This is a genomic window from Virgibacillus siamensis, from assembly GCF_039522605.1.
GTDB classification, from domain to species: domain Bacteria; phylum Bacillota; class Bacilli; order Bacillales; family Amphibacillaceae; genus Lentibacillus; species Lentibacillus siamensis.
On record NZ_BAAADS010000012.1, the window covers coordinates 91687 to 149357 of the forward strand.

General features: G+C 40.6%; 55 protein-coding genes, 2 tRNA genes and 1 other annotated feature (2 of these 58 only partly in view). Of the genes, 48 read left to right on the forward strand and 9 right to left on the reverse strand.

Annotated features, from left to right (window positions below):
- From ABD010_RS08565 to ABD010_RS08625, 13 genes are all read left to right on the forward strand, one after another.
- Window positions 1-570 carry the 3' portion of a glyceraldehyde-3-phosphate dehydrogenase gene (locus ABD010_RS08565; protein ID WP_343812091.1) on the forward strand. The gene continues 462 nt to the left of window position 1, outside the view, so the window shows 570 of its 1032 coding nt (coding positions 463-1032); the start codon falls outside the window, past its left edge; the stop codon is at window positions 568-570.
- Window positions 571-886: 316 nt separating this feature from the next.
- A complete protein-coding gene (locus ABD010_RS08570) occupies window positions 887-1279 on the forward strand; it encodes a cytosolic protein (protein ID WP_343812093.1) in 393 nt (130 codons plus the stop codon).
- A gap of 21 nt (window positions 1280-1300) precedes the next feature.
- On the forward strand, window positions 1301-1780 hold the full coding sequence (nrdR, locus tag ABD010_RS08575; RefSeq protein WP_343812095.1) for a transcriptional regulator NrdR: 480 nt from the start codon (window positions 1301-1303) through the stop codon (window positions 1778-1780).
- Window positions 1781-1801: 21 nt separating this feature from the next.
- Window positions 1802-3139 (forward strand): replication initiation and membrane attachment family protein, encoded by a 1338-nt coding sequence (locus ABD010_RS08580; RefSeq protein ID WP_343812097.1) that lies wholly within the window; start codon window positions 1802-1804, stop codon window positions 3137-3139.
- Between the two features lie 21 nt (window positions 3140-3160).
- Window positions 3161-4093: a primosomal protein DnaI gene (gene dnaI, locus ABD010_RS08585; RefSeq protein ID WP_343812098.1), complete on the forward strand. Its 933-nt coding sequence runs from the start codon at window positions 3161-3163 to the stop codon at window positions 4091-4093.
- A 165-nt stretch (window positions 4094-4258) separates the two neighbouring features.
- Window positions 4259-4693 carry a cell wall hydrolase gene (locus tag ABD010_RS08590; protein WP_343812100.1) on the forward strand — a complete coding sequence of 145 codons (435 nt, stop codon included), beginning with the start codon at window positions 4259-4261 and terminating at the stop codon, window positions 4691-4693.
- Window positions 4694-5255: 562 nt separating this feature from the next.
- Window positions 5256-6104 (forward strand): sporulation protein YtxC, encoded by an 849-nt coding sequence (ytxC, locus tag ABD010_RS08595; RefSeq protein WP_343812102.1) that lies wholly within the window; start codon window positions 5256-5258, stop codon window positions 6102-6104.
- 338 nt (window positions 6105-6442) lie between these two features.
- A complete protein-coding gene (gene thrS, locus ABD010_RS08600) occupies window positions 6443-8389 on the forward strand; it encodes a threonine--tRNA ligase (protein ID WP_343812104.1) in 1947 nt (648 codons plus the stop codon).
- 154 nt (window positions 8390-8543) lie between these two features.
- Window positions 8544-8672 (forward strand) — a sequence feature (ribosomal protein L20 leader region).
- A gap of 56 nt (window positions 8673-8728) precedes the next feature.
- Complete coding sequence (infC, locus tag ABD010_RS08605; protein WP_343812106.1) at window positions 8729-9232, forward strand: translation initiation factor IF-3; 504 nt, start codon at window positions 8729-8731, stop codon at window positions 9230-9232.
- A 29-nt stretch (window positions 9233-9261) separates the two neighbouring features.
- The gene (rpmI, locus tag ABD010_RS08610; protein WP_343812108.1) at window positions 9262-9459 is read left to right on the forward strand and encodes a 50S ribosomal protein L35; all 198 of its coding nucleotides are present in this window, start codon (window positions 9262-9264) and stop codon (window positions 9457-9459) included.
- A gap of 54 nt (window positions 9460-9513) precedes the next feature.
- Window positions 9514-9870 (forward strand): 50S ribosomal protein L20, encoded by a 357-nt coding sequence (gene rplT / locus ABD010_RS08615; protein ID WP_343812110.1) that lies wholly within the window; start codon window positions 9514-9516, stop codon window positions 9868-9870.
- 63 nt (window positions 9871-9933) lie between these two features.
- Window positions 9934-10209, forward strand: a complete 276-nt coding sequence (locus ABD010_RS08620; protein WP_390351009.1) for a DUF1294 domain-containing protein — start codon at window positions 9934-9936, stop codon at window positions 10207-10209.
- A 77-nt stretch (window positions 10210-10286) separates the two neighbouring features.
- On the forward strand, window positions 10287-10859 hold the full coding sequence (locus ABD010_RS08625; protein ID WP_343812112.1) for a TVP38/TMEM64 family protein: 573 nt from the start codon (window positions 10287-10289) through the stop codon (window positions 10857-10859).
- 77 nt (window positions 10860-10936) lie between these two features.
- On the opposite strand, the gene ABD010_RS08630 is transcribed toward ABD010_RS08625, so the two are convergent.
- Window positions 10937-11329, reverse strand: a complete 393-nt coding sequence (locus ABD010_RS08630) for a sigma-w pathway protein ysdB (RefSeq protein WP_343812114.1) — start codon at window positions 11327-11329, stop codon at window positions 10937-10939.
- Between the two features lie 549 nt (window positions 11330-11878).
- Between ABD010_RS08630 and ABD010_RS08635 the strand changes: the two genes are divergently transcribed.
- A complete protein-coding gene (locus tag ABD010_RS08635) occupies window positions 11879-12364 on the forward strand; it encodes a dUTP diphosphatase (protein ID WP_343812116.1) in 486 nt (161 codons plus the stop codon).
- Window positions 12365-12436: 72 nt separating this feature from the next.
- Window positions 12437-13522 (forward strand): M42 family metallopeptidase, encoded by a 1086-nt coding sequence (locus ABD010_RS08640; protein ID WP_343812118.1) that lies wholly within the window; start codon window positions 12437-12439, stop codon window positions 13520-13522.
- A 35-nt stretch (window positions 13523-13557) separates the two neighbouring features.
- On the opposite strand, the gene ABD010_RS08645 is transcribed toward ABD010_RS08640, so the two are convergent.
- The 5 genes from ABD010_RS08645 to sspI form a co-directional block, all read right to left on the reverse strand.
- A complete protein-coding gene (locus tag ABD010_RS08645) occupies window positions 13558-14229 on the reverse strand; it encodes an ABC transporter ATP-binding protein (RefSeq protein WP_343812120.1) in 672 nt (223 codons plus the stop codon).
- On the reverse strand, window positions 14204-15340 hold the full coding sequence (locus tag ABD010_RS08650) for an ABC transporter permease (protein ID WP_343812122.1): 1137 nt from the start codon (window positions 15338-15340) through the stop codon (window positions 14204-14206). Before ABD010_RS08650 ends, ABD010_RS08645 begins: the two co-directional genes overlap by 26 nt.
- Window positions 15337-16557 (reverse strand): ABC transporter permease, encoded by a 1221-nt coding sequence (locus tag ABD010_RS08655; RefSeq protein WP_343812124.1) that lies wholly within the window; start codon window positions 16555-16557, stop codon window positions 15337-15339. Before ABD010_RS08655 ends, ABD010_RS08650 begins: the two co-directional genes overlap by 4 nt.
- A 15-nt stretch (window positions 16558-16572) precedes the next feature.
- On the reverse strand, window positions 16573-18156 hold the full coding sequence (locus ABD010_RS08660; RefSeq protein ID WP_343812126.1) for a DUF6583 family protein: 1584 nt from the start codon (window positions 18154-18156) through the stop codon (window positions 16573-16575).
- A gap of 992 nt (window positions 18157-19148) precedes the next feature.
- Window positions 19149-19373: a small acid-soluble spore protein SspI gene (sspI, locus tag ABD010_RS08665; RefSeq protein ID WP_343812128.1), complete on the reverse strand. Its 225-nt coding sequence runs from the start codon at window positions 19371-19373 to the stop codon at window positions 19149-19151.
- Between the two features lie 221 nt (window positions 19374-19594).
- Here sspI and ABD010_RS08670 point away from each other — a divergent pair, with 221 nt between their 5' ends.
- From ABD010_RS08670 to pheT, 3 genes are all read left to right on the forward strand, one after another.
- Window positions 19595-20326 carry a TrmH family RNA methyltransferase gene (locus ABD010_RS08670; protein ID WP_343812130.1) on the forward strand — a complete coding sequence of 244 codons (732 nt, stop codon included), beginning with the start codon at window positions 19595-19597 and terminating at the stop codon, window positions 20324-20326.
- A 370-nt stretch (window positions 20327-20696) separates the two neighbouring features.
- The gene (pheS, locus tag ABD010_RS08675; protein WP_343812605.1) at window positions 20697-21746 is read left to right on the forward strand and encodes a phenylalanine--tRNA ligase subunit alpha; all 1050 of its coding nucleotides are present in this window, start codon (window positions 20697-20699) and stop codon (window positions 21744-21746) included.
- Window positions 21746-24172, forward strand: a complete 2427-nt coding sequence (gene pheT, locus ABD010_RS08680) for a phenylalanine--tRNA ligase subunit beta (protein ID WP_343812132.1) — start codon at window positions 21746-21748, stop codon at window positions 24170-24172. The genes pheS and pheT overlap by 1 nt, the downstream gene beginning before the upstream one ends.
- A gap of 127 nt (window positions 24173-24299) precedes the next feature.
- Here pheT and rnhC read toward each other — a convergent pair whose 3' ends face one another.
- A complete protein-coding gene (gene rnhC, locus ABD010_RS08685; protein ID WP_343812133.1) occupies window positions 24300-25235 on the reverse strand; it encodes a ribonuclease HIII in 936 nt (311 codons plus the stop codon).
- A 140-nt stretch (window positions 25236-25375) separates the two neighbouring features.
- Here rnhC and zapA point away from each other — a divergent pair, with 140 nt between their 5' ends.
- The 12 genes from zapA (at window position 25376) to uvrC (ending at window position 39101) form a co-directional block, all read left to right on the forward strand.
- Window positions 25376-25639 (forward strand): cell division protein ZapA, encoded by a 264-nt coding sequence (gene zapA / locus ABD010_RS08690; protein ID WP_343812136.1) that lies wholly within the window; start codon window positions 25376-25378, stop codon window positions 25637-25639.
- A 3-nt stretch (window positions 25640-25642) separates the two neighbouring features.
- Window positions 25643-26182 carry a CvpA family protein gene (locus ABD010_RS08695; RefSeq protein ID WP_343812138.1) on the forward strand — a complete coding sequence of 180 codons (540 nt, stop codon included), beginning with the start codon at window positions 25643-25645 and terminating at the stop codon, window positions 26180-26182.
- 199 nt (window positions 26183-26381) lie between these two features.
- The gene (gene polX / locus ABD010_RS08700; protein WP_343812140.1) at window positions 26382-28103 is read left to right on the forward strand and encodes a DNA polymerase/3'-5' exonuclease PolX; all 1722 of its coding nucleotides are present in this window, start codon (window positions 26382-26384) and stop codon (window positions 28101-28103) included.
- A 30-nt stretch (window positions 28104-28133) separates the two neighbouring features.
- Window positions 28134-30476 (forward strand): endonuclease MutS2, encoded by a 2343-nt coding sequence (locus ABD010_RS08705; protein WP_343812142.1) that lies wholly within the window; start codon window positions 28134-28136, stop codon window positions 30474-30476.
- A gap of 22 nt (window positions 30477-30498) precedes the next feature.
- Window positions 30499-30906, forward strand: a complete 408-nt coding sequence (locus tag ABD010_RS08710; protein ID WP_343812143.1) for a DUF350 domain-containing protein — start codon at window positions 30499-30501, stop codon at window positions 30904-30906.
- 784 nt (window positions 30907-31690) lie between these two features.
- A complete protein-coding gene (locus ABD010_RS08715; RefSeq protein WP_343812145.1) occupies window positions 31691-33385 on the forward strand; it encodes a long-chain-fatty-acid--CoA ligase in 1695 nt (564 codons plus the stop codon).
- Between the two features lie 132 nt (window positions 33386-33517).
- Window positions 33518-34102 carry a fatty acid metabolism transcriptional regulator FadR gene (gene fadR / locus ABD010_RS08720; RefSeq protein ID WP_343812147.1) on the forward strand — a complete coding sequence of 195 codons (585 nt, stop codon included), beginning with the start codon at window positions 33518-33520 and terminating at the stop codon, window positions 34100-34102.
- Between the two features lie 18 nt (window positions 34103-34120).
- Window positions 34121-34894: an enoyl-CoA hydratase gene (locus ABD010_RS08725; RefSeq protein ID WP_343812149.1), complete on the forward strand. Its 774-nt coding sequence runs from the start codon at window positions 34121-34123 to the stop codon at window positions 34892-34894.
- A gap of 16 nt (window positions 34895-34910) precedes the next feature.
- The gene (locus tag ABD010_RS08730) at window positions 34911-35684 is read left to right on the forward strand and encodes an electron transfer flavoprotein subunit beta/FixA family protein (RefSeq protein WP_343812152.1); all 774 of its coding nucleotides are present in this window, start codon (window positions 34911-34913) and stop codon (window positions 35682-35684) included.
- Between the two features lie 27 nt (window positions 35685-35711).
- Window positions 35712-36683, forward strand: a complete 972-nt coding sequence (locus ABD010_RS08735) for an electron transfer flavoprotein subunit alpha/FixB family protein (protein WP_343812154.1) — start codon at window positions 35712-35714, stop codon at window positions 36681-36683.
- 236 nt (window positions 36684-36919) lie between these two features.
- On the forward strand, window positions 36920-37234 hold the full coding sequence (trxA, locus tag ABD010_RS08740) for a thioredoxin (RefSeq protein ID WP_174613977.1): 315 nt from the start codon (window positions 36920-36922) through the stop codon (window positions 37232-37234).
- 88 nt (window positions 37235-37322) lie between these two features.
- On the forward strand, window positions 37323-39101 hold the full coding sequence (gene uvrC, locus ABD010_RS08745; RefSeq protein ID WP_343812157.1) for an excinuclease ABC subunit UvrC: 1779 nt from the start codon (window positions 37323-37325) through the stop codon (window positions 39099-39101).
- Window positions 39102-39222: 121 nt separating this feature from the next.
- Here uvrC and ABD010_RS08750 read toward each other — a convergent pair whose 3' ends face one another.
- Window positions 39223-39663, reverse strand: a complete 441-nt coding sequence (locus ABD010_RS08750; protein WP_343812159.1) for a YslB family protein — start codon at window positions 39661-39663, stop codon at window positions 39223-39225.
- Between the two features lie 350 nt (window positions 39664-40013).
- On the opposite strand from ABD010_RS08750, the gene ABD010_RS08755 reads away from it, so the two are divergent.
- The 5 genes from ABD010_RS08755 to ABD010_RS08775 all read left to right on the forward strand — a co-directional run bounded on the left by ABD010_RS08755 (window position 40014) and on the right by ABD010_RS08775 (window position 44929).
- Window positions 40014-40634: a succinate dehydrogenase cytochrome b558 subunit gene (locus ABD010_RS08755; protein ID WP_343812161.1), complete on the forward strand. Its 621-nt coding sequence runs from the start codon at window positions 40014-40016 to the stop codon at window positions 40632-40634.
- 30 nt (window positions 40635-40664) lie between these two features.
- A complete protein-coding gene (sdhA, locus tag ABD010_RS08760; protein ID WP_343812163.1) occupies window positions 40665-42416 on the forward strand; it encodes a succinate dehydrogenase flavoprotein subunit in 1752 nt (583 codons plus the stop codon).
- Window positions 42417-42432: 16 nt separating this feature from the next.
- Window positions 42433-43197, forward strand: coding sequence for a succinate dehydrogenase iron-sulfur subunit (gene sdhB / locus ABD010_RS08765; RefSeq protein WP_343812165.1), 765 nt, complete (start codon window positions 42433-42435; stop codon window positions 43195-43197).
- Between the two features lie 93 nt (window positions 43198-43290).
- Window positions 43291-43734 (forward strand): acyl-CoA thioesterase, encoded by a 444-nt coding sequence (locus tag ABD010_RS08770; protein WP_343812167.1) that lies wholly within the window; start codon window positions 43291-43293, stop codon window positions 43732-43734.
- A 193-nt stretch (window positions 43735-43927) separates the two neighbouring features.
- Entirely contained in the window at window positions 43928-44929 is a 1002-nt protein-coding gene (locus tag ABD010_RS08775) for an ABC transporter substrate-binding protein (protein ID WP_343812170.1), read from the forward strand.
- A gap of 60 nt (window positions 44930-44989) precedes the next feature.
- Here ABD010_RS08775 and ABD010_RS08780 read toward each other — a convergent pair whose 3' ends face one another.
- Window positions 44990-45214 carry a helix-turn-helix domain-containing protein gene (locus ABD010_RS08780; protein ID WP_010651078.1) on the reverse strand — a complete coding sequence of 75 codons (225 nt, stop codon included), beginning with the start codon at window positions 45212-45214 and terminating at the stop codon, window positions 44990-44992.
- Between the two features lie 196 nt (window positions 45215-45410).
- On the opposite strand from ABD010_RS08780, the gene ABD010_RS08785 reads away from it, so the two are divergent.
- The 13 genes from ABD010_RS08785 to lon form a co-directional block, all read left to right on the forward strand.
- Entirely contained in the window at window positions 45411-46883 is a 1473-nt protein-coding gene (locus ABD010_RS08785; RefSeq protein WP_343812172.1) for a potassium/proton antiporter, read from the forward strand.
- Between the two features lie 74 nt (window positions 46884-46957).
- Window positions 46958-47410, forward strand: a complete 453-nt coding sequence (locus ABD010_RS08790) for a MarR family winged helix-turn-helix transcriptional regulator (protein WP_343812174.1) — start codon at window positions 46958-46960, stop codon at window positions 47408-47410.
- Window positions 47411-47432: 22 nt separating this feature from the next.
- The gene (racE, locus tag ABD010_RS08795; protein WP_343812176.1) at window positions 47433-48248 is read left to right on the forward strand and encodes a glutamate racemase; all 816 of its coding nucleotides are present in this window, start codon (window positions 47433-47435) and stop codon (window positions 48246-48248) included.
- A gap of 109 nt (window positions 48249-48357) precedes the next feature.
- A complete protein-coding gene (locus tag ABD010_RS08800) occupies window positions 48358-49443 on the forward strand; it encodes a GerMN domain-containing protein (RefSeq protein ID WP_343812178.1) in 1086 nt (361 codons plus the stop codon).
- Window positions 49444-49686: 243 nt separating this feature from the next.
- Window positions 49687-50454, forward strand: a complete 768-nt coding sequence (gene rph, locus ABD010_RS08805; protein WP_343812180.1) for a ribonuclease PH — start codon at window positions 49687-49689, stop codon at window positions 50452-50454.
- Window positions 50451-51038 carry an XTP/dITP diphosphatase gene (locus tag ABD010_RS08810; protein ID WP_343812182.1) on the forward strand — a complete coding sequence of 196 codons (588 nt, stop codon included), beginning with the start codon at window positions 50451-50453 and terminating at the stop codon, window positions 51036-51038. The genes rph and ABD010_RS08810 overlap by 4 nt, the downstream gene beginning before the upstream one ends.
- A 22-nt stretch (window positions 51039-51060) precedes the next feature.
- Window positions 51061-51573, forward strand: a complete 513-nt coding sequence (locus ABD010_RS08815) for a metallophosphoesterase (protein ID WP_343812183.1) — start codon at window positions 51061-51063, stop codon at window positions 51571-51573.
- Between the two features lie 174 nt (window positions 51574-51747).
- Window positions 51748-51821: transfer RNA gene (locus ABD010_RS08820), tRNA-Gly, on the forward strand.
- Between the two features lie 7 nt (window positions 51822-51828).
- Window positions 51829-51902, forward strand: a tRNA-Arg gene (locus ABD010_RS08825).
- 211 nt (window positions 51903-52113) lie between these two features.
- Window positions 52114-53094, forward strand: a complete 981-nt coding sequence (locus tag ABD010_RS08830; protein WP_343812185.1) for a tetratricopeptide repeat protein — start codon at window positions 52114-52116, stop codon at window positions 53092-53094.
- A gap of 138 nt (window positions 53095-53232) precedes the next feature.
- Window positions 53233-54525, forward strand: a complete 1293-nt coding sequence (tig, locus tag ABD010_RS08835; protein WP_343812187.1) for a trigger factor — start codon at window positions 53233-53235, stop codon at window positions 54523-54525.
- Window positions 54526-54906: 381 nt separating this feature from the next.
- Window positions 54907-56187, forward strand: coding sequence for an ATP-dependent protease ATP-binding subunit ClpX (clpX, locus tag ABD010_RS08840; protein WP_343812189.1), 1281 nt, complete (start codon window positions 54907-54909; stop codon window positions 56185-56187).
- Between the two features lie 208 nt (window positions 56188-56395).
- Window positions 56396-57671, forward strand: partial view of an endopeptidase La gene (gene lon / locus ABD010_RS08845; protein WP_343812190.1) — the 5' portion only. Its footprint extends 1055 nt past the window's final position; the window shows 1276 of its 2331 coding nt (coding positions 1-1276); it begins with the start codon at window positions 56396-56398; its stop codon lies off the right edge, out of view.

Genomic DNA, 57671 nt, shown 5'->3' on the forward strand with positions numbered 1-57671 from the left:
ACAAATTGTCTTGCTCCTGTTGTGAAAGTGCTTGATGAAAACTTTAAAATTGTAAATGGACTCATGACTACTGTTCATGCGTTTACGAGCGATCAGAAGAACCTGGATAATCCGCATAAAGATTTGCGCCGTGCAAGAGGATGCAGTCAGTCAATTATCCCGACATCAACCGGGGCTGCTAAAGCATTAGGAGAAGTGTTACCGAATATGCAGGGAAAGCTGCATGGAATGGCACTAAGAGTTCCAACGCCAAATGTTTCTTTGGTGGACCTGGTAATCGATGTTGAAGATGATGTGGATATCGAGAAAGTTAATGAGGCATTTATAAGAGCTTCAACCAATGAAATGAAAGGAATTCTTAAATATAGTGAGGAACCGCTCGTGTCAATCGACTACACGACCACTGAGTATTCAGCAATTATTGATGGATTAACTACAATGGTAATGGACGATAATAAAGTAAAAGTTCTTGCCTGGTATGATAATGAATGGGGCTATTCTAAACGGGTGCTGGATTTAACTAATTATGTTGGTAATTATATCCACCAACAACAGGCAAAAATTTCCTGACCTGATCTTTCCAATAAGGCCGGCTGCTATATTTGCGGCCGGCCTTATTAATGTGAATATTATGCTAAACAAATATGTTCATGTAGTGAGCATGTTTAAAATGATCCTTAGAAGCGCGATGTGATTTGACAGGAAACAGCCGTGCTAAACGTAAAATTACGCTTTATAAAGCCCTATAGTCTCCGAATCTGTCCTCACTTGAAAATTAGTTTCATAAGCAATCCTAATCGATTAGTCGATTCACAAAAAAAATGTTAAAATAAATAAAACTATATTTTTTGATCGTGTATACATAATTATTGGATGAGGTGTATTAATGGCATTTCGACATACTTTGGGGAGATTATTGGGAAATCATGCTGAAACAAATGAAAATCATTTGGATGCTTCACTTCAAACACGTTACTATAAAACAACGAAAGACAGGGCATTAAAAGTGTTCAAGAATTTTTTTGAGGAGAATGAAAGGTTCCGGATTAATGCCGTCTCCAATGAACGCGGGGAAGTCAGTGCTTCCATTATAAAAGGAAAAAATGCTTTTATAGTGGGAACAGTTATTATGGTCAGACCACACCAGACTGCGATTGATTTTTCGGTTACGACAGAATCCGCTTTTCCATTTGATCTCGGGTACAGTACAAAAGTCATTCATGAATTGTATCATCAGGCTGATAAAGAATTGCCCGCGATTCCAAAAACAAACAGGTGAAATGAATGGGGTTGAACCGATATGAGATGTTCAAATTGCCAAAATAAAAGTACAAAGGTTCTCGATTCACGGCCAATTGAAGAAGGTCGATCCATTCGCAGGCGCAGAGAGTGCGAAGAATGCGGTTTCCGTTTTACAACATTTGAACGGATTGAGGAAGTTCCGTTGATTGTTGTAAAAAAAGATGGTGCACGACAGGAGTACAGTCGTGATAAACTAATCAGAGGATTAATTAAAGCATGTGAAAAACGCCCAGTGCCAATGGAGAAAATTGAAGAAATTGCCGTTGCTGTGGAAAAAGAACTGCGTAATACGGGTGTTTCCGAGGTTGACAGTAAAGAGATTGGTGAAATGGTAATGGACAGGCTGTCACATATTGATGAAGTAGCATATGTGCGATTTGCATCCGTCTATCGTCAATTCAAGGATATTACCGTATTTCTTGACGAATTAAAAGATTTAATTAAAACAGACAAAGAAAATACCGGATCAGAAAGCTGATTGAAAGAAAGGGAAAGAAAAATGGATGTAATAGGAAAATTACTGCCGATTGAAGGCTATCATGTATTGTTAAAAGGTGATTTGCCATTTGATTATGCGAAATCACTGACTCACCTGTATCAGCCGCTCATCGGTATGGAAGCGGTGATGCTTTATCAGACGCTATTACATGAAATGGATTTACAACAGGAAACAAGGGACCAAACGCATCATACATTAATGAACTACATGAATATGCCCCTGGATAATGTGTACAAGGCCCGACTGAAACTGGAGGGGATCGGTTTGCTTAAAACGTTTGAACAGCAAACTGAGGAGCATAATTCATATACATATGAACTCCAGTGTCCGTTTTCCCCGTCATCTTTTTTTAAGGATGAAATGTTGACACAGCTTTTACATCATCATATTGGCAGAGATAAATTTCTGATGCTTAAGCAGAATTACGATAAGGAAACATCCCGAACAAATGAAGCAAATGTAACTGCCTCTTTTCATGATGTGTTCCAGACTTTTCAACCGAGTCCGGATGAAGATGTATTGGTAAATTCGCCGAACGGGAGCAGTTCTTCTGCATCAGATATGGATTTTTCCTGGATGGAACAAATCCTGAAGCGGCAAATGATTCCAGCCGAAAAAGTCCTTACCCCGGAAAACAAAAAATTGGTCTCGCAAATGATGGTATTGTATGATTTAACGACCCTTGAGGTGGAGAAGGCAGTTTTGTGGGCATTGACTGATGAAAATTCTCTTCACCATAACGAATTTAAACAAGCCTGTCATGATTTATTTAAAAATAAACATCATCAAGCAACAGTAAAACTGACTGAACGCACACAATCTGTTGAAAATGATAAATCAAATAAAAAGCCACTGACGAAGGAAGAACAGTTTATTGCTGAATTGGAACGGATTTCACCGAAACAGCTGCTCGAAGATTTATCAAATGGAGGGCAGGCATCCGGACAGGATTTGAAAGTCATCCGTGATATCATGACAACTCAAGGATTACCTTCACCTGTTATGAATGTACTGATTCATTATGTCCTGCTGCAAACGAACATGAAATTGTCAAAAGCTTATATGGAAAAGATTGCAAGCCACTGGTCCCGCGCAAACTTAAAAACAGCAAGGGAAGCGATGACATTTGCCAAAAAAGAACAGGCAGATTTTCAAAAACCCAAACCGGCCGGGAAATACAACAAACGGTCAAATTCCTCACAGGAAGTTGTGCCGGACTGGTTTAAGGAAAGGAAAAAGAAACAGCGGCAAGTTCCTAAAAAAGAGTCGGAAAACAATCAAAATCATGATGAGTTTGCCGCACTGTTACAAGAGTTCTCCAATGGAAATCAAAAATAATCACAATCAAGGATGATTTCGATGAAACCGGTCCAATCCGAGCTGAAAAAATGGATGCAGCAAAATAAAAATTTTAAAGAAAACTATGTAAAAGTCAGACAGGAAGTGCTAAATGATCCGGAAATTAAAGAATTTCTTTCACTGCATCCACAAATAACCGATCAGGAAATAAATAAGAATCTGATCAAACTTTATGAATACAAAACACAGTCCAAGCAATGTGACAAATGCAAAAGTTTTGGCAGCTGTATTAATATGATACAAGGGTATTCTCCAATACTTCAGGTGGAAAATAATGAAATCCATCTCGTGTATGAAAAGTGTCATAACCGGGTTGACTATGAAAAGCAGAAGGAACAACAACGTCTTATTCAATCTCTCTATATGCCAAAGGATATTTTCAATGCCAGCATTTCAAGCATTGAACTTGATAAAAATAGACAGCCGGTAGTACATGAGATGATGCACTTTCTAAAAGAGGCAAAATCAGTACTGCCGAAAAAAGGACTTTATTTTTATGGTCCGTTTGGTGTAGGAAAAACCTATTTTCTTGGTGCGCTGGCAAATGAGTTGAAACGGATGAACATTTCATCGATGCTCATTTATATGCCTGAATTTGTCCGTGAAATGAAAGGGTCCATCAAGGATGACTCCATCAATGACAAAATAAATTATTTTAAGAATACAGACGTATTGATGCTGGATGATATCGGAGCGGAAACACAGTCTGCCTGGTTTCGCGATGAAATACTCGGGTCGATCCTGCAATACCGGATGATGGAAGAGTTGCCCGTCTTTTTTACATCGAACTATAGTCTAGAACAATTGGAGAACCAGCTCGCCATTTCCAATAAAGGCGGAACAGAAACGGTAAAGGCCGGAAGAATTATCGAGCGGATTAAGCAGGTGTCGACTGAAATTCCACTGGCAGGGGAAAACAGGCGTGATTTATAGATTATAATGATCAAATTCTAAAATAATTTGCATGGGAAGCTCTTGGATTTCTAATTTTCCAAGGGTTTTTTCATTGTCTAACAGTTTATAAATAAACTTTTTAAGTATATTAGTATAATGATATCAAAGCAGGCACTTTTTCATATTATATTTTGGGGTGAAAAAATGGCAATAGTAAAATACACGAGTAAAGATGTTGCTTTAATGGCGAGGATGATGAGAGCGGAAGCCGTGGGTGAAGGTAAACAGGGCATGTTGTATGTGGGAAATGTTATTGTTAACCGGGCTAAAGGGGACTGCTTAGATTTTCAAAATTTAAGATCAATTCGAGACGTTATTTTTCAAGTTCAAGGAGGGAATTATTCTTTTGAAGCTGTTCAAAAGGGTAATTTATTTTATCAAAGAGCCAGAGCAGCTGAGAAAAAATTAGCAAGAAAGAATTTGAATTTTTGGAGACAACACCCGGCGAAATATGCCCTTTGGTATTTCAATCCATATGCTCCATGTCCTCCAACATGGTACGGTGAACCTTTAGCCGGCCGTTTTAAAAATCATTGTTATTATGAACCGGCAGCTGGAACCTGTCCCAGCGTCTATTGACTGCTGTAATTCATAGTAAAATGAGTTAAAAAATGACTAAGGTATGAACCAATAAAGTAAATAGCTATGCTGGTTAAAGCAAATCAACTGAATGAATAACAACCCACAGAAGTTTTATGCTATCTGTGGGTTAAATTTAAATGAAGTTTTATTTGTTTCGATATGCGGCATTACCTAAAGGAAAATTCAGTTAAGAAAACAATTCCATGATTCGTCGATATGATTGCTTCTTGTTACGTTTTAAATTGAAACTTATCAGTTTGGATTAGCAATAAGCTAGAATGGATGAAATTTTATCTGATATTTAAAAATAGCCAGTTAGAGGGGTACCTTTTCCGGTCAGCAAAAAAATTCTGGTTAGAGATATTACGGCAATTTAAAAGAAGCTCTTTTCTCTATTACTTTTTCGTCTGAAAAAGACGGTGATTTGTTTTATTCTGCCGGGATGGTATATTTCATCTTCTCACTAATCCTGCTGTTACTAGTTTTAATGGTTTATACATTTTTTTAATTACCCGTCCATATAATGTAACAGTTTGGTCCGGATGAGGGTGATTATTTGTTGGAGGTATTTTTCGAACATGATAAAGAAACGATTAGTTTTTGTGAACATTTATTTCAGTACAACAAACGAATAGAATTATACTGGAGAACACACGAAGAATGGGGGAATCATTTACAACTCGAATATGGAAAGGCAGGAATAATTACAGAAACAGCTGCACAGTCAATGGTTGATGTATTTGTCATACATCGGCTGGCGGATATGATTAACGGTATTATTAAAGATGATTATTATTATTCGAATACGGAAGAAATCGATCGGATTGCTGATATAGCTTTGTGGCTCTTTTATGGGGAGGATGGCGACAGCAGGCATGTGCGGAAAGGAAAAGATCCCAGTCAGCTTCTGAAATCAATCATTACCGGCAATTTGGAAAATGCAGATATAATCCATTTTGATTCCATTGTGACGTTCCAGACGAAAATATTTAAGGATCAGCTTATCCATCTTGTCGGACTGGCCATTGATGAATTTAAAAGGGAGGAAGATCATCAGGCGTTTATTGACTCTTTAAGGGAGTTTATTGTAACAAGAAAATGTTCCTACAGTACGGTACATGTTCTGCAGGGAAATCCGTTCACATTCTTTAAACCAAACGGTAAACGATTTACGCGGATGGAGCTGCGGCTGCTTATGCATAATGAACCACTGTATATGGTAGGTCTTGATGAGGAGGAATTAAATCTGGCTCCCCTGGTCGCAATGGCACCGAAAAAAATAACGATTTATGGGGACCATCCGTCTGAACCGAAAACATTGACTGTTATTAATGTTTTTCAAGAAAAAGCTGATTTTAAACCGTACAGCAGCTTTCCGTTTTTCAATTACCTAAAAAATAAGAACTAAGGCTTGATTTTATACGCATCAGAAGCTATAATACATTTTAAGTATAAGTTCATCTTTCAAAAGTAACGATAAGGACAGGATTGTTTGTTAAAACGTCTGTTAAGAGAGGGAAGTCAGCGGCTGAAAGCTTCCCCGGGCTGACAAATGATTACCACCTTTAAACTCTGTGATGGAATAAATGTAAATCGCAGCGTCCCATCTGCGTTAAAGATTAATGAAGCCGTATGTATTACGGAAATTAGGGTGGAACCACGTGACCAACGCTCGTCCCTTTGCTTAAGAAGCAGAGGGATGGGCGTTTTTTAATATCTACTATTACATGAAGGAGCTGTCAAACTATGGATGAAATAACAATTACTTTTCCTGATGGAGCAAATAAACAATTTGCACAAGGAATCACCGGTGAAGAAATTGCGGGTTCGATTTCACCAGGACTTAAAAAACAGGCACTAGCTATTAAACTCGATGGGGTATTGTTTGATTTACGGCGTGAATTGCAGCAGAGTGGTACCATCGAAATTGTCACCTACAAAAATCAGGAAGGTATTGAAATAATGCGCCATTCGACTGCACATTTGATGGCCCAGGCAATTAAACGACTGTTCAAAAATGTGCGTTTTGGAGTCGGTCCTGTAATCGAAGAAGGATTCTATTACGATATGGATCTGGAACAATCATTGAAACCCGAAGATCTTCCAAAAATTGAAAAGGAAATGAAACGAATTATCGATGAAAACCTGGCGATTGAACGAATGGAAGTAACACGTGACCAGGCAAAAAAAATGTTTCGTGAAATCGGTGATAATCTGAAGCTGGAGCTGATTGATGCCATTCCTGAAAATGAACAAGTGACAATTTATAAGCAAGGTGAATTCTTTGACCTTTGTCGGGGAATCCATGTTCCTTCGACAAGCAAGATAAAAGCATTCAAACTATTGAGCATTTCAGGAGCATATTGGCGTGGTGACAGTAACAATAAACAATTGCAGCGCATTTATGGAACAGCTTTTGCGAAACAATCAGAGCTTGATGAGCACTTACGCATTCTTGAGGAAAGAAAAGAACGCGATCATCGTAAACTGGGCAAGGAACTGGAAATTTTCACCGTTTCCCAAAAAGTCGGTCAAGGATTGCCGTTATGGCTTCCAAAAGGTGCAACAATACGCCGGAATATTGAACGCTATATTGTAGATCTCGAAGAACGGCTGGGATATGATCATGTTTATACACCCGCACTTGGAAGCGTTGATCTCTACAAGACAAGCGGACATTGGGATCATTATCAGGACGATATTTTTCCTCCGATGGAGATGGACAATGAGGAATTAATACTTCGTCCGATGAACTGCCCGCATCATATGATGGTCTACAAGAATCAATTGTACAGCTATCGAAATTTGCCGGTCCGAATCGCTGAGCTTGGTATGATGCATCGGCACGAAATGTCCGGGGCATTAGCCGGGCTGCAACGGGTGCGTGCCATGACATTAAATGACGCACATATCTTTGCCCGTCCGGATCAGCTCAAGGATGAGTTTATTCGTGTGGTGGAATTGATACAGCAGGTTTATAAAGATTTCGGGATTGATAAGTATTATTTTCGTCTTTCCTATCGTGATCCTGAAGACAAGGAGAAATATGTTGACAATGATGCAATGTGGGAAAAAGCACAGTCGATGCTGAAAGAGACACTGGATGATATGGAAGTTGAATATGTCGAAGCGATCGGGGAAGCCGCTTTTTACGGTCCAAAACTCGATGTGCAAGTACAGACAGCATTAGGCAAAGACGAAACATTATCAACGGTGCAATTGGATTTCCATCTACCGGAACAATTCGATTTAACGTATATTGGGGAAGATGGCCAGCAGCATCGTCCCGTTGTAATCCACCGCGGGGTTGTCGGTACAATGGAACGGTTTGTTGCTTTCCTTATTGAGGAATATAAAGGGGTATTTCCAACATGGCTGGCACCGGTTCAGGCAAGAATCATCCCTGTTTCACCGGATGTGCACCTGGATTATGCAAAAGAAATTGCTGATAAATTACGGAAGAGCGGTGTTCGTGTTTCAGTTGATGAGCGCGATGAAAAAATTGGTTACAAAATTCGTGAAGCACAAACTCAAAAAATCCCATTTGCTTTGGTACTCGGTGACAAGGAAATTGAAAATGGATCAGTTAATGTCCGTCGATACGGTGAACAACAATCCGAGACAATGGTTTACGATTTGTTTGAAGATATGGTTAAAAAAGAAATCGAAACAAAAGCACTCCGAAAGCTGTAGTGGATGGATACCCGGATTCGCGATGATTGTGATATCCGGGCTTTTTATGTTTTTAACACTGCGCTATGCTTAATTTAAGCTTAATAATAAATCATACTTTGACAAAAGAAGGATTACGTGGTATTCTATTGAAGTTGAATTTAATAATTGATCTGAAGACAAGCAGAAGCACCCGCTTCTCACCTGATTGACGCAATGTTATTGCAGTTGACTGGTTCCGAATTCTTTAAATAGACTATTGGAGAAGTGTGGGTGCATATTGTACCGACACTTTTTTACGTATGACTTGTCAGGATCAGCAAAACAAAAATCTGGAGGTGGCTGGCGATTAGCAAAGATATGAATGTCAATGAAAAGATTCGTGCTAAAGAAGTACGTCTTATCGACTCGAACGGTGATCAGCTTGGAGTGAAATCACGCAATGAAGCACTTGATATTGCCCAAACACGGAACTTGGACCTTGTGCTTGTTGCACCAAAAGCAAAACCACCGGTCTGTCGTATCATGGACTTCGGGAAATATCGTTTTGAACAGCAGAAAAAAGAGAAAGAAGCCCGCAAGAAGCAAAAAGTAATTAATGTCAAAGAGGTTCGCTTTACGCCGGGAATTGGTGAGCATGATTTCAATACGAAATTGAAGAATGCCAGAAAGTTCCTGAGCAAAGGGGATAAGGTTAAAGCATCTGTTCGCTTCCGTGGTCGTGCAATCACGCATAAAGAGCTCGGACGGGAAGTACTGGATCGGCTTGCTGAAGAAGCAAAGGATGTTGCCACGGTTGAATCCAAACCGAAGATGGAAGGCCGAAACATGTTCATGATGCTTGCACCATTAAACGAAAAATAATTATTCATGCTTACAAGGAGGAACTAACTATGCCTAAAATGAAAACCCATAAAGGTTCTCAAAAACGCTTCAAAAAAACAGGTACCGGAAAGCTTAAACGTTCACATGCGTACACAAGCCATATGTTCGCTCACAAATCTCAAAAACAAAAGCGTAAGCTGCGTAAGTCAACAGTTGTTTCTGCAGGAGATTTCAAACGCATAAAAACAATGATGCCGTATAAATAAGCATCAAGCTATTTCATAAAAACGATTTTTTTATCGCATTAGGAGGGAATTACTATGCCACGTGTAAAAGGTGGAACAGTTACACGCAGACGTCGTAAACGCGTGTTAAAGTTAGCTAAAGGATATTATGGTTCGAAGAGAACGCTATTTAAAACAGCGAAACAGCAAGTAATGAAATCAGGTCAATATGCATATCGTGACCGTAAACAGAGGAAACGCGAATTCCGCAAACTTTGGATTGCACGTATCAATGCTGCAGCACGTATGAATGATATCTCATATAGCAAAATGATGCATGGTTTGAAAACTGCCGGAATTGAAGTGAACCGCAAGATGCTGTCCGACCTTGCCGTTCATGATGAAAAAGGCTTTGCTCAACTTGCTGAAAAAGCAAAATCAGCTCTTAAATAAATTGCAGGAAACAGACCAAACCGATGAAATGGTTTGGTCTTTCTGTATTAGAGGGGAAATAACATGTCCGGTATCATTTTTTGGATATATCTTGTCGTTATTAATTGCCTGGCTTACATACTAATGGGAGTGGATAAACGAAAAGCAAGAAAGCATAAACGGCGCATATCGGAACGAACGCTTTGGCTTTCCGGTTTACTCGGAGGATCTGCAGGAGCATTTGCCGGAATGAAAAAGTTTCGCCACAAGACAAAACACGTTTTATTTGCAATGGGAATGCCGCTTCTTCTATTGATTCATATCGTATTAATTGCTTGGTTCCTGATTCGGATGTCATAAAGGCTCGTCTCTTGTCATACACATTTATTAAGATTCAAATTTATGACCAGAGGAGGTAAAGGTAAAGGAGGCTGGATATGGACCTGTTTGGCAATTATTTATTAGCGCTTGTTGAAACTGGTGGTTTTTTTGCTCCATTTTTGTTTATCAGCTGCCATTTATTACGGCCATTATTTTTTCTTCCTGTTGTTTTAATCTGTATTTCCGGTGGTATCATTTTTGGAACAGTTGCCGGAACAGTGTACTCTGTAGTAGGAATTACATTGTCAAGCATCATTTTTTATGGCATTATTCGCTGGATGCCGGGAACATTAAACAGACTGTTAAATTTGAAACAAAAAATTATTGGTAACAACTCCAAACTTACTACATCACAAGTTGCTCTCATGCGGCTAATTCCTTTCATACACTTTCATCTTCTCTCATTATGTCTGATTGAAATATCAGCGGATTTTAAAGGGTATATGAAGTCGTCCCTGCTCTCAAATATTCCTTTAGCCCTGTTATACACGTCGATTGGGAAATGGATCTCAAGTCTTTCACCATTATATGTCCTCGTTTTGTTGGCAGTTTTACTTCCGCTAATCTACGTATTGCGTCGTAAAGAGATTATCATAAAATGGAATGATTTTTTTCAAGTCAGTACATGAAAATACGCACCTCCGAGAGGTGCGTATTTTCATGTGAGTATGGTTGTTACATAAAGGCTAGGTCGCAACTAGCTTTTCTAATCGAGGGGTGTAATCAGTAATTTATTAATCGGGTGTTTCCATTCAATTTTAGCGTAGGGATAGCGGATCAAAAGTTCTTTTTCAATGAAATACAGATCATCCCGTGTTATTCCTCTAAGCTCAGCTGGTTCATTTGCGAAAACACTAATATTTACAACTTCAAACGAATTCTCCGCAGCGCCGAGATATTTTTCCCCTTCAAATAAGCATCCCCTGTAGACCAGCTGGATATTTTTTTTACTATCCGCTGATTCATCAAGCATATAAAATTGTTCATTGTCCTTTGCTATATGAAGCTTCCGCAGTGGGTTACGGTAATATTTATAGATGGTATATAAGATGAGCGCCAGGGCAATTAAAATAAGAATCCGAAATAATATGACAATCATGTCCAACCGACTCCCTGTATTGTTTATATCTCCTTGTACGTATCAGGAATGTTACTGGTTTCAAAATTATCCCGAATTCGTGATACAATAATATAAAGTTGCTTTTTAAAAGATCTTGTGTTTAACGTAATATCCATAAACTGCGACATAACTACTAGAATATTTGCCATAATTCGTCCGTTCTCGTCCTACCGTCCGGGATCGCTCCGGGCGGATGCTTTCACCACTGGCATGAGTGCGACATCAGCTCAAGAAAATCACTTTCGCTGTGTCTTCTTTACCCTAGTATGGCCTTGCCCCGGCAAAGGGTATGTCGACGTTGGCCGCAAAGGTCGGTTTTAGTCGGCCTTCCTTCACTCGAGAGCTGAGGCATAGGTGAGACACTGAAGTGCGATAGCACGAAGAGGCTCAGCAGCCGCCCCCGGAAAGCGAAGTGTATTTCCGCAGCGGTGGTAGAACATCATACTATGGTGCAGTTTAGTTCAATTACGAGTGTTAATAGGCAGCAAATATTTCGAACTGAAACTAATATAAGAAAAGGGGAATTTCATGGACTGGTCAGAACTGTACAGCATGCAAAAGCAATTGGACAACTATATTGAAGCTCAACACGATTTATCGGGCAGGGATGTATTTAAAGAAAAATCTCTGGCGCTGCTGGTGGAACTTGGAGAACTGGCCAATGAGACACGATGCTTCAAGTTTTGGAGTACCAAGCAGAGAAGTGATATATCTGTGATTCTGGAAGAGTATGTGGATGGTGTTCATTTTCTGCTATCACTTGGTCTGGAAAAAGGGTTTGAGTATCATGGTGGGAGTGGTACCGTCCCATGTGAGAGTGAAACAGATCAATTTAATCGGGTATTCAGTGCAACTACGGAATTCCGGGAACACCCGACAGAAACCAATTACATAACACTTTTTGAATATTTTGTTCAGTTGGGAGAACTGCTAGGTTTTGAAGAAAAAGCCATTCAGAAAGCCTATCTGGAGAAAAATGAAATAAACTATGAACGTCAGGATCAAGGCTATTGAATATGAAAAATTTTGCGATTTCGATAATTACCGTTATAATAAAAGAGGACAAATTTTAGGAGGTTTGTACATATGGCAAAATTGGATGAAATGAACACAATGTTAAAAGACCTTACCGATGCAAAAGGAATTCCTGGTAATGAAAAAGAACCAAGAGAAGTGATGGAAAAGTACATTACTCCATATGCAGACAACGTTTATATGGACAATCTGGGAAGTTTAATTGCTGAAAAAACGGGTGATGCGAATGGTCCGAAAATTATGGTAGCCGGTCATTTGGATGAGGTAGGATTCATGGTGACCCGTATCGATGAGAATGGGTTCATTTATTTTCAGACTGTTGGCGGATGGTGGAGTCAAGTGATGCTCGCACAGCGGGTAACCATCATGTCCAAAAAAGGAGATGTTACAGGTGTAATCGGTTCCAAGCCGCCTCATGTACTGTCTGCTGAAGCGAGAAAGAAGCCAGTTGAAATTAAGGATATGTTTATTGACATTGGTGCTTCAAGCCAGGAAGAGGCGAAAGAATTCGGCGTACGTCCGGGTGACTCGGTAGTGCCTTATTTCGAGTTTACACAGCTGAAAAATGAAAAAATGCTTCTTGCAAAAGCGTGGGACAATCGAATCGGATGTGCCATTGCGATTGAGGTTTTAAAACAATTGCAAGGTGCGGACCACCCAAACACGGTTTATGGTGTAGGTACTATTCAGGAAGAAGTTGGCCTGCGGGGCGCCAAAACTTCTACACATGCGATTAAACCGGACATTGGCTTTGGCGTTGATGTTGGAATTGCCGGTGACACACCTGGTATTTCTGATAAAGACGCTGACAGCAAGCTGGGCGAAGGGCCGCAAATTATTTTATACGATGCATCGATGGTTTCGCATAAAGGTGTTCGGGAAGTTGTTGTGGATACAGCGGAGGAAAATAATATTCCGTTCCAGTATGCATCAATGGCTGGCGGGGGTACAGACTCCGGTTCCATCCATCTGACCGCTAACGGTGTTCCTGCACTTTCCATCACAGTGGCAACTCGTTATATTCATTCACATGCAGCCATTTTGCACCGCGACGATTTCGAAAATGCAGTGAAATTGATTGTCGAAACGATTAAGAAACTGGATAATGATAAAGTAAAAGAAATTGTAACGGCATAAAAATAAACTGAAGCGCCATGAGGCGCTTCAGTTTGTTAAAGCAATTTCGGACTTTTGCCCGCTTTTGTTAATATGTCAAAGTAAAAAGGATCGTTGCCGATGCAGTAGATTCTGTCACACAAGCTTTCGATTTCATCCATATCGTGGGATGTGTAAAGGATCATTTTCTCATTTTGTTTTGCTTGTGTGCGAAGATAGGCACCGATTTCTTTGCGGGATTTCAAATCAATTCCAACCGTTGGCTCATCAAGAAGCAAAAGGGATGGGTCATGAATCAGACTTACTGCTAAGTTTAATTTTCGCTTCATACCGCCTGAAAGTGTCTTTACCGGTTCATCCCATTTATCAAGATTCATGTCAAGGCAAAGTTCGCGCAATTCGTCTTTATTTTTATGTCCCCATGAAATTTTTTCGAAAAAAGTCATATTCTCTTTGACGTTAAAATCGTTCCATAACGCAATATCCTGTGCAACAAACCCTATCTGTTTGCGAATTTTTTTATTATTTTTGCCGTAAGTTAAATCCTTCAGTGAAATGTCTCCAGAATCAGGTGTCGTTAAGGTTGCCAGCATATGCAGCATGGTTGATTTACCGGCACCGTTCTCCCCGACCAGTCCAATTATTTCTCCAGGTTCAACGGTGAATGAAATGGAATCAAGTATTGTTTTCTTACCGAATGATTTAGTTAATTCGCTTATACGAAGCATTGTTTTTCCCCTTTCCAAATACCCACACAATCGCAAGAGTTATAATCATAATCATCCATACACTGATAAATTCACCCTCGATTAACGGACGAAGCGGATTTATCTGCTCAAACCACTTCCAATTTGAAATGATTCCGGATGGTAAAATTGCTCCGCTGCAAATCCCTGTAATAAGTAACGCTCCGAAAGAAGTTGTGTAGTATAAATATGTATTCGAAAACAGCTGTGCCAGCAAAAATGCGGCCATATTTATCCATATCCGGAATATAATCAGGTTAAGAATGCTGGTCCACTCGCCAAACCATACATAGAAAAAGACAACAGCCATCGCATCTACAATCAAAAACAAAAGCGTGTACAAGACAAAATTCTGTATGAAATAGGATTTTAATGATGTGCGTGAAAATGCAAACCGAATAGCAGCTTTTGCGTTCTTTTCTTTGATTACCCAGTCAAAAATAAATAGTGCTGATAAGATGCAGAATAGCCCCCAAACTCCCCATATGGTGAATAATGGCTGGTTTTCTCCGGTTTTCACTGGCGAATTACTAAATGAAAATGAGGTTGTCAGTAGATTTTCATCTTGTTGGATATCTTTGCTTTTTTTAATAACCTCTTCAGCAGACCAATTTTTATTTCCTTTGTATTTGCTTTCCAACTGTTGTACGACAAATGCCGCTTTTGCTCGGCCGGTTTCCTGTTGAACATAGGATAGTATCATTTCCTTAACCGGCGTGAAGGCAAAGGATAAGTCTGAGCGGTAGCCTGTAATCAACTGATTGCGTTCGTTTTGTAGGATTTTTTCCTGAAAGCCATCATGGATAATGAAAACACTGTCGAGATTGTGTTTCTGCAAGCTGTTAAGAGCTTCCTTTTCTGAAAGGATCGAAGTTCGAACTAACGGAGCGGATTTTATTTCTTCAACAAGTTCAATTGATGCGTCCGTCTGCTCTTCCAACACAATGCCGACCGGAACTTTGGTATCATTTGCAAGCGAATTTGTTCCGGCAATAATTGCCCATGTTGCGATAATTGGAAATAACAGCCAGAAAACGAGACTGAGCCATTGTTTTTTCCAATGGATCATACGTGTTTCGATTATATTCTTCATCTCATGCCACGCTCCTTCCAAAATGACAGTCCCAAGAAAAGGAAGACTGCAACCGAGGCCATCAATGAAAGGGGTATAAAATCTGCATACAATCTCTTGTTTAACAGAATTTCCTGCAGCCAATAAAAACTTTCGCTAGTAAAAACATATGGAAGCAGATTTTGTATATACAGCGGAAAATACAGCGTCGGCAATATTGCACCGCTTGCAAGGAGCAGCATCCCCGTGATCAAGACCTGCACCAGCATGCGGATTTTTGGCCCGTTCACCAATGTTTCGATAATAGCGAGCGCTGTCAGGAACGTTATGCCATACAATCCAGTGATAATACCAATTCGGAGTATGTCTTCCCCGTAAAGTGTTATGTTCATTGAAGATACGAAGATATACAGGGATGCCGCAGCCAGAACAGCTGTTAAAAGAAAGACCGTTATGATCTTGGCAATCTGCTGAACCATTGGTGTAACACCATACAAAATCATCCGCCGTTTCATCTGCTCTTCCTCTTCTCGTGTAAAGAATGAATAGAAAGATAACAGCCAGATGGTAATAATGATAAACCAACCGGAAAGTAAATAGTAATGGACAGGGGAGCTTGTTGCATGATTGACTAAGTGTTCCTTGTCAATAATTTTATCTTTTCCCATTGTATACAGCAGAAAATTGGTGAACTGCTGAAACAGCATATCCTCACGAACCGACTCACTAATAGGTAATTGCTCAGCATAATAGTTAATGGTCAGGATATTTGCTTGTGACGTCCGGATATGTCTGGCAATACTGTCGAGCAGTTCTTTAACCATATAACTATTGGCTCGTTTGTTCGGATTTCCGGTAACATGTACTGTGACCGGTGTACCATTGTATAAGTCTTCGGTAAAATCTTCCGGAAACGTGATATACGCACTCCATTCATTCTTTATTTTTTGCTTGGCCTGTTGTTTGGTTAAACCTTCAATTTTTATGTAATTACCTAACTGTGAGGACTCTTCAATCAGATTCATCACCATTTTTGTTTCTTTGGACTGATCGAGGTCAACGAGCCCTACCTGCACCGGATTCTTTTCGTCAGGTGAAAAAATGGAAATGGCTATAACCGCACACAATGATACAAATATGATTGGAAACAGTAAAAGAAGAGGAAGTGATATCCACTTCCTCTTCAATTTCTTCAAATCATTTTGCAAAAAAAGGAATATATGTTTGAAAAATGTCATGTGTTCACTTCCTCATTAAAAACCCTGTGTCTCGCCAGGAACCGGAGCCCCCATGATTTCCATAATCCATTTCTGGAAATGCGGCCGTACTTCCTGCTGAATGTATCGCTGAATTTCCACAGTGGACATTTCACTTATGTCTTTCACATTGGAATTATCCGGCTGATCAACTTTTTTAATAGTTTTTGCTTCCTTATCAATTTGCAGGCTGATCATATCCTGCTGCAGATCAGGAGATTCCATTGTTAAGTTATTCTCTGATGACATTTTATCATTGTTATATGTCGCTTCACCTGACCATATGAAGGTACCTGCACCTTCTATAGATAGTGTCCGTTCGAATTCCCGAGTTCCTTCTTCAAGTGTGGATGACCCATTATACGTAATTTTGGTATTTCCGCCGGAGAGTGAAATCGAATCATCCACTTTATTATCTTTATTTGAAAGATTGGCCGTTATATTAAGTGTTGATTCCTCACCTATTGCAGGATCGGTTACCGTCGCTGTATAGTCAACTTTTTGGGATTTGTCTGTTAATAACTGTGTCCCGTTTAGATTTAACGCGGCAGGTTCTGCATCTTTGGGAGCCATGCTGATTTCCACGTTTCGTTTAACAATCAGGTCTTCACTTACCCATATTTCAGATGTCAGGCCGTCCGGAATCTGAAAAACTTTTACTCCCTTAATTGCTTCTTCAAGTGATTTATCGAAGTTTTCCATGGCATTCTGAACCGGATTGGCCATGGTACCAGCAGAGAGCGTCCCAAATTGCTGCATTTTAATCTGGTCTTTGATCATTCCTTTTAATTTATCATCCTTTTTCATCTTTTCAAGGACAGATGTGATCATATTTTTTACTTGTTTTTCGGAAAGTTGCATCGTTATTTTTTTCGCATCAATGGATTTGTCCTGTACTTTTACAGTTTCTTCTGCAGATTGGAAAGCATCTTTTGGAAGCTGCTCGTAAATAAAAGTCAGGTATTCTTCCTTGATATATTTCCGGTCCTCTTCAGAAAGTGCCCCATTCATGCTTTTGAAAAATGTGTTGAAATCGAGTTCACCGTTTATGGTTGGGCCAGATTCCTTAAGTAGTTCGCTCAGACCTTTGTCGGTAATTTTAATTGTTTTTTGCAGAAAAGGAAGTTGCAGCATTAAATCATCAGCATTCATGTATACGCTGATATCGTTAATGGCCAACCCCCCAAAATTCACTTGAACATCAGTGGAAAGTTCTGATTCCTGTTGATCCAGCTGTGTTGTCAAGTCAATTGTTGCGTTATTCAGAATCTGCGGGTTCACAGGCATTCCCATTGCGGGCGGGCCATTATATTCCGCCGATAATTCAATAGCGGTTTCGGTTGGATTTTCACTTGCCTGCTTGGCCCAGTCAAACTCCGGCTGGTACCGTTCCTCCAGTTGCTCACCAATAAATTCAATTGTGTTCTTTTCTGCCAGGAAATATTGCGCCTTGGCAGACCCGGTCATTAGGGCATAGGCTGCTACACTGCCGCCAATAATAACTAAAGCAACTACTAAAATGGCAATTACTTTTTTGGAAAGCCCCTGTTTCTTATTTCCGTTATTAGCTGTCTCATCCATACTCCTGAACTCTCCTCCCTGTATTCCTTATAAATATATGTATTATTAAGATGCAATCTTAATAACAATGGATAATAAAAACATTATATACTATTTACTGGAATTATAGTCAAATAGTGTCGAATTACGTTGGGGATTTTCTAGTTCTTTTGTATTATTTTTGTTTTGGAATCAAGATAATTTAATAGATTGAGATTCATAAAAACCGATTATTGTGTGTAAAACAGGTGTGATTTAGTAGAAAAGTTTCAAATTAATCAGCGACATTGTTATTTAATAGGTTATTAGACTCATTTTTGTAAAAGTTTTTTTATGAATTTTCCTCTGCAATTCTATAGTTGAACTAAACTGCGACATACTGAAAAAATTTAGCGCCGTGACACCGCTACGGAAATACACTTCGCTTTCACTTCCAGCATAAGTGCGACATCAGCTCAAGAAAATCACTTTCGCTGTGTCTTCTTTACCGGGGGCGGCTGATGAGCCTCTTCGTGCTAGTCGTGTTGCAAGTGTGATTTCGATGAGGTAGCACTCCTCGCAGAAGAGATTGCTGACGCACTACGAGTCTCACCTAGGCCTCAGTTCCCCCAGGAGGTCTCTATGTATTTCCTCCGTTGGTATTTTGTTCGCTAATCCTCCACTGTATAAAGTGCAATTGCGTCGTAATTTGGCACGAAACCACTGTATAAAAGCAAAGAGCTGCTGTACTTCAGGGGAAACACGCCATATTAATTACCAGCCGTTGGAATATGCGAGACTCCTGCGAGAAGTAAAAGCTAGGCAAGGGGGTCCCCGCAGGCGAGGTACGAGCTGAGAAGGGCTTGGCACTTGCCCACGGTCAAGAAGACACCCAACGGCGCGGTCGAAGAGCTGTACTAATTCTGTTTAATTGGAAATTCTATGTCGCAGTTTATGGATTTTGTGTCAAAAACATTTCTCTATAAAAAAAGACAGATGCCGGTTGTGCATCTATCTTCGTTTGGATAAATTTTTTATTCCTGGGTTGAGGCATGTTTGACTCCTTGTTCAAGGGAGTCAATCATTTCCTGCTTGTTTTCTTCATCGGATTGCTGCCAGATCAATTCAAAAAGCACACCTAGGCCCGGAAGCATTTTCTCTTCGCCTTGTTGAATGGCATCCACAATCGTGGCTTCAAGTTCATCCTGATTGTTGGAAGCAATATTTGTAACAATTGCTTTACGTAAATTCAAATCCATACATAACACCTCTCACAATTTTTTGGATTAACGATAGTTTGACCAAAACAGCGGGAAATATGTATGATGTTATAGTGAACTTTCATCGTGTGCGGATATACCATTGATTTTCAGGTAAAAAAAGGAAATTACTGGTGTTCTTCGCTAATCTGACTTAATGAATTGGGTTAAACCTGTGAGTTAACGATGTATATAAATATAAGCTGATGAGGATGAACGTCATGATCACATCGATTTATAATCATAAGGTCAAACAATGGAAAAAGCTGGGGAAGCGGAAAAACCGGGAAAAGACCGGCACTTTTTTCATTGAAGGGCATCACCTGATTGAGGAAGCATACAGAAGTGGATGGGAAATCATCGAAGTAATAGCTGAGGAGGGAATAAGCGTTCCTGATTGGTGCCGGAATAATGTTTCTGTCAATAATGAAGTTTTTAAATATGTAGCACGAACGGAAGCACCACAAGGAATAGCAGCGATTGTCAGTATGAGGAAAATGGCTGCAAACGGTGGAGGATCGGTGTTGCTGGTCGATGCCATACAAGATCCGGGAAATTTAGGTACAATGATTCGAACGGCTGATGCAGCAGGATTTGATGCGGTTCTGCTTGGCGATGAAACCGTCGATTCATATAATGACAAAGTGATTCGTGCCACACAAGGATCATTATTTCATATTCCCATTAGCCGCGTGAACATCGTAAATGAAATTCCTAAGCTGAAACAGCAGGGCTATGAAATCTGGGCATCTGCGTTAACCGAAGCGGTACCATTCGAAACAGCAACTGTCCCCGAAAAAACCGCACTGATTGTCGGTAATGAGGGAGCAGGTATACAGGACGATATATTGCAGCTTGCGGATTCAATTGTAAACATTCCAATATATGGTAGAGCAGAGTCGCTGAACGTTAGTGTTGCAGCCGGCATCTTAATGTATTATATTAGAAGATAATAATTGAGTTTAAATGTTAATGATGAACAATACATGCAACGAAAGAGCGCGTTATAATCGAAAATGTCGGCAAAGGGAAGAGGTGTCACAGACTGCGAGCATCTCTGCCGATGGATTATTACATTTCACTCTGGAGCAGACACTTGGACCTTGTTGATACAAGTAAAGGTGTACCGGGTAATTTTATCCGTTATCAAACATGAGCCGGACACATAATAGTTGTGTCAATAAGGGTGGTACCGCGACTAAGAACCTCGTCCCTTCAATTAAGGGGGCGGGGTTTTTTGTGTTTCCGCTTATGCTCCATGGAGGTTGCTGTTATTGCATTACCGTGCGTTATGAACGGATTAAAATATAAGGAGGAATCATGATGAAGGATGAACTGTATGCCATTCAGGAAGAAACATTGAACAAAATCAAGAATGCCTATTCCTTGAATGAACTGCAGGATATTAAAGTGGAAGTTCTTGGCAAAAAAGGCTCTTTGACAGGAGTACTCAGAGGAATGGGAAAACTTTCTAAAGAGGAGCGGCCGGTTGTCGGGGAAATAGCAAACAAGGTCAGGGAAACCATTTCGGCACAAATTGAAACAAAAAGTGATGTACTTGAAGAAAAAGTGTTGGAAGAACAATTGGAAAAAGAAACCTTGGATGTTACATTGCCTGGACGGCCTGTTCAAGCAGGCGGACCGCATCTGTTAACAAGTATTATTGAAGATATTGAGGATCTGTTTATTGGAATGGGTTTTGAAATAAAAGAAGGTCCGGAAGTGGAAACGGATTATTATAATTTTGAAGCCCTGAATCTGCCGAAAGACCATCCGGCGCGCGATATGCAGGATACGTTTTATTTAACCAATGAGCTGCTGCTCAGAACACATACATCACCTGTTCAGGCCCGGACAATGAATCAGTACGAAGGTAATCAGCCGGTTAAAATGATTTGTCCCGGAAAGGTTTACCGCCGGGATACGGATGATGCCACCCATTCTCATCAATTTACACAAATTGAAGGGTTGTACGTGGACAAAAATGTGCGGATGAGCGATTTAAAAGGCATCCTTGACCGGTTTGCCAAAAAAATGTTCGGACAGGACCGGGAAATCAGGCTGCGTCCCAGCTTTTTCCCTTTCACTGAGCCTTCCGTCGAAATGGATATATCGTGTAAGGTTTGTAACGGTGAAGGCTGTTCTGTTTGTAAACAATCAGGCTGGATTGAAATACTGGGTGCCGGCATGGTCCATCCGCGTGTGCTGGAAATGGCCGGATATGACCCGGAAGTATATAGCGGATTTGCGTTCGGAATGGGACCGGATCGTATCGCAATGCTGAAATACGGCATCGATGATATCCGTCAGTTCTATACAAATGACGTACGGTTTCTGCGTCAGTATCATCATGCAAAAGGAGGTATCCTTTAATGTTAGTATCTGTTAACTGGTTAAAGAATTATGTGGACGTCGGTGATATCAGCCCGGAAGAACTTGCTGAAAAAATAACGAAAACGGGTATCGAAGTTGATGGAATTGAGTATATTGCTGATAAAAGTTCTGGTGTGGTAACCGGGTATGTGGAATCATGCGAGAAACATCCAAATGCGGATAAACTGAATTTGTGCCAGGTTGATGTCGGTGATGAAACATTGCAGATTATTTGCGGTGCACCGAATATCAAACAAGGACAAAAAGTGGCCGTTGCCAAACCTGGGGCAGTTCTGCCGGGAAACTTCAAAATTAAGAAGGTAAAATTGCGCGGTGTCGAATCCAATGGCATGATATGTTCATTGCAGGAGTTGGGAATTGAAGAAAAATATGTGCCAAAGGATATTGCAGAAGGGATTTTTGTATTTTCTGATGATACTGTAATCGGTGAAAGTGTTGCGCCGCTATTAAATTTGAATGATGCGGTGCTGGAGTTCGATTTGACGCCAAACCGTGCAGATTGCTTGAATATGCTTGGCGTAGCATATGAAGTAGCAGCAATATTAAATCAGAACATAACCCTGCCAGATGAATCAGTGGAATTCAGTTCTGAAAAAGCGACAGATCATGTGTTAGTGAAAGTGGATGACCCGGATTTAAATCCTTATTATGGGGCATTTATCATTAAAGATTTGGAAATCCGCCAGTCACCATTATGGATGCGCAATGCATTGATGGCAGCTGGCATTAGACCAATTAACAATGTCGTCGATATTACCAACTATGTATTGCTGGAGTATGGCCAGCCGCTGCATGCATTTGATTTCGATTTGCTGAACTCTGATAGGATTGTTGTGCGTCGTGCCAAGGAAAATGAGAAAATGGTTACACTCGATGATGTGGAAAGAAATCTTTCATCAAACAATCTTGCCATTACAAACGGTACCGAACCTGTTGCACTTGCCGGTGTAATGGGGGGCAAAAATACAGAAGTCAACAATGATACCAAAACAATTTTACTTGAAGCAGCATATTTTAATCCGAAGTCTGTAAGAAGGACTGTCAACGAAACTGGATTGCGGAGTGAGTCGAGTACACGGTATGAGAAAGGCATAGACCCAAACCGAGTTTATCGTGCAGGGAAACGGGCAGCATATCTTTTGCAGCAATATGCAGGGGGAACTGTGTTGGCTGAACCGGCGATATTTGATGAGCTGGACCGCTCTGAAAAAATAGTTGCGATCAATACGGCTGAAATCAACAAACGTCTAGGTACACAAATTGATACGGATGAAATCAGTGTCATTTTAAATAGACTGCAATTTTCATTTGAACAGCATGGAGACGAATTTTCAGTAACGGTCCCAACCCGACGTGGAGATATCAACATCTTTGAAGATATGCTGGAAGAAGTTGCGCGTATCTATGGCTATGACAATCTTCCTTTTACATTGCCGGAAGGATCATCCCAGGCAGGCGGACTCACGAAGCAGCAGCTTTTAAAAAGGGAAGTGAAAGGTTATCTGGAAAGTTCCGGTTTGATGGAAACTATTACGTATTCATTGACTAAAGATGAGCTGGCCCAAATGTTCATCAGTCCTGAAATAGACAAGTTGAACCCCAATAAGGTTCGTTTGGCCATGCCGATGACAGAAGATCATAAAACACTCAGACTAAGTCTTATTCCTGAACTCCTGCGAACTGTATCGTACAACCTGGCCAGGAATCAGAGGGATCTTGCCTACTACGAACTGGGAAAAGTTTTTATTTCAAACGAAAAAGAGCTGACCAATCAACCGAAAGAGAAATTGCGGGCTTCGGGTGTGCTCACAGGTAACTGGCTTGCACATCTGTGGCAGCAGGAGAAGAAACAGGTGGACTTTTATCTTGTCAAAGGAATTGTGGAAGGGCTGTTTGACTTTCTTGATATTCAAATTGACTTTAAACAGGCTAAACTTAATGATCTGCATCCAGGCAGATGTGCTGCCATAACATTGAACCATCAAACGGTTGGCTATTTGGGACAAGTTCATCCAAAATTGGAGAAAACACTGGATATAAAAGAGACATATGTATTCGATATTGATATGGATTATGTATTTGAAGTGTACCGAAATACAACGAGCTATCAGCCGATACCTAAATATCCATCCGTTTCAAGAGACATTGCGTTTATAGTGGATGAGAATGTGCAGGCCGGCGATATTCAAGAAGTAATTGAAGAAACGGGCGCTCCACTGGTTCAAAACGTCTATATATTTGATGTCTATAAAGGGGAGCATTTGGAAGAAGGTAAAAAATCAATCGCCATAAGTCTGCTGTATCAGGATCCTGAAAAGACGTTGAAAGATGATGAGGTTGAGCAGTCTTATCAGGAAATTGTGGCGAAAGTTAATGACCAGTTTGATGCATATGTAAGGTCTTAAACGGTTTAAAAAAGTGGAAATGCCAAATACGGCATTTCCGCTTTTTACAGTTTATTTTTGGCATATACAGCACAAGTTTTGTACCGTACGAAAGTAGAGAACTTGGTATGCTGCCCGAAATTTCTTCTCATAAATAAACCGACGCTTTTTTGGTGTTTGCAAAATGTGTTTTGGCACATGTGGTTAAACTATTCTTCCCTTTTGCTTTGATGATCTTAGCAATGGTTATATCAACTTTTTTGGACGCTCCTTTTGGCAAGGTGAATCCGACCTGATCGGACAATTTATCCATTTCATTCAAAAAGCTTGCCCGGGCGATGATCGAACCGGCAGCAACTGCGAGTGAGCTGCTCTCTGCTTTGGTCATGAAAAAAGTATTGTCTGCCAGTTCCTCGTTTTCGGATGCGATATGTTTTTTATAAACATGCGGCTCACAAAACTGGTCAATGAGAATGCCATCAAGCTGTTTGGTTCCAATCTTTTTACGAACGTTATTAATGGCATGATGGTGCAGCATTGCTTTCATTTTTCCCTGGGTCCATCCCTTTTTCTGCAAATCGTTATATTTTTCGTTATGCAGTATCAGCAGTGAATACGGCATGTCCAGATGCATGATATCGGCAGCAATTTTTCGGATGGATGTATCGGATAAATTTTTAGAATCCTGTACCCCCAGTTCTTTGAGTAATTCCAACTGCTCCTGCTTAACAAATGCAGCTGCGGTTGTGATTGGCCCAAAATAATCCCCTGTACCGGCTTCATCCGACCCGATGTGATTACTTGTAAAGAGGGTTGCCGGCGGTGTGAACAGGGAACCCTTCCTATTTCTTTTCTTTGGTCCAGGTTTAGTGTCCGTTAATGGATCTGCCCCCCACTTGTCAGCTTCTGCTTCGGGACGGTTACCCTGAAACATCACTTTACCGGATTTGTATGCAGTGATGACTGTATGCGGTGTTCTGGCCCTGAAAATGGCCCCTTGTGGTGTTGATTGCAGTGACTCAGCATAGTGCTGTTTCATTTTGGCAATGGAATCCTGTGAATAACGATAAATGAGTTGTCCCATAGTCATCCTCCAATAATTTTCTCTATTCACTATAGCAGACTGGAAAGGGAAATGAAATGAGTGTTTTGCACTGCAACAGTTTCCTGTCTGCCTGACTTTGTGTTAATATAAAGTGAACTATTTTTCAGGGGGGTATCCGTGTGACCCGGAATGATAAAACACGAGTAACGGTTGAAATACAAAATAAACCATATACGATTATAGGAACCGAAGAGCCGCAGCATGTCCGGCTCGTTGCAAATTTGGTTGACCAGAAAATGCGCGAAATTCATGATGCAAACCAACAATTGAATACAAGTGAACTGGCAGTCCTGACAGCGGTAAATACAATGAATGATTATATGAAGCTGAAGGAAGAATATGCAAGTTTGCTTGGGTCAATAAACAAGAAAGAGGATAAATGACGAATGGTAGATTTATTGTTAATTATTATACTTATTTTTGGTTTTTTGATGGGGCTGAAACGGGGATTTGTCCTCCAAGCATTTCATCTGCTTGGATTTATAACAGCCTTTATTATTGCTGCAATATATTATAATGAACTTTCGGATAGACTGGCACTGTGGATTCCATACCCGGAACTTGAGAACAGCAGTGTGTGGGCTGATTTTCTTGAATCAATGCCACTTGAAGCAGCATTTTATAATGCTGTGGCGTTTGCGATAATATTTTTCGCAGTAAAAATCATTATGCAAATTATTGCCTCCATGCTTGACTTCGTGGCGGATTTGCCTGTCTTACATTCGGTAAATAAGTTGCTTGGTGCTGTACTCGGATTCGTTGAAGTTTACCTGATTATTTTTATATTATTATATATTCTGGCTTTGACACCATTGGCACAGGTTCAATCCTGGATTAATGATTCATGGGTGGCATTATTGATAATTGAGTATACACCGTTTTTGTCGGAAAAGATTATGGATCTCTGGTTCGCACAGGTGGACTAGATATTAAAGGGTTAAACGTAAAGAGGCTGGTTCAATTAATTAGGGATTTTTGTTGTATGTCATGTACAATAAAGATAACCTTCTAATGAATCAGTCTTTTTATTAGGAAGTTTTCACAGTGATTGTTGTTTGATAAGAAAAAGGAAGCAATAGGTTGCTTGGAAAATTGGTTTATAAAATTACATGCAGGTGATGGATAATGGAAGTGAATAAAAAAGATGTTATTAAATTACTTGAGAAAATTGGAACTTATCTGGAATTGAAAGGGGAAAATCCTTTTAAGATATCTGCTTATCGAAAGGCAGCGCAGGCACTTGAGCGGGATGACCGTTCTCTCACGGATATCAACGATTTTACGAAAATAAAAGGTATCGGAAAAGGGACAGCGACTGTAATCAATGAATATATTCAAAACGGATCTTCTGAAACATTGGCACAGCTTGAGAAAGAGGTTCCGGCCGGGTTAATTCCATTGCTGGATTTACCAGGTCTTGGCGGGAAGAAACTGGCGAAATTATTTCAGGAATCAGGAGTAACAGACGCACAAACACTAAAAAAAGCAATTAATGAAGGAGAAGTGGAAAAGCTTGACGGATTCGGTAAAAAGACAGCCGAAAAAATATTGACAGCTTTGGAAAATGCCAATAAACGACCGGAACGTTTGCCAATAGCAACCATTCTGCCAATTGCCGAGCGGATTGAATCATACTTGCAGGAAATGTCGTCCATTAAAGATTTTTCGCGCGCCGGGAGTCTGCGGAGAATGCGGGAAACAATTAAAGATATTGATTTTATTATAGCAGCCGACAATCCGGTAGAGGTCAGGGATGACTTATTAAAACTGGATAACATTAAAGACGTAATTGCGAAAGGGGATACTAAGGTTTCGGTAACCTTAGATGAGGCATACGATGTAAATATTGATTTCCGGATTGTTGCTCCGGAAGAATTTGCTTCTACACTGCACCACTTTACCGGGTCCAAGGACCATAATGTTGCAATGCGCCAGCTTGCCAAATCCAAAGGGGAAAAGATTAATGAATATGGAGTGGAAGTTGAAGAAACCGATGAAACACTGACATTTAACAGTGAGGAACAGTTCTTCCATCATTTTGGTCTGGAATATATTCCGCCAGAAGTAAGGGAAAACACTGGTGAAATTGATCAATATACAGGGAAAACCCTCTCATTGATCGAACGGAAGGATATCCGTGGCGATTTGCACATGCATACGACCTGGAGTGATGGGGCGCAGTCAATTGAAGAAATGGTCAACCGTGCCAGAGGGAAAAAGTATGAGTACATCTGTATTACAGATCACTCTAAATTTTTACAGGTTGCAAATGGTTTAAATGAGACCAGGTTGCGTAAACAGCGTGAAGAAATCAATCGGTTGAATGATAAATATTCCGATATTCAGATTTTTGCGGGTGTGGAAATGGATATTTTGCCGAATGGCACATTAAATTTCGACGATGATTTTCTGAAGGAAATGGATTTTGTGATTGGGGCGATTCATTCAGGCTTTAATCAGTCGGAAGAGAAGATTATGGAGCGGTTATATGCTGCATTGGACAATCCTTTTGTCTCACTGATTGCCCATCCGACCGGCAGACTGATTGGACGTCGTGCGGGGTATCAAGCAGATGTGGAAAAATTAATTGAACGGGCGAAACAGACAGATACAGCACTTGAACTGAATGCGAACCCCAACCGTCTCGATCTTTCCAGTGAATGGCTGCGAAAGGCACAGGAGGCGGGTGTTCCGATTGCAATTGATACAGATGCCCATGATTACCTGATGCTCGAACATATGGAATATGGAATTGGTGCGGCAAGAAGAGGATGGATTGAAAAAGATTCGGTCATCAATACATGGCCAAAAGCGAAACTAATGGATTATTTTAATCGTAATAAGTAATGAGCGAGAACATTAAAGGAGCACGTATTTATGAATGAACGAATTCTTCGTGTACTGGAATTCAATAAGATAACCGAACAATTAGCCAATCAGGCAGCCACTTCGCTTGGCAAGGAGTATTGCACCCGGCTGAAGCCTGAAACGGAGATGGAAAACGTCATTCGGCTGCAGGATGAAACAGATGAAGTAAGCCAAATTTTCCGGCTTAATACGTCCATTCCGTTGGGTGGCATTAAAGATATCCGGGCTGGAATTAAGCGAAGCGTGATTGGCGGTGTCTTGAATACAAATGAGTGCCTGGACATTGCCACTACACTATACGCAGGGCGCCAGGTAAAAAATTTCATGGCAAAAATGGAAGAAGAGCTGCCGATACTTCAGTCACTTGTTCAGCGAATTGAGTCTTTGCGGCAATTGGAAAATCACATCAGCACGTGTATTGATGACAACGGCAACATGATGGATAGTGCTTCGATTAAACTGAAAAGCATCCGTTCATCGATTAAGACATTCGAAAGCAGAGTCCGGGACAAATTGGACAGTTACACCAAATCCAAATCAAGTATGCTTTCTGATGCGATCATAACCATTCGTAACGACCGGTATGTATTGCCCGTCAAAGCGGAATATCGCGGGTCAATCGGTGGAATTGTTCACGACCAGTCCGCATCAGGTGCTACATTATTTATGGAACCAAAAGCAGTTGTTGATTTGAATAATCAGCTGCAGGAATCCAAGGTGAAAGAGAAACAGGAGACAGACCGGATTCTTCGTGAATTGACTGGTCATATCGCCGAAAATGAAAGCTATTTGACTGAAAATATTGAAGTGCTGGCAAAAATTGATTTTATCGCTGCCCGGGCAAAATTGGGGATGCATATGAAAGCAGCCAAACCGGCGATGAATGATTCCGGAATCATTAAGATGCAACAAGCAAGGCATCCGTTGATTGAAAATGATGAAGTGGTAGCAAATGATATTGCACTGGGCGATGACTATACTGCGATTGTTATTACCGGACCGAATACCGGGGGTAAAACCGTTACATTGAAAATGATTGGACTTTGTACTCTAATGGCACAATCCGGATTGCGAATTCCTGCATTTGATGGCTGCAAAATGGCAGTTTTTGAAGATGTTTATGCGGATATCGGCGACGAACAGTCCATCGAACAAAATTTGAGTACATTTTCTTCGCATATGACCAACATTGTTTCCATCTTGCAGCATGTTAACCATAAATCGCTCGTATTATTCGATGAGCTTGGTGCAGGAACAGACCCGCAGGAAGGGGCAGCGCTCGCCATGTCCATATTGGATGATGTGGTGTCCCGGGGTGCGCGTATTGTTGCTACCACCCATTATCCCGAACTTAAAGCGTATGGGTACAATCGTGAAGAGGTTGTCAATGCCTCTGTTGAATTTGATGTTAAAACCTTACAGCCAACTTATCGCTTGCTGATTGGCGTTCCAGGGCGTAGTAATGCATTCGAAATATCAAAGCGCTTGGGACTGAAGGATGATATTATCAGTCAGGCCAAAAATCACATTGGCATTGACTCAAAAAGTGTGGAAAATATGATTGCATCTCTGGAAAAGTCCCATCGACAGGCAGAATCTGATTATCAGGAAGCACATGAGGTACTGGAGGAAAGCAAAGCTTTACACAACGATCTTTCAAAAGAGTGGAAGCAGTTTGAGAACAATCGGGAAACTCTTTTTAGGAAAGCGGAGGAGAAAGCGGAAAGAGCACTGCAGAATGCACGGGAAGAAGCAGAGACAATTGTTGATGAAATCCGCAAAATGAAATCCGGTGCGGAATTAAAAGAGCATGAGTGGATTGAAGCCAGGAAAATGCTTGATGAAGCAAAACCAAACCTTTCAGAAAAGAAACGGGAGAAACCAAAAAATGCATCAGCAGCGAAGCAACAGTTACAACCTGGTGACGAAATAAAATTATTATCAGTAAATCAGAATGGCACCGTTTTGGAAAAAGTCGGGAATAATGAATACTATGTACAGGTTGGAATCATGAAAGTCAAAGTAAAACGGGATGAACTGCAGTTTGTAAGTAAAAAAAGTACGATATCGGAAAAACCGCTTGCAACGGTAAAAGGTTCGAACTACCACGTAAAAACCGAACTTGACTTAAGAGGGGAACGGTATGAAGAGGCACTGTTACAGCTTGAAAAATATATTGACGATGCGTTGCTTGCCGGTTATCCGCAAGTATCCATCATCCATGGAAAAGGGACTGGAGCATTGCGCCAGGGTGTCAATGATTTTGCCAAAAAACATCCGCGGATATCCGATGCACGAGCAGGGTCGGCAGGTGAAGGCGGCAGTGGTGCAACGATTGTAAAACTGAGCTGATCGGGAAAGGGGAAATCTGTTCATGACTGGGTTCTGGGAGAATATTTTCGTGGAGATTGCGGCAAGATACAGTGTTGTCATTTTATGCACCATTGTTTTTCTGGCTGTATTTGAATTGGTTACGTCTTATAAAAACTGGCGGGAAATCAAAAATGGCAACATTGCGGTAGCATTGGCAACGGGCGGGAAAATTTTTGGCATCGCGACCATTTTCCGTTACTCCATTGAGCATAATGATACACTGCTTCAGAGTATCGGGTGGGGTGTGTTTGGATTTTTATTATTGCTGCTCGGCTATTTCATATTTGAATTTTTGACGCCGACAATTAATGTGGATAAAGAAATTGGTCAGGACAACAGGGCTATCGGCTTCATATCCATGATGATTTCGATAGGATTGTCATTCGTTATTGGAGCCAGTATTGGATAGGGGAGAATACATTGAATATATTGGAAACGTTGGCCAAAATATTAATGGTCGTCGCGGTTATTTTTGCGGTTATAGGTATCATATATTTAATATAGGCTAATTTCTAAAAGGTTGCTGTTATTACACAAAATGCATAAACTGCGACATAAGTTCTGGAATGTGTTTTATAATTACATCTACCTCTCGCCATTCCGTCCGGGATCGCTCCGGGCGGATGCTTTCCGCGGGCACGGCCTTAGCCCCCTTGAGAAAACCGCTCTGCGGGGTCTTCGGACTCGTGCTGTTCCCGCAGGAGTCACCGCCCTCCGCTCACCCGGACTAGTGTAGTGGTATCAACCGTTATTCTATAAGCAAAGAGTCATAAACGTAGTAATAGCGGAGGAAATAAGCGGACTCCTGTGGGAGCAGAGGCTCATCAGCCGCCCACGGTAAAGAAGACACAGCGAAAGTGATTTTCTTGAGCTGATGTCGCTCTTATGCTGGAAGTGAAAGCGACGTGTATTTCCGCAGCGGTGGTAGAACATCATACTATGTCGCAGTTTAGTTCAATTGTTGGATAGCAATAATCTTTATGACAAGAGTCTTGATTTAAGAACAATTTTTAATTGGTGTTGCTTGATTGGAATTGAATTATGCCTGGAATGACGGCAGCATCTGTTTATTATTCCGACCGCAGAAACAGCGAGGCTGAAAAAATCATCGAATAATTGATAAATAAAATTTCAAAAAATGCGAATTAATCGGTATAATGAAGACATGGAGGTAAAAAAGGAGGAGGAGAAAAATGGACAGAAGGCCTTGGCATCGTCATTATCCGAAAGAAATTGCAACTTCATTAACCTATGATGACAAGCCGCTGCATGATTTTTTGAGAAGAACTGCTGCATTATACCCGGAAAAGAAAGCGCTTCATTTTATGAGGAATGAAATGTCATTCTCTGAAGTGTATACGGCTTCAAAAAAAATGGCATCCTACTTGCAGTCACTTGGTCTTGAAAAAGGTGACCGGGTTGCCGTTATGCTGCCTAACTGCCCCCAGGGAGTGATCAGCTACTATGGAACATTAATGGCGGGAGGTACGGTTGTTCAGACAAACCCGTTGTACAAAGAAAGAGAAATTGAGTATCAATTGAATGATTCGGGAGCAGCGTTCATTGTCTGTCTTGATATATTGCTGCCGCGAGTTACGAACATCAGAGGAAATACTGAACTGAAACACACGATTGTTACAGGAATAAAGGATTATCTTCCGTTCCCTAAAAATAAGATTTATCCTATTATCCAAAAAAGGCAATATAATATGGTGGTTAAAACCGAAGAAACGGATGATACACACATTTGGCTAAATATGATGGATCGATCGGATAGTAATTATCAGCCGGTAGAGGTTGATCCAACGGAAGACCTTGCATTATTACAATATACGGGAGGAACGACAGGGCATCCAAAAGGTGTCATGCTTACACACCGTAACCTGGTAGCGAATGTTCAAATGTGTAATGCCTGGTTGTACAGAATGGATCCATCTGAGCAAATTGTGTTGGGAGTACTGCCGTTTTTCCATGTATACGGAATGACCACGGTTATGAATATGTCGATGATGTATGGTTCAAAAATGATTTTACTTCCAAAATTTGATACGAAAGAAGTTTTGAAAACAATTCATAAACAAAAACCGACCCTATTTCCCGGAGCACCAACCATATATATCGGGTTGCTCCATCATCCGGAGCTGAAGAAATATGATCTGTCCTCGATTGAGGCATGTATCAGTGGATCTGCACCATTACCCGCTGAAGTTCAGGATCAGTTCGAAAGTGTTACCGGCGGACGATTAGTTGAGGGGTATGGACTGACTGAAACGTCACCAGTAACACATTCTAATTTTGTCTGGGCTGACAGAGTGAATGGGAGTATTGGTGTTCCATGGCCGGATACAGACTGCAAAATAATCAATATGGAAACAAATGAAGAAGCCGCCGTGGGTGAAGTTGGCGAAGTAGCCGTGAAAGGACCGCAAGTGATGAAAGGATATTGGGGTAAGCGGCAAGAAACAGATAATGTTTTACAGAATGGCTGGATGTGTACCGGTGATATGGGGTATATGGATGAAGAAGGCTATTTTTACATCGTTGACAGGAAAAAAGATATGATTATTGCAGGTGGATATAATATTTATCCAAGAGAGGTTGAAGAAGTGCTCTATGAACACGAGGCTGTTCAGGAAGCTGTTGTAGCGGGGATTCCAGACGCATACCGCGGTGAAACAGTAAAAGCGTATATTGTTTTTAAGGCTGGTTATAAAGAAACGGAAGAAGAATTAAACGCCTTCTGCAGAAAGAATTTGGCTGCATTTAAAGTACCAAGAATTTATGAATTCAGGGATGAACTGCCAAAAACGGCCGTTGGAAAAATATTACGCAGAAAACTGATTGATGAAGAAAAAGAAAAAATGGGGCAGAACAGCAATACGCTTTGAGTTTTATTCTAGTTTTTTTGACCAATTGTTGTACAAACTATATTGACAGAATCGCTGTATATTTGTACAATAAAAGGTGAATGATTATTCATTCACCTTTTATTGTGAGGGGTTTTATTAAGGAGAATTTTCATGAAGAAAAACAAACCTAAATACAATCAAATTATTGAAGCAGCTGTTGAGGTCATTGCTGAAAATGGATACCATGCTTCACAAGTATCCAAGATTGCAAAAAAGGCAGGGGTTGCAGACGGCACCATTTACCTGTATTTTAAAAATAAAGAGGATATTCTTGTTTCTGTTTTTAAGGAAAAAATGGGGCAGTTTATTGAACGAATTGCTGAGAGTATTAACCAGAAGCAAAATGCGGATGAGAAATTACTCACCCTGATACAGATGCATTTCAGCCAGCTTACCGGGGACCATCACCTGGCGATTGTCACGCAATTGGAATTAAGGCAGTCAAACAGTGAATTGCGGCTGAAAATTAACGATATTCTCAAGCCTTATTTGTCGGTGATTGATGACATCATTAGAGAAGGCACTAAGGAGAATGTGTTTCGAGATGAATTGAACATCCCGCTCGTAAGGCAAATGATCTTTGGAACCCTGGATGAAACTGTAACAAACTGGGTTATGAAAGAACAAAAATACGATTTATTGGAAATGGCTCCTGAAGTTCACAGGTTGTTGACACACGGCCTTTCCGATAAATAGCAGAAGAGGAGGATTGAGTTGGGGACACTGACACATGAATTAAACGGGAATGTTGCAGTATTGACCATTCAAAGTCCGCCGGCAAACGCATTATCCAGCACCCTGTTAAAGGATCTGGATGAAAAATTGAATGAAATTGAAAACGATAACAATGCGAAAGCGATTCTACTCAAAGGAGAAGGCAAGTTTTTCTCGGCTGGTGCGGATGTTAAAGAATTTACTTCACTTCAAAATGCAAGCGACTACCAGGTTCTGTCGGAGCGTGGTCAGAAATTATTTGACCGTGTGGAAAATTTCTCAATCCCTGTTATCGCAGCCATTCATGGTGCTGCATTAGGCGGTGGGCTTGAACTGGCAATGTCATGTCACATTAGGATCGTTACTGAAAATGCAAAATTGGGGCTCCCGGAATTGACATTAGGAATCATTCCCGGGTTTGCAGGAACACAGCGGCTGCCGCGATATGTCGGTTCAGCAAAAGCATACGAGATGATTCTGAGTGGACAACCGATAACCGGAACAGAAGCAGCAAAATTGGGTCTTGCCAATCAGGCGGTAGGAGAAGAAGAAGTATATGAAAACGCTATGAAACTAGCAACTGTAATTGCTGCTAAAAGCAAGCCAACGATTAATAGTGTTATGCAGCTGATTCCGTATGCTAAAACTGCTCAGTTTGCGGATGGAGTCCAGGAAGAAGCAACAGCATTTAGTGAGATCTTCGGGTCCGATGATGCAAAAGAAGGCGTTCAGGCATTTATTGAAAAGCGCAAGCCTAACTTCAAGGATAAGTAAAAGGAGGAAATCATATATGAATATTTATGTATTGCTGAAAAAAACATTTGATACGGAAGAGAAAATTGCTGTATCCAATGGGCAGATTGAAGATGATGGTGCTGAATATATTATTAATCCATATGACGAGTATGCGGTTGAAGAAGCCATTAAACAAAAGGATGCACATGGTGGTGAAGTTACTGTCGTCACGGTAGGTGATGAAGATTCCGAAAAACAGCTGCGCACTGCATTGGCAATGGGTGCTGATAAAGCTGTTTTGATCAATACGGAAGACGATCTTGAAGATGGTGATCAATACACGACTGCTAAAATATTGGAAGCGTATTTTGAGGATAAGGAAGCAGATTTAATTTTGGCAGGTAATGTAGCGATTGATGAAGCAAGCGGTCAGGTTGGCCCGCGTCTTGCTGAGTTACTTGGCATCCCATCAGTTACGACTATTACAGCGCTGGAAATTGATGGTAATACAGTGAAGATTGATAAAGACGTGGAAGGTGATGTTGAAAAAATTGAAACATCTTTACCGGTGCTGGTTACTTGTCAGCAAGGGTTGAACGACCCAAGGTACCCATCCCTGCCGGGAATTATGAAAGCGAAGAAAAAACCTCTGGAAGAACTTGAGATAGATGATCTCGATCTTGATGAAGATGATATTGAAGCAAAAACAAAAACAGAGGATATTTTTCTGCCGCCGGAAAAAGAGGCAGGAAGGGTACTCGAAGGTGAACTGGATGAACAAGTTCAGGAATTGGTGTCTCTTCTTAAAGATGAATCAAAGGTGCTGTAACCATTTATAACGGAAAGGAGAAATGACATGAGTGATAAAATATTAGTTGTAGGCGAATTAAGAGAAAATACATTACGTAACGTAACATTTGAAGCAATTGCTGCTGCAAAATCAATCAGTGCAGATGGCGAGATTGTTGGTGTTATCTGTGGAGCTGGTGATTTAAACGAACAGGCTCAGGAAATGATTTATTATGGTGCAGACCGGGTGGTAACCGTTGCGCATGATATGCTGGAAACATATACTCCGGATGGTTTTAGCCAGGCAGTTATGGCTGTCATAAACGATGAGTCGCCCGATGGGATTGTGATGGGGCATACGTCTATTGGAAAAGACTTAACACCTAAACTGGCAAGTAAACTGGAAACCGGGCTGGTCTCAGATGCTACGGAAGTAACAAACGATGGAGGAAAGGCTGTTTTTACGAGACCTATTTATTCCGGTAAAGCATTTGAAAAGAAGACGATCACAAGCGGATTGACATTTGTTACTATCCGTCCAAATAATATTGCAGCGCCGGAGAAAGATGAATCCCGTTCAGGTGATATTTCGCCCAAGGATGTGGATATTGCTGATATTCGCTCGGTTATTAAGGATGTTATTAAAAAAGCATCTGATGGGGTTGATTTGTCTGAAGCCAATGTAATTGTTGCAGGCGGACGCGGAGTTAAAAGTGAGGAAGGTTTTAAACCGCTTCAGGAACTTGCTGATGTTTTAGGCGGCGCAGTTGGTGCTTCCAGGGGTGCCTGTGACGCTGAATACTGTGATTATTCACTGCAAATCGGTCAGACAGGTAAGGTGGTTACACCAGACTTATATATTGCGTGCGGTATTTCCGGTGCGATTCAGCATCTTGCCGGAATGTCAAACTCCAAAGTAATTGTGGCGATTAATAAAGATCCGGAAGCAAACATTTTTAATGTAGCAGATTACGGCATTGTAGGTGACATTTTTGATGTCGTGCCAATGCTTACCGAGGAAATTAAAAAGTTGAAATAAATAAAGTACAGACCCGCTGAGGATCGGCTGGGTCTATGTTTTTCTTTTGCAGATATGTATTTCTTACAGCATAGGTGTAGCTAAAAATGTCACCAAAGGGCTTAATGACTACCAGGTTTTTTAATATAGTTGATCAAGCTTAAGCATTATTTTTTGGAATAAGCAAACTATTAGCTAGGATATACTAACGATGATATACTCATTACAGAAGTCAGTTAGATTGAGGAGGAATAGAAATGGCAATTGCTCACGTAACGGATCAAAATTTCACCAAAGAAACTGCTGAAGGTCTTGTGCTTGCAGACTTTTGGGCACCTTGGTGCGGACCATGCAAAATGATTGCTCCGGTTCTCGAGGAAATTGATGGTGAAATGGAAGATAAAGTACAAATTGTAAAACTTGATGTGGACGAAAATCAGGAAACAGCTGGAAAATATGGGGTAATGAGTATCCCGACCTTATTGCTGTTTAAAGATGGCAATGTAGTCGATCAGGTTGTTGGTTTCCAGCCAAAAGAAGCACTTGTTGATTTAATTAACAAACATGCCTAACAACGTGTATAATCGTATACAGGAACGGAAAATAATCCCTTGTTGCTCATGTGGCAAGGGATTTCTTTAGTTAAAGGATGAATGGATAATGAGTCAGCAAATACAAGAAAAACTGGCTGTTCTGCCAGCTCAGCCCGGCTGCTATTTGATGAAGGACAGGCATGGAACAGTAATATATGTCGGCAAGTCGAAGCTGCTGCGAAATCGTGTCAGGTCATATTTTACCGGAGCCAATGATAAAAAAACCCAACGACTTGTACAGGAAATAACGGATTTTGAGTACATTGTAACGACTTCGGAAATTGAAGCACTTATTCTTGAAATGAATCTGATCAAAAAATACGACCCTAAATATAATGTGCTGTTAAAAGATGATAAATCATATCCTTATCTAAAAATTACATCGGAGCGGCACCCGCGGCTGCAGATTGTACGAAAATTAAAGAAGGATAAAGGGAAATATTTCGGGCCTTATCCGAATGTATTGGCAGCGCGTGAAACGAAAAAGCTGCTCGACCGTCTGTACCCTTTAAGGAAATGTAATAATCCGCCAGGCCGTTATTGTCTTTATTATCATATGGGGCAGTGTCTTGCCTGCAGTGAACAGCCTGCTTCAGAAGATACCTATAAGGAAATCATTCAGAGCATAACATCCTTTTTGCATGGGGGACATAAAGAAATTAAAGATAATCTGAAATCCGGTATGTATGAAGCGAGTGCAGACCTTAACTTTGAGCGGGCAAAGGAGCTGCGGGATCAGATTCAGCATATCGAAATTGTCATGGAACAACAGCGGATGACATTGAATGATCAGACCGATCGGGATATTTTTGGTTTCGCATATGATAAAGGCTGGATGTGTGTGCAGGTGTTTTTCATCAGACAAGGAAAATTAATTGAACGGGATGTTTCCGTCTTTCCGTTTTTTGATGATCCATCAGATACATTTATCAGCTTTATCGGTCGGTTCTATCTCCATCACCATCACATAAAGCCAAAACAGCTGTTGGTACCGATTGGAACGGATACTGACCTTTTAAAGGAATTACTGGAAATTAACGTACACACTCCCTTTCGCGGGAGAAAAAAAGAACTTGTGGAATTAGCCGGAAAAAATGCTTCAATCGCACTTCAAGAGAAGTTTTCCATTATTGAACGTGATGCGGAACGAACTATCCGGGCTGTTGAGGGGCTTGGAGATATCCTGAATATCGAAACGCCGCATCGAATCGAGGCATTTGACAACTCAAATATTCAAGGAACAGACCCCGTTTCAGCGATGGTTGTGTTTACGGATGGAAAAGCAGATAAAAAGGAATACCGGAAATATAAAATAAGGGACGTTAAAGGTCCTGATGATTATGAAACAATGCGGGAAGTTGTCAGACGCAGATATAAACGGGTACTGAAAGAAAACTTGCCATTGCCGGATTTGATTATCGTTGATGGTGGTAAAGGGCAGATGGGTGCGGCACTTGATGTATTGGAAAATGAGCTTGGATTAAATATCCCATTGTGTGGACTGGCCAAGGATGATAAGCACAAAACGAGTGAACTGGTGTATGGTGACCCACCAGAGGTACTATCATTATCAAGGAAGTCACAGGAATTTTATCTGGTGCAACGCATTCAGGAAGAAGTGCATCGATTTGCTATTTCGTTTCATCGTCAATTAAGAGGCAAGGGTCTTTTTCAGTCAGAACTTGATAAAATACCGGGGGTGGGCGAGAAAAGAAAACGGTTGCTGCTGACTCATTTCAAGTCAGTGAACGAGATTCGCAATGCTTCGGTCGACCGTATGATAAAGCTGGGTATTCCTATAAATATTGCTGGTACTATAAAAGAGCACCTTGCAAAAAATGAGTAGGGCAGTATTAATTGCCCTACTCTGTACATTGATGGCGTATTATATTGAGACAATCGTATGGAATGCTGCAAAGATGTAAGGCTTATATATAGATAATATTTAGCTCCTGCAGGTTGGGTATTTACTCATCCGTAAAAACGACGGTGAATTCAATCATGTGAATTTTTTTGTTGATTTCCTCTTTGCATTCACATGTCCTGTCTTTCAATAATTCGATCGATTCAGCTAAAAAGCCTGATTCCAGCCGAAAGTCCGTATCAAAAGGTGCGTTGAGTTTATATACAACTGAATCGGACATCAAATGAAATGTTAACTCTCTTTTCTTTTCTTTTATCAGTTCGAGTGTGCCCCATCCAAGTTTTTCGAATGCATATATAACATCCGAAACAGATTCAGTATCCATTTTTCTTGCTATGTTTTTACCCATAAAATATAGAAGGGTAGGTGCTTCTGCCCCTAATAGTTCGGGTAATCCCAGGTAACGAATGATATCATATCCGGCACCGGTAGTGTGGAGTTCATCTAAAACAGTTACAGGTAAAGCCTCTTTTGCATGTTGCATGGTTGTCATCCTTTCTGTCGGTAACCAGTTCATTTTAACATTGATCATAAAGTTCGAGAATAGCTTATCAGTTATTAATTTTATTATCTATGTTCTTTGCCGGCAGTGTAAGAACGCAATTGATTTTTTGAAAGCTTGGTGACAACCAAGTTTTCTGATGAGTCAGCATAAAAATCATGATAAATATCACATCGTTGTGAAATTACTGCTTCCTTTCTTGACGCTTTTTATTGTTAGAAGTACAATAAATATGTCATAAATTGTACAATATTGGACAATACAATAATATTGCCATCTGATTTTGTGCATTACTATTTACAGTATCAAATTACGACCGAGGGGGGTAACACATGTCAGAGCATCGTGAGTTCTTTTACAGAAGACTCCATTCCTTATTAGGTGTCATACCGATTGGAATTTTCCTGATTCAGCATTTGGTAGTAAATCATTTTGCTGTATATGGAGAAGAAAGCTTCAATCAGGCTGCAGCATTTATGCACGATCTGCCGTTCAGGATTGTGTTGGAGACGGTAATTATCTTTTTGCCTATTTTATTCCACGCAATTTTGGGTGTTTATATTGTTTTTACAACAAAAAACAACCCGAGAAACTATGGCTTTTTCCGTAACTGGATGTTTTTTCTGCAGCGCGTAACAGGGATTATTACATTTGTCTTTATTGCTTGGCACGTTTGGGAAACACGCGTGCAAATCGGTATGGGCAATGCAGAACTGGATTATAATTTGATGGAAAATATACTTTCCAATCCGGTAATGTTCTGGTTTTATATTATTGGCGTGCTTTCAACTACATTTCATTTCAGTAATGGACTATGGAGTTTCTTGGTTTCATGGGGATTCACCCAGTCACCAAAATCGCAAAAGATTGTTACATACGCTACGCTTATAGTATTTTTTGCGGTAAGTTATATTGGAGTACGTGCATTGATTAAATTTGCTTATGGTGTTTAATTTATTGGAAAGAGGGAGTGAGTCATCATAATGAGTAATCGCAAAGTAGTTGTTGTAGGCGGCGGACTGGCTGGACTTATGGCAACGATAAAGGCAGCAGAAGCAGGTGTTAATGTGGATTTGTTCTCCATTGTACCTGTTAAACGTTCTCACTCTGTATGTGCCCAAGGCGGGATTAACGGTGCAGTTAATACTAAAGGTGAAGGGGACTCACCCTGGAAACACCTTGACGATACCGTATATGGCGGGGATTTCCTGGCAAATCAGCCGCCGGTTAAAGCAATGTGTGATGCAGCGCCTGGCATTATAAACTTGCTTGATAGAATGGGTGTTATGTTTAACCGGACGCCAGAAGGTCTGCTTGATTTCCGGCGTTTCGGCGGTACATCCGTACACCGCACAGCATATGCAGGAGCCACAACCGGACAACAGTTATTATATGCATTGGACGAACAGGTTCGTCGCTATGAAGTGGAAGGTCTGGTTACAAAATATGAGAACTGGGAATTCCTTGGAGCTATTCTGGATGATGATGGCGTTGGTAAAGGAATTGTTGCACAAAATATTAAAACACATGAAATCAAATCTTACCCGTCAGATGCTACCATCATGGCAACCGGCGGACCGGGAATTATTTTCGGAAAGTCAACTAACTCCATGATTAACACCGGATCTGCAGCAAGTATTCTGTATCAGCAGGGTGCTAAATATGCAAATGGTGAGTTTATTCAAATTCACCCAACTGCCATCCCAGGTGATGACAAACTGCGACTGATGAGTGAATCAGCACGTGGTGAAGGTGGCCGTATCTGGACATATAAAGACGGTGAACCATGGTATTTCCTTGAAGAGAAATATCCCGCCTACGGAAACTTGGTTACACGAGATATTGCAACACGTGAAATTTTTGATGTATGTGTTAACCAGAAACTTGGTATCAATGGCGAGAATATGGTTTATCTGGATTTATCACATAAAGATCCGAAAGAACTGGACGTCAAACTTGGTGGAATCATCGAGATTTATGAAAAATTTGTTGGTGAAGACCCACGTAAAGTACCAATGAAGATTTTCCCTGCTGTTCACTACTCAATGGGAGGTCTCTGGGTTGACTTTGATCAGATGACAAGTATACCAGGAATATTTGCTTGTGGTGAGTGTGACTATTCTCAGCACGGTGGAAACCGTTTAGGTGCAAATTCCCTTCTCTCAGCAATTTACGGCGGATCTGTTGCAGGTCCAAATGCTATTGAATACATTGATGGACTAGAGAAGCATGTGGAAGATATGTCACCTGACTTGTTTGATCAACGTGAAAAAGAAGAACAGGAAATATTTAATGAGTTTATGAAAATGGAAGGCGACGAAAATGCCTATCAGATTCATAAGGAACTTGGAGAATGGATGACTGATAATGTAACAGTTGTTCGTCATAATGATAAACTGCTGAAGACTGATGAAAAGATTGAGGAACTTCAGGAACGCTGGAATAAGATTAATATCAATGATACATCACGGTGGAGCAATCAGGGTGTTATGTTTACCCGTCAGCTGAAAAACATGCTGCATCTGGCACGTGTTATTACGATGGGCGCTTATAACCGTAATGAAAGCCGTGGTGCACATTACAAGCCTGATTATCCAGATCGTAATGATGAGGATTGGCTCAAAACAACAATTGCGACCTTCGATAAAGAAAAGAATGCACCAGTGATATCCTATGAGGAAGTAGATACTTCACTGATTGAGCCAAGGTTAAGGGATTACACACAAAAACACTGAGGGGAGAAAGATAAACATGGCTGAACAAAAAACTGTTAAGTTTATTATAACGCGTCAAGACAGCCCGGATTCTGCTCCTTATGAGGAATCTTTTGATGTTCCTTATAAAACAAACATGAATGTTATTTCCGGACTGATGGAAATCCGTCAGAACCCAGTTAATGATAAAGGTGAAAAAACAACACCGGTAGCATGGGATATGAATTGTCTCGAGGAAGTATGCGGGGCATGCTCAATGGTAATCAATGGTACAGCACGCCAGTCTTGTGCAGCATTGGTCGATAAATTGGAACAGCCAATACGGCTGGAACCAATGAGCACATTTCCGATTGTTCGCGACCTTGTCGTAGATCGTGAGCAGATGTTTGATGCACTGAAACAAATTAAGGCATGGATTCCGATTGATGGGACGTATGATCTTGGACCAGGCCCGCGTATGCCGGAGAAAAAACGTCAATGGGCATATGAACTGTCAAAATGCATGACTTGCGGTGTATGTCTGGAGGCTTGTCCAAATGTTAATGATAAGTCCGACTTTATAGGACCAGCAGCCTTATCTCAGGCACGGCTTTTCAATGCACATCCGACAGGAGAAATGAATCAGAAGGAACGGTTGGACGGATTAATGGAAGAGGGCGGCATTACGGGATGCGGAAACGCGCAGAATTGTGTACAGGTTTGTCCGAAAGGTATTCCACTAACAACTTCCATTGCTGCTATGAACCGTGCAACAAACATCCAGTCTTTCAAAAATTTCTTTGGAAGTGACAACGCACATTAATTGACAGTTGGATGGAAATTCCGTTTTAACATGACCCTTGCCGTATAATACGGCAAGGGTCATTTTTAAAAATACATACAGGGAGTTGAGAGTTTGTCAAAAGTAACATATATTGATGATATGGAACAATGGAGATCCGAATTTTCATTTTATATTCCAATAAAAATTCGATTCTCCGAGACAGATATGTTTGGACATGTGAACAATGTATCACCTTTTATTTATTTTGAAGAAGCGCGTATCGAATTCCTGAAAGCAGCCGGGTTGTTCGACAGAGCCAATACAGATAATGGAATGCCAATCGTAGCTGATCTACAATGTGATTATCATAAGCAGCTTTTTTTTGATGATCCATTAAAATTGTATGTAAAGGTAAATCACATCGGAAATTCCTCGCTGGATATTCACTATATGGCTGTTAATGAACAGGATAAGCTATGTCTTACAGGACGTGGCCGGATGGTATACATAAATACTGAAACCGGTAAGCCTGTATCCATAAATGAGTCCATGAAGGAGAAGCTGACTAATCAATGAAAATCAATCAGAAGAAAACAGGACCTCTGAAATAGCGGGAGTGTCCTTTTTTTAATTAAGTTGACCTGCTCATAATTTATGGTAATATAATTAATGAAACTGATAATCATTATCAATTATAAAAATCAGGTTATAGCTTATACATATTATGACAGAAGCTGTTTACTTGATTTAATCGTTAAGGAGGAGCAGGATGAAAAAATGGTTGGTCATGATCGTTATATTAATCCTTGGTTTGTTGTCAGCCTGTGGAGGTACAAATGATGAAAAATCAGGTACCGCTGAAAAGGGGAATGAGAATAAAAGTCAGGAACGAATTATTACGGTAGAAGATGCGATGGGCGAACAAACGATAAAAGGAACACCAAAAAAGATTGTTGTTCTTGAGTGGTTTTTCGCGGAGCATTTGCTGGCGTTGGGGGTACAACCTGCAGGCGTTCCCAATATTGATGGGTACAAGGAATGGATAAATATAGAAAAAGACCTTGCCAATAGTGTTAAGGATGTCGGTACACGTCAGGAGCCCAATCTGGAGGCTATTTCCCGGTTGGATCCTGACCTGATTATTGCTGCCAAGTTCAGACACGAAAAGCTTCTTGGGCAGCTAGAGAAAATTGCTCCCACCGTAACATTTGCACCATATAATGAACAGGCATCAAAAAATTTATACGAAGAAATGCTTCAGGAATTTAAAACAATTGCGAAAATCGTTGATAAAGAACAAAAAGCCAGCAAGGAAATAACAAAATTAAATCAATTTTATGATAAACAGCGGGAACGTGTGGAACAGTCAGGATTAAAGGGGACCGAATATATCTCTGCCTTGGCTTTCACCACCCAGAATGCACCTGTTTTAAGGTTGTATGCAAGAAATTCCGTCGTGTCGCAGGTTATGAAACGGATCGGGTTTAAAAATATGTATGAATCAGAGGAAATTGAGCCATATGGATTCACCCAGACAGGGATTGAAGCTTTACAAAAATTCCAGAAAGAAAATCCCCATTTCCTGTATATTGTACAAAAAGAGGACAATATTTTTGAAAAGCAGCTTAAAGGAAATCCGGTTTGGGAACAGTTAAGCTTTGTGGAAGCTGGTAAGATCCATCAGATTCCTGGTGACACCCCGGTATTCGGAGGTGTACTTTCAGCCAGGGTGCTAGCAGAAGAACTGGTTGATTCCATGATTGAAAAATAATTTTCCAATGTATGACACAACGAATAAACCCGGCCTTCAATATATGAAAGCCGGGCTTATTTAGAGCTTTAATTCCCCCATGCGAAGGAGCTCTACTACAGCCTGTGATCGCCCCTTGACTCCTAACTTTTGCATAGCATTTGAAATGTGGTTACGGACAGTTTTTTCCGATATAAACAATTCCTGGGCAATTTCTTTTGTTGTCTTATCTTGTACTAGGAGTTCAAATACTTCTTTTTCACGTTTGGTTAATAATTGCTTCGGTTTGTACTCGTTGTCCTTCAAATGTTAACCCCTCCTTGCTGTCATAGAGCTGCAGATTAAAGGGAATTTATTTAGTCACTATAGCTTATGAAAGAATTGCTAATCAGTGAGCACAATTATGAGCCAAATTGTACGACAACAAGCTTTTATTTCAATACACAGTTTAATGTTTGGTATACTGAAGGGAAATTAGAAGCTGTCATCAGGAGCGTTGCTTATGATTCATGAAATATTGTTATCCAATCAATTCATATTTGTTGTTGCCTTGCTGTTAATTACCAGTGTGATTGTGACAAAATTTTCGACCAGGCTGGGAGTACCTTCACTTGTACTGTTTATCTTCGTCGGAATGCTCACTGGCAGTGATGGCTTAAATATTTTTTATTTCGATAATGCTTCGGTTGCTCAGTTAATCGGTGTCATCGCACTCGTGATTATTTTATTTGAGGGTGGGCTGAATACGGAATGGAAGACCATTAAGCCTATTTTGCCTTCTGCGCTTTCACTTGCAACAATTGGTGTTATTGTTACCGCACTTGTTCTTGCTGTGGCTGCAAAGTTTATATTGGATATCACTTGGCTGCAGGGGTTATTGATTGGCTCCATTGTCGGGTCTACAGACGCAGCTGCAGTATTTGCCGTTTTAAAAGATAAGAATATAAAGGGTAATTTAAAATCGACACTTGAAGCAGAATCAGGGTCCAATGATCCGATGGCCATGTTTTTAACACTTTCGGTAATCCAATTGATGACACAGGAGCAATCGGGTGTTGTCTCACTTATTTGGACGTTTTTCTGGCAAATGGGCATAGGATTGCTGTTTGGGCTTATCGTAGGTAAACTGGGTAGTTTTTCACTTAATCGGATTAATCTGGATTCAGGCGGTCTTTATCTTTTATACGCACTTGCCTTTGCTTTTCTGGCGTACAGTGTTACTTCACTTGTAGATGCAAGCGGATTACTTGCGGTTTATATTACGGCACTGATTATCGGCAACTCCGATTTGGCATACCGTCATTCCATAATGCGCTTTAATGAAGGATTTTCTTGGATGGCGCAGATTATCATGTTTCTTATATTGGGATTGTTTGTTTTTCCATCCCAGTTATTTCAATGGCAGTATGTTTTTAATGGATTGCTTATTTCCGCGATTCTGATATTCATTGCACGTCCGGCTGCTGTTTTTTTCATATTAATGAAATCACAATATAATGTGAAGGAAAAATGCTTTCTGTCCTGGGCAGGCTTGCGTGGTGCTGTTCCAATTGTACTGGCAATTTTTCCGATGCTTGCTGACGTTAAGGATAGTCAGGTAATGTTTAATATGGTATTTTTTGTTGTACTGACCTCAACACTCGTGCAAGGATCAACGATTACTTACCTGGCGGCAAAACTTGGTCTTGAGGGGGAGGCCAGAGAGAAACCGGCACATTCGCTCGAGCTCATATCGATGGGAAAAACAAATTCCGAAATGATTGAATATGATGTAACAGAAAAGAACATTATCAATGGGAAATCACTTGAGGAACTTGCGTTTCCGGATAGTGCATTAGTCAACGCAATAATCCGCGATGGGGAAGTTGTCACACCGAATGGTCAGACGGTCATCAAGGAAGATGATGTGTTATACATTTTAGTTTCCAGAAAACATAAAAAACAGCTTATCTCGGCATTGAAAGCTGAAGCATGAGCAGTTGCGGGTAATGAAATCAGTTGGTTATGTTATGATAATGAAGATAAAGAAAATTTGGGGGGGTTACCCGGTTGGAGAATGAGTTATCACATGATACAATAGCTGAAATTGAGAAAAGGCTTCGTTACATATCCGGTGTCATCAAACAGAATGGCCGAAAAATATTAAATAATTACCCGATTACGGCACCCCAATTCGTTGCGTTACAGTGGTTAATGGAATATGGAGATTTAACAATAGGGGAGCTGTCAAATAAAAACGGGCTTGCCTTCAGTACAACGACAGATCTGGTGGACCGGATGGAAAAAAACCAGCTTGTAAAACGGATACGTGATGAAAAAGACCGCAGAGTGGTGCGAATACAGGTTTTGGAAAAGGGAAAGAAAATTATAAAGGAAGTTATTAAAAAGCGTCAGGATTATCTGGGGGAAGTATTTGCGAATTTTTCAATCGACCAGGCAGAGGATATGAATGAGCTGCTTGCCTTTCTCCATGAACAAATGAAAAATGTGAGTGAAAAATAACAGCATAGAAGAGGCGGTACTGTTGGAAAAAGCGATAGGCGTTATCGATTCAGGTGTTGGCGGGCTGACAGTTGCACACGAGCTGATGCGTCAGCTGCCAAAGGAAAAGTTAATATACCTAGGTGATACACTGAGATGTCCGTATGGATCGAGGCCACAGGAGGAAGTCAGAAGTTTCACTTGGGAAATGGTTGAATTTTTATTGGAAAAGGAAATAAAAATGCTTGTTGTGGCGTGTAATACAGCTACTGCATTTGCTCTTGAAGAACTTCAGCAGAGACTCAATTTCCCGGTTATAGGCGTCATACAACCGGGAGCAAGAGCTGCTATTAATTTCACACATAACAACCATGTTGGTGTAATTGGTACAGAGGGAACCATTCACAGCCACGCGTATACGAATGCACTGAAAAGTATTCATGCAGGTATTCAGGTTAATGCACTTGCATGTCCCCTTTTCGTTCCGCTTGTTGAAAAAGGTATCCTGCATGGTGAACAGGCAGAAATGGTTGTCAAGGAAATGCTTTATCCGATGAAAAAAAGCAATCACATTGATACGTTGATTCTTGGATGTACACATTATCCCTTATTAAGAGAAACAATCCAGAAGATTATCGGAAATCATGTAACAATTATTTCATCCAGTGAGGAAACCGCCCGGGAAGCGAGTACTATACTGGAATTCAACCATCTTTTGCAAAATAGTGAAGAAACGCCACAGCATCAGTTTTATGCAACCGGAAAACTGGATATTTTCAGCCGGATTGCCAAGAATATCTTTAGTGAGCCGGTAAATAATTTTAAAACAGTTACAATCGAAAAAGCTGTAATTTGCTGAATTGGGATTCCTCTACGGGAGGGATTCCAATTTTTTTATGGATTGAATGGTCTAATTTCACGATGAGCTCGTATATATAATAGTACAAACCATCGTGGGAGGGAATGAGATGAAGAAGCGCAGAATCCTGCTGCCAATTATACCTGTAAGTCTGGCCATTGTACTGACTGGATGTTTTCAGGGAGAACAGTCCTTAAATAATAAGAATGAGGAGATTGATCCGCCCAAGGAAAATGCCGAAGCCGTGAATAATCTGGAAAATGCAGCTAAGGATGAAGAAAAAGCGAAGGAAGGAGCGGATAAGAAGCAGGCCAAAACAGTTTCAAGACAATTATATTTGCTTGATTCCAACGGTATGGTTGCTTCACAAACGCTGGAACTTCCGGTCCCTGATTCAAAGGAAGTTGCTGCTCAAGCATTGGAGTACCTTGTTAAGAAAGGTCCAGTGACACAATTGCTCCCTACTGGTTTCCAGGCAGTCTTGCCACAAGGAACGGAAGTATTGGGGTTGAATCTTAAGGATGACGGAACGATGATTGTAAATGTTTCGAAAGACTTTAAAAACTACAAAGCTGAAAATGAAGCCGAAATTCTTCAGGCCATGACGTATACATTGACCCAGTTTGACAGTGTGAAAACCATAAAGCTGGAAATAAATGGCGAACCATTGAATGCTATGCCAGTCAATGGAACCCCGATTGGCGAAGGGTATTCCCGGGCAAATGGAATTAATCTGGTTCAATCAGAAACGATGGACCTGATGCAAAGCAAGCCGGTCACACTGTTCTTCCCGGCTGCAAAAGATAACAATCAATACTTTGTCCCTGTTACCAAATATATTAACGTTGCAGATAATGATCTATACAGCTCAATGGTCCAGGAACTTGTGGAAGGTCCAGGTTTCAGCACCAATTTACAGCACGTATTTAATGAACAGACAGAATTGGTAAGCAGCCCAAGTGTCAACAGTGGTGTTCTTGAATTGAAGTTCAGTCAATCGGTTTTAAAGAACAGTGATAAGGCGGTAATACCTGATAAGGTGATGGAAACACTTGTCAGGACATTGACGGGTGATGGAACCGTAGAAGCAGTTGAAGTAAAGGTTGAAAATGTGGAAACCCTGTTCAACGAAGAAGGCAAGCCATATACAGAGCCGGTAACAACACAAATGTTTGTCCCAGCGAAAAAATTATAAGAATAAAAGAAAGGGGCTGTGCAAAGCAGCCTTTTCTTTTTGGCAGATAAGTATAAAACTTTCTTACTGCATAAGTGCAACTAATGCCGTCACCTAATGGGTTATGGACCACCCGGTTTTCTAATTTACTCCTGCCTTGCATTGACGGACAAGCCTTATCACAGGATGTATTTTCATGTTTCTTTCGTGTAAAATATGATAGGATTGCTCTAGTGAATGGTCGAATAAGGAGGACTTTTAAAAGTGAGAAATGATCAACGAAAGAATAATCAATTACGTGAAATCACAATCATCAGGGATTTTGTCAAACATCCTGAAGGGTCAGTGCTTATTCAAGCTGGTGATACGAAAGTTATTTGCAATGCCAGTGTGGAAGACAGAGTGCCTCCATTTATGCGCGGACAGGGAAAAGGCTGGATTACTGCAGAATATGCCATGCTTCCCCGGGCAACAGACCAGCGGAATATCCGCGAATCGTCAAAGGGGAAGGTGAGTGGCCGGACAATGGAAATCCAGCGGCTGATTGGCAGAGCACTTCGGTCGGTTGTTGATTTAAATAAAATAGGCGAACGGACGGTATGGGTGGATTGCGATGTCATTCAGGCCGATGGAGGAACAAGGACTGCCTCCATTACAGGTGCTTTTGTTGCTGTTGTATTGGCGTTTGGTAAGATGCTTGATAATAAAACCATTAATAAAATGCCTGTTACTGACTTTTTATCTGCTGTATCAGTCGGTGTATTGCCTGATGGTACCGAAGCTCTGGATTTAAATTATGCAGAGGACTCCGAAGCACAGGTTGATATGAATATCGTCATGACGGGTAATGGAGAATTTGTTGAGATACAGGGAACTGGTGAGGAAGCGACATTTACGAATGACCAGTTATTGAAGATGCTTGAGTTGGCAAGTGATGGCGTTCAGGATATCACGGCGGTTCAAAAAGATGTAATAGGAGATGCGGCAAGTCGTATAGGAGAAACAAAGACGAAAGAGGGACAGGAAAAATGAAAGAGATCATTGTTGCTACAAAAAATCCTGGTAAAGCAGAAGAATTCAGAAGTTTTTTTGTAAAATATGATATCAAAACTGTTTCACTGCTTGATTTAATTGAGCCGGTGGAAGATATAGAAGAAACAGGGACGACGTTTGAAGCGAATGCTGCATTAAAAGCGGAGCAGATTGCTGATAAAATGAATACGCCGGTACTTGCCGATGACTCCGGGTTGGTTGTTGATGCACTTGATGGGCGGCCGGGAATATTTTCCGCCCGGTATGCTGGTGAACCTAAAGATGATCAGGCTAATCTGGAAAAAGTACTGCATGAATTGGAAGGCGTTGCAAATCGCCAGGCAAGGTTTGTTTGTGTACTTGCGGTGGCTATTCCTGGAAAAGAAACGATTTTTAAACGAGGGGTCTGTGAAGGTTCCCTGATTTCGGAGCCAAAAGGCGAGAATGGATTTGGTTATGATCCTATTTTTATTCCGGATGGTTATAGAAAAACGATGGCACAACTCACGGCTGATAAAAAAAATGAAATCAGTCATCGCAGTAATGCAATAATGAAACTGGAAGAATGGATAAAGCAGCTCTAGCAGCAGATTGTGGGGTTACAATATGCATAAAGTACTAATTATCAGTGACAGTCATGGTTTAACAACAGAATTGGATGAAATTAAAAAGCAGCACCCTGATGCTCAAATGATTCATTGCGGTGATTCGGAATTGGATATCGATGCACCGGAACTCGAAGGATTTACAAAAGTGGCGGGGAATTGTGACTTTGATTCAAGATATCCACAGGAACAGACGGTTGAAATTGGCGGTCTGCGTTTTTTTGTGGCGCACGGACACAGACATCAGGTGAAACGGGGATTGATGACAATATCCTACCGGGCGATGGAAGAAGATGCGGATGTGGTATGTTTCGGTCATACACACATAGCCGGAGCAGAAAAAAGCGGTGAACTTTTGCTGGTTAATCCCGGCAGCATAAGGCTTCCCCGGCTTAGAGATATCAAGACATATGCGATTTTGGAATGGGAAACTCCCGCTCATGTTAACGTCGGGTTTCGCACATTGTCCGGCGAAGTTGTCGAGGAACTTTCTATTCATACATCATTGAAATAAGCGGAACTTTCATCCGGTTTACTACCGGATGAAAAAGCTTTTTTTCTGCTAATAACTATTGACAAATATTTTCATTGTACATATAATGATTCTTGTCCGTGAAAAACATGCGGATTCATAATGGAGAGTACGGCGGTTGATATCCTTATTCAGCATACATATTAAAGTAAGCATGCGGGTGTAGTTTAGTGGTAAAACCTCAGCCTTCCAAGCTGATGATGTGGGTTCGATTCCCATCACCCGCTCCATAAAGTTGTCCCAGTAGCTCAGCAGGATAGAGCAACAGCCTTCTAAGCTGTGGGTCGCAGGTTCGAATCCTGCCTGGGACGTAAAAAGGGACCTATATTTTCGTAGGTTCCTTTTTTCTTATTTTGCAGGGTAGGTAAGATAATCGAACGTGTATATTGCTAGTAATACGGATAGTTCCGCAGCCGTAGTATACGCCAAATTCAGGCAAAAGTTACTGATGTTTATATCATTATATATGGGGTATATTATTAAATTAAGGAATAATTATAGATACTGGAAAGGAGTGAATGCATGCATAATAAGCAGACGAAGGTCGTTCTTTTTCCAAAATGGAAAGATACCCTTGAGGAAGAGAGTTTAATTGCCCTTAAGGAGAAGCGATATCATGAAGCACTGGAAAAGCTGGAAAAGCTGATTAGCTATAATATTAACAATCATGAGATTGTGATCGGGAAACTTATTTGTTTGATGGAATTGGATCGGTATGATGAAGCGCAGAAACTGTGTGAAGATTTAATGAAAAATAATGATGAAAACTACTATCATTATGTACATATTTACCTGACTATTCTTTTCCAGACAAATCAATATTCATTATTAATGGAACAAGTGGAATATGAATTTGCACAGCCGGGGATTCCGGAAATGATTCGCGAACAATTTCAACAGCTTTATGATATGAGCTATAATATGAATAGTGAATTGAAAACTGAAAAGTCTGTACAGTACATAAATGAACTTTGGAAAGCCGTGAAAGCTGAAAACCATGTGCACCAATGGAGTTTGGTTGAAAAGCTGCGTAAAATCAGTGCTGTACCGGTTGCTTCCGTAAAGAAGCTTCTTGTTAATGATAAGATTCATCCTGTGGTAAAAACTGCCATTTTTGCATGGATGCAGGAGGTGGATGTTTCTGAATCCATTGAAATTCAAAAGTTTGATATATATATGTCCGTTATTCCAAACGCAACAACCCCGCTCAATATGCATCCTGCAATGAAAAGGACAATGCTCTTTATAAGCGACCTGGAACAACGTAATCCATCTTTATACAAACTTGTTGAAAAGCTGCTTTACCGATATTGCTATGTCCGATATCCGATTATGCCGGCTGAGAAGGATATAGCAGCACTGGCAGATGCGTTGATTATCATAGGGGAAGAAAATATGAAAATACATACTGAAAATAAGAAAAAAACAGATGAAAAACGTAATCACTTCGTTGAAGAAGTCCAACTGTGTGAAGCATTATACTTGACGGTTCTGGAGGCATAGACCTTCATACGTTCATAATTGTTGAAAGGACTTCGAATTATGTTATAATGAGATGGTTGTAAATTTGATCATTAAATATACTAGTTTATATTGGTGAATGCGGCATTATAAAGATATTTTGATTTTGGAGGGAATAGTATGTCGGCAAAATGGGAAAAGCAAGAAGGCAATGAAGGAGTACTGACATTTGAAGTCAGTGTGGATGAATTTGAAAAAGGACTGGATCAGGCATTTAAAAAAGTGGTGAAGGATGTACAGATTCCAGGTTTCCGTAAAGGGAAGGTACCTCGTAAAATTTTTGAAAACCGATTTGGTGTTGAGTCACTGTATCAGGATGCAGTTGACATTCTGCTTCCAGATGCATATGTTAATGCTGTTGAAGAAACCGGTATTGAACCAATTGAACAACCGGAAGTTGATATTGAAGAAATCGAGCGCGGTAAACCACTTGTTTTCACTGCCAAAGTGATCGTTAAACCGGAAGTAACACTTGGTGAATATAAAGGACTTGAAGTGGAAGAGCAGTCCGTCGAAGTTACCGATGAAGATGTGGATCATGAAATTGAACATCAGCGTGAGCATCAGGCTGAACTTGTCATTAAAGAGGAAGGCACTGTCGAAGAAGGGGACACTGTTGTAATGGATTTTGAAGGATTCATGGACGGTGAAGCTTTCGAAGGCGGTAAAGGCGAAGATCATTCATTGGAAATCGGATCGGGACAATTCATCCCCGGATTCGAAGAGCAGCTGGTTGGTAAATCAGCAGGTGACGAAACTGAAATTGAAATTACTTTCCCGGAAGACTATCATGCCGAGGACCTGGCTGGTAAAAAAGCACAATTCCAGGTCAAAATTCATGATGTTAAAACGAAAGAACTGCCGGACCTTGATGATGAATTTGCAAAAGATGTAGATGAAGAAGTAGAAACACTTGATGAGTTGAAAACAAAGAAAAAAGAAGAACTGGAAGCGCAACGTAAGCAGGATGCTGAAAACCAGAAACGGGAATCACTGATTGAACAGGCGTCCGATAATGCTGAAGTTGACGTTCCGGAAGCAATGGTAAATACGGAACTTGACCGGATGATTAAAGAATTTGAACAGCGTCTGCAAATGCAGGGAATGACAATGGATATGTATTTCCAATTTTCCGGTCAGGATGAAAATGCGTTAAAAGAGCAAATGAAAGATGATGCTGAAAAACGCGTTAAAACAAATCTTACTCTGGAAGCAATTGTACATGCTGAAAACCTTGAAGTGTCTGACGAAGATGTTGATGAGGAGCTTGGCAACATGGCGTCCATGTATGGTACTGAGGTTGAACAGCTTAAGCAAATGCTTGGCGGAAACACCGATGCTATTAAAGAAGATTTGAAAATGAAGGAAGCTATCGAATTTCTTGTGGATAACAGTAAAACGATTGAAGGATAATGGATTAGAGGCCTTAAATTAAAAATGAAGAAAGGAACAAGGTGCGATCATTCGCACCTTGTTTCACTATTCACGGAAAACCAGGGATTTTATGAATAAAATCACCCTTGACCGTCAAGCATGGATGCAAGCAGGGTTTCCGGCAAATCAGTCTTTCGATGTTATCTTATTCGCTTTTGTGACATAGGATAGGAAGAGGACAAAACAACAATGGTTATGATTTGACTTTTTCCCCAGATTCTTCATAATTAAGTGGTAAATGAAGTAAAGGTTTTTGTTTTGTTTTCTTATTTTGATTTGGTATGATGACAATGAAAGTAAAAGTTGAAGTGAATCGGATAATTTTTAAAAGGCAGATTTAAACTTTTAGGAGTGAATTGAATGTTTAAGTTTAATGAAGAAAAGGGACAATTAAAATGTTCATTTTGTGGTAAAAGCCAGGATCAGGTCCGTAAACTTGTAGCGGGACCAGGCGTTTATATATGTGATGAGTGTATTGAACTATGTACAGAAATTGTGGAAGAAGAGCTCGGTACAGAAGAAGAAACTGAATTTAAAGAAATTCCTAAGCCAAAAGAAATCTGTGAAACGTTGAATGATTATGTAATAGGGCAGGATCAGGCCAAAAAGAATTTGTCTGTTGCCGTCTACAATCATTATAAGCGGATTAACTCACCGAGAAATGCAGATGATGTGGAGCTTGCCAAAAGTAACATTGCTATGCTGGGACCTACTGGAAGCGGTAAAACACTTTTGGCTCAAACATTGGCGCGCATCTTAAATGTTCCGTTTGCAATGGCTGATGCAACATCATTAACCGAGGCAGGTTATGTAGGTGAAGATGTTGAGAACATTTTATTAAAACTGATTCAGGCTGCTGACTATGATGTGGAAAAAGCGGAAAAAGGAATCATTTATATTGATGAAATTGACAAGGTTGCCCGCAAATCGGAGAACCCGTCCATTACACGGGATGTATCCGGAGAAGGTGTTCAGCAGGCGCTTCTTAAAATATTGGAAGGTACAGTAGCAAGTGTTCCGCCTCAAGGAGGACGTAAGCATCCGCATCAGGAATTTATACAGATTGATACTACCAATGTCCTGTTTATCGTTGGCGGAGCATTTGATGGCATTGACCAGATTGTTAAGCGCCGTCTGGGTAAAAAGGTTATTGGTTTCGGTGCCAATGAATCACAGCAGGATATGGATAAATCTGAGCTTCTTACAAAAGTATTACCGGAAGACTTGTTGCGTTATGGACTTATTCCAGAATTTATCGGTCGGATTCCGGTGGTAGGCAGTCTTCAGCCATTGGACGAAGAAGCACTTGTTGATATTTTGACAAAACCAAAAAATGCTCTGGTTAAGCAATATGTGAAACTTTTCGAGATGGATGATGTGGAGCTTGAATTTGAGGAAGAGGCGCTCACTGAAATAGCCAAAAAGGCAATTGAGCGTAAAACAGGTGCACGCGGTTTACGGTCGATTATTGAAGGCATTACGCTTGATGTTATGTTTGATCTGCCTTCAAGGAATGAAGATATTGAAAAATGTATCATCACCAAAGATACCGTGATTAACGAAGGCGGCAATCCAAAGCTGGTCTTTCGAGATGGTACAGTAAAAGAAGGCAATAAAGAAATTCCCAAAGAAAGTGCATAATGAATAATAAAATTTAACATCATAGAGGCTGACTCGGCATGCTGCTGGTGTCAGTCTTTTTCTTATGTAAATAATGTTGTTTAGTATAAGGTTGTCAGGTAATACTAAGGTTGAAAGCGAGTCAATCCATTTACATTCAGCCGGTATTTTTATAAACTAATAAAACATACATAAATATTCCATTACAGATTTTATGGAGGTACATATAATGACAAACGAAACGAAAGAGCTGCCGCTACTGCCATTACGGGGACTGCTTGTATTGCCGTCGATGGTGCTTCATTTGGATGTCGGACGGGACAAGTCTGTAGCAGCGCTTGAAAAAGCAATGATGGATGATTCGATTATTTTCCTGGCAGCTCAGAAAAAGGTCAGTCTGGATGATCCTGGCCCGCAAGACATCTACCGGATTGGTACATTGGCAAAGGTAAAACAGATGCTGAAACTTCCCAATGGTACGATTCGTGTCCTTGTTGAAGGTTTAAACCGCGGACAAATAACAAGGTTTACCGAAGAAAAAGATGAGTTTATGGTTGAAATTGAGGAATTAGCTGATGAGCATGGAGAGAACAATGAAGAAGAAGCCCTCATGCGTTCACTGCTGCGGCAGTTTGAGCAGTACATAAACGTTTCACAAAAGATAACAAAGGAAACGCTGGCAACGGTGTCCGATATTGATGAACCGGGCCGCCTTGCAGATCTGGTTACATCACATCTTTCACTGAAGTTGAAGGACAAACAGGAAATACTGGAGATGGTGAATGTAAAACAGCGATTGCAGCATCTTGTTAAGCTTATTTCCAATGAAAAGAAAGTGCTGGATATAGAGAAGAAGATCGGCCAGCGCGTCAAAACGTCCATGGAAAAAACGCAAAAGGAATATTATTTGCGCGAACAACTTAAAGCAATCCAGAAAGAGTTGGGGGAAAAGGACGGTAAAAACGGTGAAGTTGGTCAGTTGCGGGAGAAAGTCGAAAACTCAGACATGCCCGATCGGATTGTTGAAGTCGCGATGAAGGAATTGGACCGATATGAAAAAGTCCCGCAAAGTTCCGCGGAAAGTTCCGTAATCAGGAATTATATCGAATGGCTTTTGGCATTACCGTGGACAAATAAAACACAGGATACCATTGAAATTGACAAAGCCCAGGAAATTCTGGATGTAGATCATTATGGGCTTGAAAAGGTCAAAGAACGGATTTTGGAATATCTCGCTGTCCAAAAGCTGACCAAGTCCATTAAAGGCCCGATTCTGTGTTTAGTCGGACCTCCAGGTGTCGGAAAAACATCATTGGCAAAATCGATTGCAAGATCAATCAATCGTAATTTTGTCCGCATTTCACTTGGTGGTATCCGTGATGATGCGGAAATCCGCGGGCATCGTCGCACATATATTGGTGCTATGCCAGGTAGAATCATTCAAGGGATGAAAAAAGCTGAGACAGTTAATCCAGTCTTTTTACTGGATGAAATCGATAAAATGG

Bases quoted from the DNA above. Each gene is read 5' to 3' on its own strand.
- tig (WP_343812187.1), top strand. From the start codon at position 53,233: ATGTCGGCAAAATGGGAAAAGCAAGAAGGCAATGAAGGAGTACTGACA.
- pheS (WP_343812605.1), top strand. From the start codon at position 20,697: ATGAAGGATGAACTGTATGCCATTCAGGAAGAAACATTGAACAAAATC.
- ABD010_RS08750 (WP_343812159.1), bottom strand. From the start codon at position 39,663: ATGCAACATGCAAAAGAGGCTTTACCTGTAACTGTTTTAGATGAACTC.
- infC (WP_343812106.1), top strand. From the start codon at position 8,729: ATGAATGTCAATGAAAAGATTCGTGCTAAAGAAGTACGTCTTATCGAC.
- ABD010_RS08590 (WP_343812100.1), top strand. From the start codon at position 4,259: ATGGCAATAGTAAAATACACGAGTAAAGATGTTGCTTTAATGGCGAGG.
- sspI (WP_343812128.1), bottom strand. From the start codon at position 19,373: ATGGATTTGAATTTACGTAAAGCAATTGTTACAAATATTGCTTCCAAC.
- ABD010_RS08650 (WP_343812122.1), bottom strand. From the start codon at position 15,340: ATGAAGAATATAATCGAAACACGTATGATCCATTGGAAAAAACAATGG.
- rplT (WP_343812110.1), top strand. From the start codon at position 9,514: ATGCCACGTGTAAAAGGTGGAACAGTTACACGCAGACGTCGTAAACGC.
- pheT (WP_343812132.1), top strand. From the start codon at position 21,746: ATGTTAGTATCTGTTAACTGGTTAAAGAATTATGTGGACGTCGGTGAT.
- ABD010_RS08660 (WP_343812126.1), bottom strand. From the start codon at position 18,156: ATGGATGAGACAGCTAATAACGGAAATAAGAAACAGGGGCTTTCCAAA.
- ABD010_RS08735 (WP_343812154.1), top strand. From the start codon at position 35,712: ATGAGTGATAAAATATTAGTTGTAGGCGAATTAAGAGAAAATACATTA.
- ABD010_RS08695 (WP_343812138.1), top strand. From the start codon at position 25,643: ATGGTAGATTTATTGTTAATTATTATACTTATTTTTGGTTTTTTGATG.
- ABD010_RS08670 (WP_343812130.1), top strand. From the start codon at position 19,595: ATGATCACATCGATTTATAATCATAAGGTCAAACAATGGAAAAAGCTG.
- ABD010_RS08800 (WP_343812178.1), top strand. From the start codon at position 48,358: ATGAAGAAGCGCAGAATCCTGCTGCCAATTATACCTGTAAGTCTGGCC.
- ABD010_RS08810 (WP_343812182.1), top strand. From the start codon at position 50,451: ATGAAAGAGATCATTGTTGCTACAAAAAATCCTGGTAAAGCAGAAGAA.
- fadR (WP_343812147.1), top strand. From the start codon at position 33,518: ATGAAGAAAAACAAACCTAAATACAATCAAATTATTGAAGCAGCTGTT.
- ABD010_RS08715 (WP_343812145.1), top strand. From the start codon at position 31,691: ATGGACAGAAGGCCTTGGCATCGTCATTATCCGAAAGAAATTGCAACT.
- ABD010_RS08655 (WP_343812124.1), bottom strand. From the start codon at position 16,557: ATGACATTTTTCAAACATATATTCCTTTTTTTGCAAAATGATTTGAAG.
- ABD010_RS08635 (WP_343812116.1), top strand. From the start codon at position 11,879: ATGGACTGGTCAGAACTGTACAGCATGCAAAAGCAATTGGACAACTAT.
- ABD010_RS08645 (WP_343812120.1), bottom strand. From the start codon at position 14,229: ATGCTTCGTATAAGCGAATTAACTAAATCATTCGGTAAGAAAACAATA.
- rnhC (WP_343812133.1), bottom strand. From the start codon at position 25,235: ATGGGACAACTCATTTATCGTTATTCACAGGATTCCATTGCCAAAATG.
- ABD010_RS08620 (WP_390351009.1), top strand. From the start codon at position 9,934: ATGTCCGGTATCATTTTTTGGATATATCTTGTCGTTATTAATTGCCTG.
- ABD010_RS08830 (WP_343812185.1), top strand. From the start codon at position 52,114: ATGCATAATAAGCAGACGAAGGTCGTTCTTTTTCCAAAATGGAAAGAT.
- ABD010_RS08785 (WP_343812172.1), top strand. From the start codon at position 45,411: ATGATTCATGAAATATTGTTATCCAATCAATTCATATTTGTTGTTGCC.
- ABD010_RS08775 (WP_343812170.1), top strand. From the start codon at position 43,928: ATGAAAAAATGGTTGGTCATGATCGTTATATTAATCCTTGGTTTGTTG.
- ABD010_RS08570 (WP_343812093.1), top strand. From the start codon at position 887: ATGGCATTTCGACATACTTTGGGGAGATTATTGGGAAATCATGCTGAA.
- ABD010_RS08580 (WP_343812097.1), top strand. From the start codon at position 1,802: ATGGATGTAATAGGAAAATTACTGCCGATTGAAGGCTATCATGTATTG.
- ABD010_RS08815 (WP_343812183.1), top strand. From the start codon at position 51,061: ATGCATAAAGTACTAATTATCAGTGACAGTCATGGTTTAACAACAGAA.
- ABD010_RS08630 (WP_343812114.1), bottom strand. From the start codon at position 11,329: ATGATTGTCATATTATTTCGGATTCTTATTTTAATTGCCCTGGCGCTC.
- ABD010_RS08705 (WP_343812142.1), top strand. From the start codon at position 28,134: ATGAATGAACGAATTCTTCGTGTACTGGAATTCAATAAGATAACCGAA.
- ABD010_RS08755 (WP_343812161.1), top strand. From the start codon at position 40,014: ATGTCAGAGCATCGTGAGTTCTTTTACAGAAGACTCCATTCCTTATTA.
- ABD010_RS08640 (WP_343812118.1), top strand. From the start codon at position 12,437: ATGGCAAAATTGGATGAAATGAACACAATGTTAAAAGACCTTACCGAT.
- uvrC (WP_343812157.1), top strand. From the start codon at position 37,323: ATGAGTCAGCAAATACAAGAAAAACTGGCTGTTCTGCCAGCTCAGCCC.
- ABD010_RS08730 (WP_343812152.1), top strand. From the start codon at position 34,911: ATGAATATTTATGTATTGCTGAAAAAAACATTTGATACGGAAGAGAAA.
- sdhA (WP_343812163.1), top strand. From the start codon at position 40,665: ATGAGTAATCGCAAAGTAGTTGTTGTAGGCGGCGGACTGGCTGGACTT.
- ABD010_RS08710 (WP_343812143.1), top strand. From the start codon at position 30,499: ATGACTGGGTTCTGGGAGAATATTTTCGTGGAGATTGCGGCAAGATAC.
- trxA (WP_174613977.1), top strand. From the start codon at position 36,920: ATGGCAATTGCTCACGTAACGGATCAAAATTTCACCAAAGAAACTGCT.
- nrdR (WP_343812095.1), top strand. From the start codon at position 1,301: ATGAGATGTTCAAATTGCCAAAATAAAAGTACAAAGGTTCTCGATTCA.
- rpmI (WP_343812108.1), top strand. From the start codon at position 9,262: ATGCCTAAAATGAAAACCCATAAAGGTTCTCAAAAACGCTTCAAAAAA.
- polX (WP_343812140.1), top strand. From the start codon at position 26,382: ATGGAAGTGAATAAAAAAGATGTTATTAAATTACTTGAGAAAATTGGA.
- ABD010_RS08625 (WP_343812112.1), top strand. From the start codon at position 10,287: ATGGACCTGTTTGGCAATTATTTATTAGCGCTTGTTGAAACTGGTGGT.
- thrS (WP_343812104.1), top strand. From the start codon at position 6,443: ATGGATGAAATAACAATTACTTTTCCTGATGGAGCAAATAAACAATTT.
- clpX (WP_343812189.1), top strand. From the start codon at position 54,907: ATGTTTAAGTTTAATGAAGAAAAGGGACAATTAAAATGTTCATTTTGT.
- dnaI (WP_343812098.1), top strand. From the start codon at position 3,161: ATGAAACCGGTCCAATCCGAGCTGAAAAAATGGATGCAGCAAAATAAA.
- sdhB (WP_343812165.1), top strand. From the start codon at position 42,433: ATGGCTGAACAAAAAACTGTTAAGTTTATTATAACGCGTCAAGACAGC.